The sequence below is a fragment of the Sinorhizobium sp. 8-89 genome (assembly GCF_030124325.1).
Taxonomy (GTDB): Bacteria; Pseudomonadota; Alphaproteobacteria; order Rhizobiales; family Rhizobiaceae; genus Sinorhizobium.
Window position 1 is genome coordinate 628970 of record NZ_JASKLR010000001.1, and the last position, 56022, is coordinate 684991.

At 61.5% G+C, this 56022-nt stretch carries 56 protein-coding genes (1 of these 56 running past the window's edge); 25 read left to right on the forward strand and 31 right to left on the reverse strand.

Annotation, left to right across the window (positions count from 1 at the left end; all coding sequences use genetic code 11):
- Positions 1-91 precede the first annotated feature (91 nt).
- Both radA and alr read right to left on the reverse strand, forming a co-directional pair.
- Positions 92-1498 carry a DNA repair protein RadA gene (gene radA / locus QN219_RS03065; protein ID WP_283997845.1) on the reverse strand — a complete coding sequence of 469 codons (1407 nt, stop codon included), beginning with the start codon at positions 1496-1498 and terminating at the stop codon, positions 92-94.
- 142 nt (positions 1499-1640) lie between these two features.
- Complete coding sequence (gene alr, locus QN219_RS03070; protein WP_283997847.1) at positions 1641-2780, reverse strand: alanine racemase; 1140 nt, start codon at positions 2778-2780, stop codon at positions 1641-1643.
- A 139-nt stretch (positions 2781-2919) separates the two neighbouring features.
- Between alr and QN219_RS03075 the strand changes: the two genes are divergently transcribed.
- The 3 genes from QN219_RS03075 to QN219_RS03085 all read left to right on the forward strand — a co-directional run bounded on the left by QN219_RS03075 (position 2920) and on the right by QN219_RS03085 (position 4854).
- The gene (locus tag QN219_RS03075; RefSeq protein WP_283997848.1) at positions 2920-3777 is read left to right on the forward strand and encodes an AraC family transcriptional regulator; all 858 of its coding nucleotides are present in this window, start codon (positions 2920-2922) and stop codon (positions 3775-3777) included.
- Positions 3778-3898: 121 nt separating this feature from the next.
- Positions 3899-4552, forward strand: a complete 654-nt coding sequence (locus tag QN219_RS03080; protein ID WP_283998263.1) for an AzlC family ABC transporter permease — start codon at positions 3899-3901, stop codon at positions 4550-4552.
- Positions 4549-4854: an AzlD family protein gene (locus QN219_RS03085; protein WP_283997850.1), complete on the forward strand. Its 306-nt coding sequence runs from the start codon at positions 4549-4551 to the stop codon at positions 4852-4854. Before QN219_RS03080 ends, QN219_RS03085 begins: the two co-directional genes overlap by 4 nt.
- Positions 4855-4867: 13 nt before the next feature.
- On the opposite strand, the gene QN219_RS03090 is transcribed toward QN219_RS03085, so the two are convergent.
- From QN219_RS03090 to rpsF, 5 genes are all read right to left on the reverse strand, one after another.
- Positions 4868-6367 carry a replicative DNA helicase gene (locus QN219_RS03090; RefSeq protein ID WP_283997852.1) on the reverse strand — a complete coding sequence of 500 codons (1500 nt, stop codon included), beginning with the start codon at positions 6365-6367 and terminating at the stop codon, positions 4868-4870.
- A 338-nt stretch (positions 6368-6705) separates the two neighbouring features.
- The gene (gene rplI / locus QN219_RS03095) at positions 6706-7281 is read right to left on the reverse strand and encodes a 50S ribosomal protein L9 (RefSeq protein WP_283997853.1); all 576 of its coding nucleotides are present in this window, start codon (positions 7279-7281) and stop codon (positions 6706-6708) included.
- A 36-nt stretch (positions 7282-7317) separates the two neighbouring features.
- On the reverse strand, positions 7318-8271 hold the full coding sequence (locus QN219_RS03100; protein WP_283997855.1) for a DUF2232 domain-containing protein: 954 nt from the start codon (positions 8269-8271) through the stop codon (positions 7318-7320).
- Positions 8272-8466: 195 nt separating this feature from the next.
- Positions 8467-8715: a 30S ribosomal protein S18 gene (rpsR, locus tag QN219_RS03105; RefSeq protein WP_012707461.1), complete on the reverse strand. Its 249-nt coding sequence runs from the start codon at positions 8713-8715 to the stop codon at positions 8467-8469.
- Positions 8716-8739: 24 nt separating this feature from the next.
- Positions 8740-9186, reverse strand: coding sequence for a 30S ribosomal protein S6 (gene rpsF, locus QN219_RS03110; RefSeq protein WP_034854248.1), 447 nt, complete (start codon positions 9184-9186; stop codon positions 8740-8742).
- A gap of 357 nt (positions 9187-9543) precedes the next feature.
- Here rpsF and QN219_RS03115 point away from each other — a divergent pair, with 357 nt between their 5' ends.
- Positions 9544-9876, forward strand: coding sequence for a four-helix bundle copper-binding protein (locus tag QN219_RS03115; protein ID WP_283997857.1), 333 nt, complete (start codon positions 9544-9546; stop codon positions 9874-9876).
- A 67-nt stretch (positions 9877-9943) separates the two neighbouring features.
- Here the strand turns inward: QN219_RS03115 and QN219_RS03120 are convergent, their stop codons facing one another.
- Positions 9944-10987, reverse strand: coding sequence for an aldo/keto reductase (locus QN219_RS03120; RefSeq protein ID WP_283997858.1), 1044 nt, complete (start codon positions 10985-10987; stop codon positions 9944-9946).
- 345 nt (positions 10988-11332) lie between these two features.
- Between QN219_RS03120 and fabD the strand changes: the two genes are divergently transcribed.
- From fabD to gmk, 7 genes are all read left to right on the forward strand, one after another.
- Positions 11333-12277: an ACP S-malonyltransferase gene (gene fabD / locus QN219_RS03125; protein WP_283997859.1), complete on the forward strand. Its 945-nt coding sequence runs from the start codon at positions 11333-11335 to the stop codon at positions 12275-12277.
- Positions 12278-12303: 26 nt separating this feature from the next.
- Positions 12304-13041 (forward strand): 3-oxoacyl-[acyl-carrier-protein] reductase, encoded by a 738-nt coding sequence (fabG, locus tag QN219_RS03130; protein ID WP_283997861.1) that lies wholly within the window; start codon positions 12304-12306, stop codon positions 13039-13041.
- A gap of 339 nt (positions 13042-13380) precedes the next feature.
- A complete protein-coding gene (locus tag QN219_RS03135; RefSeq protein ID WP_003531676.1) occupies positions 13381-13617 on the forward strand; it encodes an acyl carrier protein in 237 nt (78 codons plus the stop codon).
- A gap of 218 nt (positions 13618-13835) precedes the next feature.
- A complete protein-coding gene (fabF, locus tag QN219_RS03140; RefSeq protein ID WP_283997863.1) occupies positions 13836-15101 on the forward strand; it encodes a beta-ketoacyl-ACP synthase II in 1266 nt (421 codons plus the stop codon).
- A gap of 335 nt (positions 15102-15436) precedes the next feature.
- Positions 15437-16642: an endolytic transglycosylase MltG gene (gene mltG, locus QN219_RS03145; protein WP_283997865.1), complete on the forward strand. Its 1206-nt coding sequence runs from the start codon at positions 15437-15439 to the stop codon at positions 16640-16642.
- Between the two features lie 192 nt (positions 16643-16834).
- Complete coding sequence (locus QN219_RS03150; RefSeq protein ID WP_283997867.1) at positions 16835-17722, forward strand: YicC/YloC family endoribonuclease; 888 nt, start codon at positions 16835-16837, stop codon at positions 17720-17722.
- Positions 17723-17725: 3 nt separating this feature from the next.
- On the forward strand, positions 17726-18385 hold the full coding sequence (gmk, locus tag QN219_RS03155; RefSeq protein WP_283997869.1) for a guanylate kinase: 660 nt from the start codon (positions 17726-17728) through the stop codon (positions 18383-18385).
- Between the two features lie 136 nt (positions 18386-18521).
- On the opposite strand, the gene rsmA is transcribed toward gmk, so the two are convergent.
- The 6 genes from rsmA to lptF all read right to left on the reverse strand — a co-directional run bounded on the left by rsmA (position 18522) and on the right by lptF (position 26145).
- Positions 18522-19352: a 16S rRNA (adenine(1518)-N(6)/adenine(1519)-N(6))-dimethyltransferase RsmA gene (gene rsmA, locus QN219_RS03160; RefSeq protein ID WP_283997870.1), complete on the reverse strand. Its 831-nt coding sequence runs from the start codon at positions 19350-19352 to the stop codon at positions 18522-18524.
- A complete protein-coding gene (gene pdxA / locus QN219_RS03165; protein ID WP_283997872.1) occupies positions 19352-20380 on the reverse strand; it encodes a 4-hydroxythreonine-4-phosphate dehydrogenase PdxA in 1029 nt (342 codons plus the stop codon). The genes rsmA and pdxA overlap by 1 nt, the downstream gene beginning before the upstream one ends.
- An 11-nt stretch (positions 20381-20391) precedes the next feature.
- Complete coding sequence (locus QN219_RS03170) at positions 20392-21327, reverse strand: peptidylprolyl isomerase (RefSeq protein ID WP_283997874.1); 936 nt, start codon at positions 21325-21327, stop codon at positions 20392-20394.
- 218 nt (positions 21328-21545) lie between these two features.
- A complete protein-coding gene (locus QN219_RS03175; RefSeq protein WP_283997876.1) occupies positions 21546-23894 on the reverse strand; it encodes an LPS-assembly protein LptD in 2349 nt (782 codons plus the stop codon).
- Positions 23894-24976, reverse strand: coding sequence for an LPS export ABC transporter permease LptG (lptG, locus tag QN219_RS03180; protein ID WP_283997878.1), 1083 nt, complete (start codon positions 24974-24976; stop codon positions 23894-23896). Before lptG ends, QN219_RS03175 begins: the two co-directional genes overlap by 1 nt.
- A complete protein-coding gene (gene lptF / locus QN219_RS03185; protein ID WP_283997881.1) occupies positions 24973-26145 on the reverse strand; it encodes an LPS export ABC transporter permease LptF in 1173 nt (390 codons plus the stop codon). Before lptF ends, lptG begins: the two co-directional genes overlap by 4 nt.
- 320 nt (positions 26146-26465) lie before the next feature.
- On the opposite strand from lptF, the gene QN219_RS03190 reads away from it, so the two are divergent.
- Positions 26466-27959 (forward strand): leucyl aminopeptidase, encoded by a 1494-nt coding sequence (locus tag QN219_RS03190; RefSeq protein WP_283997884.1) that lies wholly within the window; start codon positions 26466-26468, stop codon positions 27957-27959.
- Between the two features lie 34 nt (positions 27960-27993).
- A complete protein-coding gene (locus tag QN219_RS03195; protein WP_283997886.1) occupies positions 27994-28443 on the forward strand; it encodes a DNA polymerase III subunit chi in 450 nt (149 codons plus the stop codon).
- Between the two features lie 169 nt (positions 28444-28612).
- Here QN219_RS03195 and QN219_RS03200 read toward each other — a convergent pair whose 3' ends face one another.
- Positions 28613-29539, reverse strand: coding sequence for a Gfo/Idh/MocA family oxidoreductase (locus QN219_RS03200; protein WP_283997888.1), 927 nt, complete (start codon positions 29537-29539; stop codon positions 28613-28615).
- A gap of 198 nt (positions 29540-29737) precedes the next feature.
- Between QN219_RS03200 and QN219_RS03205 the strand changes: the two genes are divergently transcribed.
- Entirely contained in the window at positions 29738-30580 is an 843-nt protein-coding gene (locus tag QN219_RS03205; protein WP_283997890.1) for a GNAT family N-acetyltransferase, read from the forward strand.
- Here QN219_RS03205 and QN219_RS03210 read toward each other — a convergent pair whose 3' ends face one another.
- The gene (locus QN219_RS03210; RefSeq protein ID WP_283997892.1) at positions 30581-32470 is read right to left on the reverse strand and encodes an ABC-F family ATP-binding cassette domain-containing protein; all 1890 of its coding nucleotides are present in this window, start codon (positions 32468-32470) and stop codon (positions 30581-30583) included. It abuts the gene before it with no gap.
- A 323-nt stretch (positions 32471-32793) separates the two neighbouring features.
- On the opposite strand from QN219_RS03210, the gene QN219_RS03215 reads away from it, so the two are divergent.
- A complete protein-coding gene (locus QN219_RS03215; RefSeq protein ID WP_405052078.1) occupies positions 32794-33078 on the forward strand; it encodes a hypothetical protein in 285 nt (94 codons plus the stop codon).
- 75 nt (positions 33079-33153) lie between these two features.
- Entirely contained in the window at positions 33154-33438 is a 285-nt protein-coding gene (locus QN219_RS03220) for a hypothetical protein (RefSeq protein WP_283997896.1), read from the forward strand.
- 140 nt (positions 33439-33578) lie between these two features.
- Here QN219_RS03220 and QN219_RS03225 read toward each other — a convergent pair whose 3' ends face one another.
- The gene (locus QN219_RS03225) at positions 33579-34658 is read right to left on the reverse strand and encodes a diguanylate cyclase domain-containing protein (RefSeq protein ID WP_283997897.1); all 1080 of its coding nucleotides are present in this window, start codon (positions 34656-34658) and stop codon (positions 33579-33581) included.
- Positions 34659-34907: 249 nt separating this feature from the next.
- Here QN219_RS03225 and QN219_RS03230 point away from each other — a divergent pair, with 249 nt between their 5' ends.
- A complete protein-coding gene (locus tag QN219_RS03230; protein ID WP_283997898.1) occupies positions 34908-37556 on the forward strand; it encodes an AMP-binding protein in 2649 nt (882 codons plus the stop codon).
- Here QN219_RS03230 and QN219_RS03235 read toward each other — a convergent pair.
- On the reverse strand, positions 37497-38009 hold the full coding sequence (locus QN219_RS03235; RefSeq protein ID WP_283997900.1) for a DinB family protein: 513 nt from the start codon (positions 38007-38009) through the stop codon (positions 37497-37499). The two genes, QN219_RS03230 and QN219_RS03235, sit on opposite strands and share 60 nt — an antisense overlap.
- 260 nt (positions 38010-38269) lie before the next feature.
- Here QN219_RS03235 and ndk point away from each other — a divergent pair, with 260 nt between their 5' ends.
- Positions 38270-38692: a nucleoside-diphosphate kinase gene (gene ndk, locus QN219_RS03240; protein ID WP_011974973.1), complete on the forward strand. Its 423-nt coding sequence runs from the start codon at positions 38270-38272 to the stop codon at positions 38690-38692.
- A 234-nt stretch (positions 38693-38926) separates the two neighbouring features.
- Here ndk and QN219_RS03245 read toward each other — a convergent pair whose 3' ends face one another.
- Together QN219_RS03245 and QN219_RS03250 are read right to left on the reverse strand one after the other, a co-directional pair.
- Positions 38927-39430: a hypothetical protein gene (locus QN219_RS03245; protein ID WP_283997915.1), complete on the reverse strand. Its 504-nt coding sequence runs from the start codon at positions 39428-39430 to the stop codon at positions 38927-38929.
- A complete protein-coding gene (locus tag QN219_RS03250; protein ID WP_283997917.1) occupies positions 39427-39987 on the reverse strand; it encodes a CGNR zinc finger domain-containing protein in 561 nt (186 codons plus the stop codon). The genes QN219_RS03245 and QN219_RS03250 overlap by 4 nt, the downstream gene beginning before the upstream one ends.
- A gap of 67 nt (positions 39988-40054) precedes the next feature.
- On the opposite strand from QN219_RS03250, the gene QN219_RS03255 reads away from it, so the two are divergent.
- Complete coding sequence (locus QN219_RS03255; RefSeq protein ID WP_283997919.1) at positions 40055-40951, forward strand: branched-chain amino acid ABC transporter permease; 897 nt, start codon at positions 40055-40057, stop codon at positions 40949-40951.
- Here the strand turns inward: QN219_RS03255 and QN219_RS03260 are convergent, their stop codons facing one another.
- From QN219_RS03260 to QN219_RS03280, 5 genes are all read right to left on the reverse strand, one after another.
- Positions 40952-41422, reverse strand: a complete 471-nt coding sequence (locus tag QN219_RS03260; protein WP_283997921.1) for a molybdenum cofactor biosynthesis protein MoaE — start codon at positions 41420-41422, stop codon at positions 40952-40954.
- Positions 41423-41426: 4 nt separating this feature from the next.
- On the reverse strand, positions 41427-41687 hold the full coding sequence (gene moaD / locus QN219_RS03265) for a molybdopterin converting factor subunit 1 (RefSeq protein WP_283997923.1): 261 nt from the start codon (positions 41685-41687) through the stop codon (positions 41427-41429).
- Positions 41684-42271: a CDP-diacylglycerol--glycerol-3-phosphate 3-phosphatidyltransferase gene (gene pgsA, locus QN219_RS03270; protein WP_283997924.1), complete on the reverse strand. Its 588-nt coding sequence runs from the start codon at positions 42269-42271 to the stop codon at positions 41684-41686. The genes moaD and pgsA overlap by 4 nt, the downstream gene beginning before the upstream one ends.
- Before the next feature lie 273 nt (positions 42272-42544).
- Positions 42545-44569, reverse strand: coding sequence for an excinuclease ABC subunit UvrC (uvrC, locus tag QN219_RS03275; protein ID WP_283997926.1), 2025 nt, complete (start codon positions 44567-44569; stop codon positions 42545-42547).
- Positions 44566-45330, reverse strand: coding sequence for an SDR family oxidoreductase (locus QN219_RS03280; protein ID WP_283997928.1), 765 nt, complete (start codon positions 45328-45330; stop codon positions 44566-44568). Before QN219_RS03280 ends, uvrC begins: the two co-directional genes overlap by 4 nt.
- 360 nt (positions 45331-45690) lie before the next feature.
- Here QN219_RS03280 and QN219_RS03285 point away from each other — a divergent pair, with 360 nt between their 5' ends.
- Positions 45691-46329: a porin family protein gene (locus QN219_RS03285; RefSeq protein ID WP_283997929.1), complete on the forward strand. Its 639-nt coding sequence runs from the start codon at positions 45691-45693 to the stop codon at positions 46327-46329.
- Positions 46330-46377: 48 nt separating this feature from the next.
- On the opposite strand, the gene QN219_RS03290 is transcribed toward QN219_RS03285, so the two are convergent.
- The 4 genes from QN219_RS03290 to QN219_RS03305 are packed head-to-tail and all read right to left on the reverse strand — an operon-like array spanning position 46378 to position 49048.
- On the reverse strand, positions 46378-46968 hold the full coding sequence (locus tag QN219_RS03290) for a glutathione S-transferase (protein ID WP_283997931.1): 591 nt from the start codon (positions 46966-46968) through the stop codon (positions 46378-46380).
- A 17-nt stretch (positions 46969-46985) separates the two neighbouring features.
- Positions 46986-47714 carry a ribonuclease T2 family protein gene (locus QN219_RS03295; RefSeq protein ID WP_405052082.1) on the reverse strand — a complete coding sequence of 243 codons (729 nt, stop codon included), beginning with the start codon at positions 47712-47714 and terminating at the stop codon, positions 46986-46988.
- Entirely contained in the window at positions 47696-48127 is a 432-nt protein-coding gene (locus QN219_RS03300) for a hypothetical protein (RefSeq protein ID WP_225105014.1), read from the reverse strand. Before QN219_RS03300 ends, QN219_RS03295 begins: the two co-directional genes overlap by 19 nt.
- Before the next feature lie 51 nt (positions 48128-48178).
- The gene (locus QN219_RS03305) at positions 48179-49048 is read right to left on the reverse strand and encodes a 23S rRNA (adenine(2030)-N(6))-methyltransferase RlmJ (protein WP_283997934.1); all 870 of its coding nucleotides are present in this window, start codon (positions 49046-49048) and stop codon (positions 48179-48181) included.
- A gap of 68 nt (positions 49049-49116) precedes the next feature.
- Here QN219_RS03305 and QN219_RS03310 point away from each other — a divergent pair, with 68 nt between their 5' ends.
- Positions 49117-51249, forward strand: a complete 2133-nt coding sequence (locus QN219_RS03310) for a molybdopterin oxidoreductase family protein (RefSeq protein ID WP_283997935.1) — start codon at positions 49117-49119, stop codon at positions 51247-51249.
- A 67-nt stretch (positions 51250-51316) separates the two neighbouring features.
- A complete protein-coding gene (locus QN219_RS03315) occupies positions 51317-51913 on the forward strand; it encodes an NUDIX domain-containing protein (RefSeq protein ID WP_283997937.1) in 597 nt (198 codons plus the stop codon).
- A gap of 12 nt (positions 51914-51925) precedes the next feature.
- On the opposite strand, the gene purN is transcribed toward QN219_RS03315, so the two are convergent.
- Entirely contained in the window at positions 51926-52588 is a 663-nt protein-coding gene (gene purN, locus QN219_RS03320) for a phosphoribosylglycinamide formyltransferase (protein ID WP_283997939.1), read from the reverse strand.
- Positions 52585-53655: a phosphoribosylformylglycinamidine cyclo-ligase gene (gene purM / locus QN219_RS03325; RefSeq protein ID WP_283997941.1), complete on the reverse strand. Its 1071-nt coding sequence runs from the start codon at positions 53653-53655 to the stop codon at positions 52585-52587. The genes purN and purM overlap by 4 nt, the downstream gene beginning before the upstream one ends.
- A gap of 253 nt (positions 53656-53908) precedes the next feature.
- On the opposite strand from purM, the gene QN219_RS03330 reads away from it, so the two are divergent.
- The 3 genes from QN219_RS03330 to QN219_RS03340 form a co-directional block, all read left to right on the forward strand.
- Positions 53909-55030 (forward strand): AI-2E family transporter, encoded by a 1122-nt coding sequence (locus QN219_RS03330; protein WP_283997943.1) that lies wholly within the window; start codon positions 53909-53911, stop codon positions 55028-55030.
- 25 nt (positions 55031-55055) lie between these two features.
- Positions 55056-55745 (forward strand): DnaA regulatory inactivator HdaA, encoded by a 690-nt coding sequence (hdaA, locus tag QN219_RS03335; protein ID WP_283997945.1) that lies wholly within the window; start codon positions 55056-55058, stop codon positions 55743-55745.
- A 64-nt stretch (positions 55746-55809) separates the two neighbouring features.
- Positions 55810-56022, forward strand: the 5' end (the start) of a protein-coding gene (locus QN219_RS03340; protein WP_283997946.1) for an RNA degradosome polyphosphate kinase. It continues 1974 nt past the right edge of the window; the window shows 213 of its 2187 coding nt (coding positions 1-213); its start codon is at positions 55810-55812; the stop codon falls past the right edge of the window.

Sequence of the window (56022 nt, forward strand, 5' to 3'; positions counted from 1 at the left end):
CCGTCTTGATCCGGGCCACACCAAGCTTAGCTGCCGTCGGTCCTGTCCGCACGCACTCTGAACATCTTTCCACGGCCAATCGTCGCCGAGGTCATTCGTCTTCGCCTTCCGCCTGCCTTAGGGCGCTCCGCGATCCGGCGATGCGCGCCACGAGATCCGGCAGGCTCTCCATCTCGCTCCACCGGCCGGCGCCGTTCTTCGGCAGTTCGGTCGATGCAGACGGCAATACGGCCTGGGAGAAACCGAGCTTCTCGGCTTCCTTAAGACGTTGGGCGGTATGCGCAACCGGCCGGATGGCGCCCGACAAGCTGACTTCGCCGAAATAGACGCAATCGGCCGGAAGGGCAAGCCCGGCCAGCGACGAAACCAGCGCGGAAGCAACTGCAAGGTCGGCCGCAGGTTCGGAAATACGAAAACCGCCGGCAATATTGAGATAAACGTCATGTTGGCCGAGGCGGACGCCGCAATGGGCTTCAAGCACCGCGAGGATCATTGAGAGACGCGCGGAGTCCCAGCCGACGACCGCACGGCGCGGTGTTCCGAGCGACGTCGGCGCGACGAGCGCCTGCACCTCCACCAGCACCGGCCGAGTTCCTTCCATGCCGGCAAACACGGCTGCTCCCGGCGACTTCTCGTTGCGTTCGCCGAGAAACAGCTCCGACGGATTGGCGACTTCGCGCAAGCCCTTGTCCGACATCTCGAACACGCCAATCTCGTCGGTCGGGCCAAAGCGGTTCTTGACCGTTCTGAGAATGCGGTAGTGATGTCCGCGATCCCCTTCGAAATAGAGCACGGCGTCAACCATGTGTTCGACCACGCGTGGGCCGGCGATCTGGCCTTCCTTCGTCACGTGGCCGACGAGCACGACCGCCGCGCCGGTCTGTTTGGCAAAGCGGATCATCGCCTGCACGCCGGTGCGCACCTGGGTCACTGTTCCGGGTGCCGAATCGACGATGTCGCTCCAGAGCGTCTGGATCGAATCGATGATGACGAGATCGGGGCGCTTGCCGTCGGCAAGCGTCGCCAGAATGTCCTCGACATTGGTTTCTGCGGCAAGAAGCACGTCGCTGTCGGCTGCCCCAAGCCGTTGGGCGCGCAAACGCACCTGGGCGACGGCCTCCTCGCCCGAGACATAAATGACGCGATGCTTGCGGCGGGAAAGGGCCGCGGCCGCCTGCATCAGCACGGTCGACTTGCCGATACCAGGGTCGCCGCCGACGAGCAATGCCGAGCCGCGCACGAAGCCGCCGCCGGTGACGCGGTCGAGTTCGGATATCCCCGTCTGGATACGCGGCGCGTCCTCGATCTCGCCGGAAAGCGTGGTGAGCGCGACCGGTCGTCCCTTCTTCGGCGCGCGCGAAGGGCCGCCGCCGATGCCCGCTGTCGGATCTTCCTCGATGATCGTGTTCCACTCGCCGCAGCCTTCGCACTTGCCCGCCCAGCGGGAGTGAACGGTGCCGCAATTCTGACAGATGAACTGGGTGCGGGCTTTCGCCATCGAGACTAGCTTTCGGATATTCCGGGAGACTGCGAACGACGGTGGTTCCGAGAATCACCACCAGCGATCACATAATGCCGCGAAATTCGGCTTGAAAGTGTGTTTTTCGGCGACTGTCCGTCGACGCAGCGACGCTCCGCGCTCAGGCACCGCCGATATAGGTTCGATGATAGCGATGCCCAAGGCTCGTCAGCAACTCGTAGCCGATCGTTCCGCCGGCGCGCGCGACGTCGTCTATCGCGATGTTGCGGCCGAAGAGCTCGATATAGTCGCCGGCGCGGACGGCCTTTTCCGGCAGGTCGGTAACGTCGAACAGGCTGAGGTCCATGGTTACCCGGCCGACATGCGGCACCCGCCTGCCGTGAAGAAAACCAAAGGCGCCCGACGGCATGGATTGCCTGAGCGTCACACCGCCGCCGGAAACCGAACGATGATATCCGTCGGCGTAGCCGATCGCGACCGTTGCGATGCGGCTGTCACGGGTGAAGCGCGCCGATGCGCCGTAGCTTGCCGTCGCGCCGGAGGGAACCGTGCGCACCTGGATGATGCGTGCTTCGGCCGTCACCACCGCCTTCATCGGGTTCACCGCTCCGTTCACTGCTTCGCCGCCATAGACGGCGATGCCCGGGCGAGTAAGATCGAAGTGGTAGTCCTTGCCGAGAAACACGCCGCCGGAATTGGCCAAGCTCGCGGGGATGCCCTCGAAGGCGGCCGCCGTCTCGCGAAAGCGGTCGAGCTGATAGACGTTCATCGGATGCTTCGGATCGTCGCCGCAGGCAAGATGGCTCATGATCAGCACCGGCGAGAAACTTGCCGGCCGCGCCGGGTCGTTGGCGAGCGCGACGGCTTCCTCGACCGACAGTCCAAGCCGGTTCATGCCGGTGTCGACGTGAAGCACGCACGGATGGTCGCCGCGCTCGGAAAGCGCCGCCATGAAGACGGCGAGTTGCTCCTCCGAGTTGATGATCGGCACGAGGTCATTCTCGAAAAATAGCTTCTCGTTGCCTGGCCACATGCCGGCCAGAATGTAGATGCGCCCGTCAGGGACTAGCGGGCGAAGCTCCACTCCTTCCTCCGCACTGGCAACGAAGAAGTCGCGTGCACCGGCGGCGTAAAGGGCGGGCGCTGCCTGCGCGATGCCGAGTCCGTAGGCGTTCGCCTTTAGCACGGCGGCCGCGCGAGCCTTGCCGGAGCGCTCGTTCATGGCGCGCCAGTTGTCGGCCAGCGCTGCGAAGTCGATGGTGAGCCTGCTGGAGGCGGAGAGGAATTCTGGACTGTGCATACCGGACGCTCTGTGTGGTCGATGTTGCAGCAATACATCCTGGCGCCGAAGGTCGCAAACGGTCCCTCATCCGGCCGGGGACAAGAGCTCGAGCACTTTTGTGCAAGACGCGCAGCTCCGCTGCGGCTAACGTTGCTCGATGCAGACGATCTCGCAGGAACAGGCTATCGAGGCCATGCCGCTCAAGGGTGCCGAGCACACGCGCTTCTGGCGTGACGCGCGGTTCAAAGGCATGGAATGCCTGAGCGCGACCTTCATCACACATGAGTTTGCCCCGCATGCCCATGACACGTTCAGCATCGGCGCAATCGAGGCGGGCTCGCAGATCAGCACGATCAAGGGCGAGCGATCGCAGACAGGCCCCGGCGATCTCTACCTCATCAATCCGGACGAGATCCACGACGGGCATCCGGGCCTCGATGGTTACCGCTATCGAATGATCTATCCGTCCGTCGAACTGCTGGTCGACGTCCTCGAGGATGTCACCGGTCGAGCCTTCAGAGGAACGCCCTGCTTCTCGCGACTGCTGCTTCGTGATCCTGAGCTGGCCGTCGCCTTTCATCGCGCCCATCGGGCGCTCGAGGGAAATGCGGGCGCCTTGGAGGCGGACGAAGGAATGTTCAGCTTCCTGGACAAACTGTTCCGGCGGCACGGAAGCGCGATCATCCTTCCCGTGGAGACGCGCGAACCTTCTGCCGTGCATCGCGCTCGGGATTATCTCATCGCCAATTATTCCCACGACATCGGCCTCGACGAGCTTGCCAAGGTGGCCGGGCTTAGCCGGGCGCACCTGATCCGCGCTTTCCGCAAGGAATTCCACATCACGCCTCACGCCTTCCTGACCGACAAGCGGGTCCGCGAAGCAAAGACACTGCTGCGGCAGGGCTGGTCGGCCGTCGACACCGCCTATCATTGCGGCTTCGCCGATCAGGCGCACTTCAGCCGGCATTTCAAGGCAAGAACCGGCGTCACCCCTGGTGCATTCCGAGCCGGCTGATCACTTTCGTTCAAGACGCGCCGGCTTCCCCGCAGCTATTGCGTTGATGCAATTGAAATGCGGAGTGACGGGCGTGAACACGAAGGATGTTTTTCGAGAGTTTGCTGGCGGGGTCAGGGCCATGGCGCCGCTCATCGTTGCCGTCATGCCGATCGGCCTTGTCTTCGGCGCGGTCGCGGCAAGCAAGGGTCTTTCCAGTCTCGAAGTGACGCTGATGAGTGCCGTGGTCTTCGCCGGCGGTTCGCAGTTCGTCGCCATGGATATCTGGACCCATCCGGCATCCTGGGGTGCGCTCGGTTTTTCGGCGCTGCTCGTCAACATCCGCCACGTGCTGATGAGTGCCTCGATCGGCGCGAAGATGCCGGCCTTCTCGGGTCCCGCGAAATATGCCGCGATGCTGCTGCTGGCCGATGAAATCTGGGCCATGGCCGAGTCTCGGGCGACGTACGCGCGCCTGTCCGCCGCCTGGTATGCCGGCCTCGCGGTGCCTTTTTATTTCGTCTGGGTTTTGACAAGCCTCGCCGGCTCGATTGTCGGCGCCTTCCTGGGAGACCCGAAGGCAATGGGCCTCGATTTTGCCTTTCCCGCCGTCTTTGTGGTTCTGGTGATGGGTTTTTGGAAAGGACGGGAGACCGGTGTCGTGCTTGCGGCAAGTGCAGCCGCAGCGGTGCTGACACACCAATTGCTGCCCGGCGTCTGGTATATCGCGGCAGGTGCCGCAGCCGGCGTCGTTGCGGCGCTCGTCACCGATCAGCGCCAAGAGGCCCGCGCATGACGCTCGATCCGAATGCTGCTCTCGCGATTCTTGCCATGGCCGCAGCGACGGTACTGACACGCATCGGCGGGTTGGTGCTCATTCGTTTCGTGGCGATCGGACCGCAACAGAGACGCGCGCTGGAAGCCATCCCGCCGGCAGTGTTGATGGCCGTCATCGCCCCGACCGCGCTCGTGACCGGGCCGGCGGAAACGCTTGCGGCGCTCGCAACCGCGCTTGCCGCAACGCGGCTGCCGCTGCTCGCGGCCGTAGCCGCCGGGGTTTTCGTTGTGGCCGTTGCGAGAGCGGTGATCGGCGCGTGAATCGTCCCTCGATCTAGTGTTCGTACTGCGTGAAGGACGAATCCGCCAAGTCCGAGAAGCGCGTGAATTCGGACTGGAAGGCGAGCTTCACCGTTCCGGTCGGTCCGTGGCGCTGCTTGGCGATGATGACGTCGGCCGTACCCTTGACCTTTTCCATCTGCATCTTCCACTCTTCGTATTTCGGATCGAATTCGTCGCGTGGTTCCATGTTTTTCACGTAGTATTCCTCGCGGAACACGAAGAGGACCACGTCGGCATCCTGCTCGATCGATCCCGATTCACGCAGGTCCGAGAGCTGCGGGCGCTTGTCCTCGCGGCTTTCCACGGCGCGCGAGAGCTGCGACAAGGCAATGATCGGCACGTTCAGTTCCTTGCCGAGTGCCTTCAGGCCTGTGGTGATTTCCGTGATTTCCTGCACCCGGTTCTCGCCCGATTTCTTGGAACCGGTCATCAGCTGGACGTAGTCGACCACCAGTACGTCAAGGCCGCGTTGGCGCTTGAGACGACGGGCGCGCGCCGCGAGCTGGGCGATCGAGATACCGCCGGTCTGGTCGATATAGAGCGGCACCTTCTGCATCATCATCGAGCAGGCGACGAGCTTCTCGAAATCAGCTTCCGAAATATCGCCGCGGCGGATCTTCGAGGACGAAACCTCGGTCTGTTCGGAGATGATGCGCGTTGCAAGCTGCTCGGACGACATTTCGAGCGAATAGAAGCCGACGACACCGCCGTTCCTCGCCTTGAAGGAGCCGTCCGGTTGCACCTCGGGCTCGTAAGCCGCAGCGATATTGTAGGCGATGTTGGTCGCGAGTGATGTCTTGCCCATGCCGGGGCGACCGGCGAGGATGATCAGGTCCGAACGCTGCAGGCCGCCCATCTTTCCATCGAGCGAATGGATGCCGGTCGAAATGCCGGAGAGGTGGCCGTCCCTATCCTTCGCCGTCGCAGCCATGTCTATCGCGAGTGTTACAGCGTCGCTGAATGACTGGAAGCCGCCGTCATAGCGTCCTGTTTCGGCAAGCTCGAAAAGGCGCCGCTCCGCATCCTCGATCTGGCTCTGCGGCGGCATGTCGAGCGGCGCGTCATAGGCGATGTTGACCATGTCCTCGCCGATCGTGATCAGCGAACGACGCAGCGCCAGATCATAGATGGCGCGGCCGTAGTCCTCGGCATTGATGATCGAAACGGCCTCGGCCGCAAGGCGCGCGAGGTATTGGGCAACGGTCAGGTCGCCGACTTTTTCGTCCGCCTTGAGGAAGGTCTTGATCGTGACCGGGTTGGCGGTCTTGCCCATGCGGATGATATCGCCGGCCACCTCGAAGATGCGGCGGTGCAGTGGCTCGAAAAGATGTACCGGCTTGAGGAAGTCGGATACCCGGTAGAACGCGTCGTTGTTGACCAGGATGGCGCCGAGCAGCGCCTGCTCGGCCTCCAGATTGTTCGGCGCTTCGCGATAGTGCTGATCCGCCTGATCCTTGGCCAAGGGGGCGAGCTTGCGCGCTGCGTCGTTCATCGATCGTTCCATTTCCGCGTGTGGTTCGTGTGAGCTATCCGATTTGCTGCCTGCCGTTCTGTGGGTCAAGTGCTGCTGCGCAACAGTCGTGAACCATACAACCGTGCTCGCGGTCTTTGCCCGTTGTTCGACTGTTCCACAGGCGAGCGTCACAAATGGCGAAAAAATGATGACGGCGATTGACGCCGCGACCCGAGCGAAAGGTACCTGATTCGCGTTCAAACGTCTTTTATGAACCGCCGGTCGAGAGCCTGGTGCGGAACGACGCAGCGCGATGCGCAAATGAAAAGGCCCGGATCGATGGATCCGGGCCCTTCAATTCAGGTATGCCGCGAAGCTTATTCTTCTTCGGTTTCGAACTCAGCTTCCGGGTTGAAGAAGTCTTCCGGCTTCAGGGCGTCTTCGTCGACGCCGTAGATGGCATCAGCGGACGTCAGGCTTTCGCCCTTGGCCTGGCGCTCGGCTTCTTCGGTCGAACGAGCGACATTGATTTCCACGGCGATTTCGACTTCCGCGTGCAGGTGCAGCGTTACCTTGTGCACACCGATCGCCTTGATCGGATGGTTGAGGTCGACCTGGTTGCGGTTGATGTTGAAGCCGTCGGCGGCCAGCGCCTCGACGACGTCACGGGCAGCAACCGAGCCGTAGAGCTGGCCGGTTTCGCCGGCGGAGCGGACGATGATGAAGGACTTGCCGTCCAGCTTGTCCGCAATCTTCTGAGCTTCCGACTTGCGCTCGAGGTTGCGGGCTTCGAGGGTTGCGCGCTCGGATTCGAAGCGGGTCTTGTTGGCGGCGTTGGCGCGCAGCGCCTTGCCGAGCGGCAGCAGGTAGTTGCGGGCAAAGCCGTCGCGAACCTTTACGGTTTCGCCCATCTGGCCGAGCTTGGCGATGCGTTCGAGGAGAATGACTTCCATCTTTTGATTCCTTTCAGTTCAGTGTTGTTTCATTGGTCAGCTTTTTCCGGTCGGCGTAACCGCGATGGTGCGTCGCGTATCGGTCAAGCCAGACAGGAGGAAGAACACGGCCGGGATCGTGAAGACGAAAACCGACAGGTAGGCGATCCACAGCACCGGAAGCCGCCAGGACTTGCCACGCGTGCGGAAATGGAACGAGGCAAAGCCCGAGAGCAGGAAGCCTGCGCCGAACGTGCCGCAAATGAGGGCGCCGATCGCCGCCGGCGCTCCGCCGAGAAAGGCGAGGATCAGGCCGGCGAGAAAGACGAAAATGGCGTTGCGGTGCATCCTCAACGCCGACGGAATGTCTTCGCGCGGACGCAGCGACCCTCCGGACAACTGGACGATCCGTGTTGCGAGATAGTAGGCGGCAAAGAGCATCAGCACCCAGATCGCGCCCTGGACGAGCGGCAGGGCGAGCGTGAACATCGCCTTGATCTGTGCGATTGCCGCGGCGTCCGGATTGTAGAGCGGCTCCTGCGCCTTTACCGCCTCGATCACCATGTCGATCATGCGGTCCGAGACGCCGGAATCGTAACCCACGATGTAGCCGACGATGATCATGCCGACGGTGACGAGCCCGGCGAGATGGCCGAGAATGTCGGACAGCGGATACCAGGCAAGCGCGCCTTCGGGGCCGCCGAGTTCGGAGGCTGGGCGCGCAAGATTTGCGAGGTGACTGAGCCAGCCGGCGGGAACAAGCGTGACGAGCAGGACCAGCAGCGCGAAATAGGAGGAAACGAGCGCGGCGGCAGTCGCGCCGGCAACCACGATCGCGATGATCGCGGCCGCGTTGCCCCATCCGAGGCCGGCAATCAGGATCGGTAGTGCGGAGGCAGCGTAGAGAACGATCGCAAAGGACGACTGCGTGTTCGCGCCCATCGACAGAAGGGCGGCGGTAATGCCGGCGAGAGCGCCGGTGATCAGCGATGTCCTGTTCCAGATATTCACGTTCGCTGTCCTGCTTGAAACGCAGTTAGGGGTCGCCGTCGAGCTTTGGCCCCAACATGGGATTTTGGCGCATGCGCCGGTTCCGACCCGCGCCCACCGCGGGAGGGAGAGAGGCAAGGCATTCACGTTACGGAAATGCCTTGCCTCGGAACGAGTTTCCGTCGAGTCAATTGACTGACGGAGAGTCAGCCCGTCTTACGAAACGACGTAAGGCAGCAGGCCGAGGAAGCGTGCACGCTTGATCGCCTGGGCGAGTTCGCGCTGCTTCTTCTGGGAAACGGCCGTGATGCGGGACGGAACGATCTTGCCGCGCTCGGAAATGTAGCGCTGCAGGAGGCGGACGTCCTTGTAGTCGATCCGCGGAGCATTTGCACCCGAGAAGGGGCAGGTCTTGCGGCGACGGTGGAACGGACGGCGTACCGGAGCGGAAGAAACTTCAGCCATTGTCTTTATCTCCTAAGCTTCGGGTTACGCGCGGTCTTCACGCGGACGGCGTGGACGGTCTTCACGGTCGCCACGGTCCGGACGCGGGCCACGGTCGAAACCGCCTTCACGCGGGCCACGGCCTTCGCCGCGCGGACGATCGTCGCGATCGCGCTTCTGCATCATCGCGGACGGGCCTTCCTCGTGCTTCTCGACAGCGATCGTCATGTAGCGCAGGACGTCTTCGTTGATGCGCATCTGGCGCTCTACCTCGTGGACAGCCGGTGCCGGAGCATCGATGTCCATCAGGACGTAGTGAGCCTTGCGGTTCTTCTTGATGCGGTAGGTGAGGGACTTCAGGCCCCAGTTCTCGACGCGACCGACCTTGCCGCCGTTCGCTTCGATGACGCCCTTGTATTGCTCGACGAGAGCATCGACCTGCTGCGGCGTGATATCCTGCCGGGCAAGGAATACGTGTTCATAAAGAGCCATTGTGGCTTGCCTTTCTTGCGTTAATCAGCCCGGACCTCGGCGGCTAAGCCTCAACGACTGTTCTTATGGCCGCAGTGCAGCCGGCAAGAAAGTGTTGTATCGAGACGGTCGAGAGCGGAGACACGGGAGGCCGGAATGTCTTGCATTCCTGGCGGCTTCCAAAGCGGAAACCGGCCCTCCGTTCAGCCACCAGCCAGAAGACCGGGTGTTTCGAACAGCGCGCTTATACGGATTTTCCGCTGAAATGCAAGCCGTGATCCGAACTTGGGTGTTCGTGGCGGCGCCGAGGTGTTCGCACGGAACAATCGCACGGCATTGCTGTTGGATAGCCGCAACCCAAAGGAGCGGGAAACGACGATGACCCATGTCGATCCAAGAATGCAACCGTGCATCGACAATTGTCTGGACTGTTATTCCGCGTGTCTGTCGACCGCGATGAACCATTGCCTTCAAGTCGGCGGCAAACATACCGAGCCGTCTCATTTCAGGCTGATGATGGCGTGCACCGAGATCTGCCGGACCACGGCGCATTTCATGCTGATCGGAAGCCCTCACCACGTTCATCTGTGCCGCGAATGCGCGGAGATCTGCGACGAATGCGCCGAGGATTGTGAGCGCATCGGCGACATGGACGAATGTGTTGAAGCCTGCAGGCGCTGCGCCGAGAGCTGCCGCCAGATGGCGGCTTGAGGCTCTTGCGTCCGCGACTGTATGTTTTTTCCTTAAATCGGATCCGATTTAAGGAAGCATGAGCCGATCAAATCGGCGCCGGGTAGAGCCGATGGAGGCGCCGGATGCCGTTCATCACGTCGTGCGAGAGCGTTATACCGGCGGCGCCGATATCGGTCTTCAATTGTTCCATCGACGTCGCGCCGATGATAGCCGAAGCCGTGAAGGGACGTCTGAGGCAGAAGGCGAGCGCCATCTGCGCCGGGTCGAGGCCATGCTCCCGAGCGAGCGCCACATAGGCGGCGACGGCTGGCTCCTGGTGCGGCGTGAAGCGGCCGCCGAGGTCGCCGTTGATCGAGAGGCGCGATCCTGCCGGCTTCGCCCCTCCGAGATACTTTCCGCTCAGGAGACCGGCTGCGAGCGGCGAATAGGCGAGCAGACCGATATCCTCGTGATGAGACAGTTCCGCGAGATCGAGATCGTAGGCGCGATAGAGAAGGTTGTATTCGTTCTGGATCGTCGCAACACGCGGCAGGTCGCATCTGTTCGACAAGTCGAGCATCTTCATCGCGCCCCAGGCGGTGTCGTTCGAAAGCCCGATGGCGCGGATCTTGCCGGCCTTTACGAGGTCGCCAAGCTTGTCGAGGATCGCTTTCAGGTCTGCGGCGACATGCTCCCTGTCTTGCCCCGACGGGTCGTAGGACCAGGAATTGCGGAAGTGATAGTGGCCGCGATTCGGCCAATGCAGTTGGTAAAGGTCTACATACTCGGTCCTCAGCCGCTTCAGGCTGGCGTGCAAAGCTTCTTCGATGCCCTCGGGCGTCGTCGGTTCGCCATTGCGGATATAAGGACGGCCGGGGCCGGCCACCTTGGTCGCGATCACCACATCGTCGCGGCGGCCGCGCATCGCCAGCCAGTTCCCGATGATGCGCTCGGTGTTGCCGTAGGTTTCGGCCGAAAGCGGCGTCGTCGGGTAGAGTTCGGCCGTATCGATGAAGTTCACGCCACGGTCGAAGGCGTAGTCGAGTTGTCCATAGGCTTCGGTCTGCGTGTTCTGGGAGCCCCAGGTCATCGTGCCCAGGCAGATTTCCGAAATCTTGATGTCGGTGCGGCCTAGCATGTTGTAGCGCATGAAGTATTGTTCCTCGCGAGGGGCGGTTCCGCGCCGGCGGGAGGGAAAGGCGCGCCGCCAATGATTGGCTTGTGCCGCGGAACATGGCTTATCAGCGGGAGCGGCGGCGATGCGCGGCAAACTTACGCCTTGATTGACGAAGATCAAGGGCAAAAGCCCGCTGGCAAGGGTGAAGCTCGGCCTCTGCGCTTGACTCCCTGTTCAGGAATGTGAATGGAGAGGAAAAACAGGGCGGATGGGGAATGTGAGGCAGCTTTCGCCGGCATCCGCCCTAATCATATGAGAAACGATCGCGAGAAGCTTGGCTCGCTCCGGTCGTTTCGTCATCAAGGGAAGGGCAGCCCCATGAGCATTGCATTCACGTTTCCCGGGCAGGGCAGTCAGGCTGTCGGCATGGGCAAGGATCTGGCGGAGGCCTTTCCGGAGGCCGCCGCCGTCTTCGCCGAGGTCGATGAAGCGTTGGGCGAAAAGCTTTCCGACGTTATGTGGAGCGGGCCGGAGGAAACGCTGACGCTGACGGCAAACGCGCAGCCCGCGCTGATGGCCGTTTCCATGGCCGTGATCCGCGTGCTCGAGGCCAGGGGGCTCGATCTCAAGAACAAGGTCGCCTTCGTTGCCGGCCATTCGCTCGGCGAGTATTCCGCGCTCTGCGCCGCCGGGACGTTTTCGATCGCCGACACGGCTCGCCTCCTGCGCATTCGGGGTAACGCCATGCAGGCGGCTGTCCCCGTCGGCAAAGGCGCGATGGCTGCCATCATCGGCCTGGAACATGCGGACGTTGACATGGTTTGTCGTCAAGCGTCCGCGCTCGGGTCGTGCCAGATCGCCAACGACAATGGCGGCGGACAACTGGTGATCTCGGGAGAGAAGCAGGCGGTAGAGAAGGCTGCCGCGCTCGCCTCCGAAAAAGGTGCCAAGCGCGCGCTGATGCTCCCTGTATCCGCGCCTTTCCACTCATCGCTGATGGCGCCTGCTGCCGATGCCATGCGCGATGCACTCGTCAAGGTGGAGAAGCGCGACCCGTCCGTTCCGCTTGTGGCGAATGTTCTGGCCGCTCCGGTAAGTGACGCCGGCGAGATCGCCCGGTTGCTCGTCGAGCAAGTGACCGGCCAGGTGCGCTGGCGCGAGACGGTAGAATGGTTCGCGGCCAACAATGTCACGACGCTTTATGAAATCGGCTCGGGCAAGGTGCTGACGGGACTTGCTCGACGGATCGACAAGACCGTCAATGGTATTGCCGTCAATACGCCCGCCGACATCGATACGGCGCTCGCCGCACTTCAGTCCTGAGCGCTCCAGTTACAAGGAACATGCCCATGTTTGATCTCTCCGGCCGCAAGGCTCTCGTCACCGGCGCATCCGGTGGCATTGGCGAGGAAATCGCCCGCATCCTGCACGCACAGGGCGCCATTGTCGGCCTGCACGGCACGCGCGTCGAGAAGCTCGAAGCACTTGCCAACACGCTTGGCGAGCGCGTCCAGATCTTTCCCGCCAATCTTTCCGACCGCGCCGAAGTCAAGGCGCTTGGCGAGAAGGCGGAGGCTGAGCTCGGCGGCGTCGACATCCTCGTCAACAATGCCGGCATCACCAAGGATGGGCTCTTCGTCCGCATGAGCGATGAAGATTGGGACAGCGTCATCGAGGTCAATCTCACGGCGGTCTTCCGCCTGACCCGTGAACTGACACACCCGATGATGCGCCGCCGTTTCGGCCGCATCGTCAACATCACCTCCGTTGTCGGCGTTACCGGCAATCCTGGGCAGGCCAACTATTGCGCTTCGAAGGCGGGCATGATCGGGTTCTCCAAGTCGCTCGCGCAGGAAATCGCCACCCGTAACGTTACCGTCAACTGCGTTGCCCCTGGATTCATCGAAAGTGCGATGACCGGCAAGCTCAACGACAAGCAGAAGGAAAGCATCATGGGTGCGATCCCGATGCGGCGGATGGGTACGGGTGCGGAGGTCGCATCCGCCGTTGCGTATCTTGCTTCGAACGAAGCGGGTTACCTCACCGGGCAGACCATTCACGTCAATGGCGGCATGGCGATGATCTGATCCGGCACCGGGTAAGGCGGACGGCGCGTATTTCAACCCGTCGGCGCTACGCGGTTCGGTACCTTCATTGGTCGATGCCAAATGCCTGAAATTCAATGTTGACCAAGCGAATGTCGGGCATTTTCGCACTTTGCGGCAGGCTTAAACCATGTTAATCGGGCCATGACTGTGCGCAGTCGACCGGTCCGGCCAGGTGTCCGGCAGCCCTCGCTGCCTTGGGTTTTCCGCGGGTTCGGTTGGATGGATTGCCCGCTGGACTATCTTGGTCTATCAGGCTTGATTGAAAATGACGGCGCCAAGAATGGCGCCGCAAAGAAACGAAGGTCGAGGAACTCCGACATGAGCGATATCGCAGAACGCGTGAAGAAAATTGTTATTGATCATCTTGGCGTCGACGCCGAAAAGGTCAGCGAAGGCGCAAGCTTCATCGATGACCTCGGCGCGGACTCGCTCGACACCGTCGAACTGGTCATGGCATTCGAAGAAGAATTCGGTGTCGAGATCCCGGACGACGCGGCAGATTCGATCCTGACCGTCGGCGACGCCGTCAAGTTCATCGAGAAGGCTCAGGCCTGATCTTTACGGTTTAGGCGTTGACGGGCCGCCTGTTGCGGCCCGTACCAGCCCAGGGGAAGTGGGCTGGCCTGCGTCGACCGCGGGTTTCGATCAGCAAAGCGTTCCCGCCTTTCCCTCTGATCGTCACGTGAGAAATTTACAATGGATGCACGGATCGGGGTCGTCACGCGTGGTCCGGTCCGGCTCTAGAACTGAACAGTCAGGGTGGGTCACGGGTTATGAGACGTGTCGTTATCACCGGTACCGGCATGGTATCTCCTTTGGGTTGCGGAACCGAGGTCAGCTGGTCGCGTCTTATCGCGGGCCAGAATGCTGCACGCAAGGTCACCGAATTCGAAGTTGAGGATCTTCCTGCCAAGATCGCCTGCCGTATTCCTTTTGGCGACGGCTCGGACGGCACCTTCAATCCCGACGACTGGATGGAACCGAAGGAACAGCGCAAGGTCGATCCCTTCATCGTTTATGCGATGGCTGCCGCCGACATGGCGCTGGCCGACGCCGGCTGGAAGCCGGAAAACGATGAGGACCAGATTGCGACTGGCGTGCTGATCGGCTCCGGCATCGGCGGTCTCGAGGGCATCGTCGATGCAGGCTATACGCTGCGCGACAAGGGCCCGCGTCGTATTTCTCCCTTCTTTATTCCTGGCCGCCTGATCAACCTCGCGTCGGGCCAGGTTTCGATTCGCCACAAGCTTCGTGGCCCGAACCACTCGGTCGTGACGGCTTGCTCTACGGGCGCGCATGCGATCGGCGATGCGAGTCGGTTGATCGCGCTCGGCGATGCCGACGTGATGGTGGCGGGTGGCACGGAATCGCCGATCTGCCGCATTTCGCTCGCAGGCTTCGCCGCCTGCAAGGCGCTCTCGACCCAGCACAACGATAACCCGGAAAAGGCATCGCGCCCCTATGACGCCGATCGCGACGGTTTCGTCATGGGCGAAGGCGCCGGCGTCGTCATTCTCGAAGAACTGGAGCATGCGAAGGCACGCGGCGCCAAGATCTATGCCGAAGTCGTTGGCTACGGCCTCTCCGGTGACGCCTTCCATATCACCGCTCCATCCGAGGACGGCGATGGCGCGTACCGCTGCATGCAAATGGCGTTGAAGCGAGCCGGTCTGATGGCCGCCGACATCGACTACATCAACGCCCACGGAACGTCGACGATGGCCGATACGATCGAGCTCGGCGCGGTCGAGCGGCTGGTCGGCAACAGCGCTTCGAAGATATCCATGTCTTCGACCAAGTCGGCAATCGGACACCTGCTGGGCGCCGCCGGTGCGATCGAGGCAATCTTCTCGGCCCTCGCGATTCGCGACAATATCGCTCCGCCCACCCTCAACCTCGACAATCCCTCCGTCGAGACGAAGATCGACCTGGTGCCGCATGTCGCGCGCAAGCGGGAGATCGACATCGCGCTGTCGAACTCCTTCGGTTTCGGCGGCACGAATGCTTCGCTGGTTCTGCGTCGCTACAACGGCAACTAAGATCGCCGACGCGACAGGATCGACGATGATGATTCTCCACGACGATTCTCGGTTAGGTTGACCGAGGATCGTCGTGATGTCGGAAAACCGCTTCCGGCGTCCCGGTCCCGTTCAAACACCGGTTGGTGATCCTGCTTTTTGCCGCATTGCTCGCTACAAGCTGTAACTGGAGGAGTCGCCGCCGCGCGGCGCCGCCGACTATGTTCGCGCAAGGCACTTCTGACAATTTGTAGAATATCCATTGCTCTGACACATTCAGCTTGCCGCCGGTCTAAGCCGAAATTCGCATCGGTGGCAGCTTGATTGAGATTGCGAATTTCGGATTCGGGATAATCGTGAGCGACTCAAACGATAACGGCGCGGCACAGTTCGGCCGCAATGAAACCGGGAGCAACGGGCCGATCATCCCGAAATCGGCAAACGAGGCCCTGCGCCCGGAAAAGGTTCCGCAACCGCCGAAGCGGTCCCGCAAGGCGCGCAGCCAGGTTGTCATCTTTCTGAATTTTCTGATGACGGTCATCGTCTTCGTTGCGCTCGCAGCCGCCGGCGCGGTCTACTATGCGATGCACGAATACGAAAAGCCCGGCCCGCTGGAGGCGAACAAGAATTTCATCGTTCGCAGTGGCGCGGGCATCAGCGAAATTGCCGGCGGGTTGGAGCGAAACAACATCATCACGGACAGCCGTGTGTTCCGTTTCGTGTCCGAGGCCTATCTCGACAACGAGACCTTGAAGGCAGGTGAATACGAGATCAAGGCCGGATCTTCGATGCAGGAAATCATGCAACTGCTGAAGTCCGGCAAGTCGATCCTATACTCCGTTTCTCTCCCGGAGGGACTGACGGTCAAGCAGATGTTCCGAAAGCTCGCCGATGATCCGGTGCTCGTCGGCGATTTGCCGTCGGATCTGCCGTCGGAGGGTTCGCTGAAGCCGGACACTTACAAATTCACCCGCGGCACCAAGCGTGCCGAGATCGTCCTGCAGATGGTCGCAGCGCAAAAAGCCTTGGTCGATCAGATCTGGGAAAAGCGCGATCCCGATCTTCCGGTCTCGTCTGTCGAGGAGTTCGTGACGCTGGCCTCGATCGTCGAAAAGGAAACGGGCCGCGCGGACGAGCGGCCACGCGTGGCGTCTGTCTTCATCAACCGCCTGGAAAAAGGCATGCGGCTGCAGTCCGACCCGACGATTATCTATGGCATCTTCGGTGGGGAGGGGAAGCCGGCGGACCGGGCGATCCTGAAGTCGGATCTCGATAAGGAAACTCCCTACAACACCTATATCATCAAGGGGCTGCCGCCCACGCCGATCGCCAATCCGGGCCGTGCGGCACTCGAAGCCGTCGCCAATCCTTCCCGCACGCCGGAACTTTATTTCGTGGCGGACGGAACGGGCGGCCATGTCTTTGCGGCGACCTTGGACGAGCACAACGCCAACGTGAGGCGTTGGCGAAAGCTCGAAGCCGAGAAGGCCGCAGAGGCGGCCAAGGCGGCGGAGGCGGCCAAGACCGCCGAGCCGACGGTGACACCGGCCGAGGCGCAGTAACAGGCCTTATTGTGGACGGATGGAGCGCGGCGCGGATATCCCTTGCGGGATCCCGCGCCGCCGACCTATTGCTTCTGCGACTACAGCGCCGCGTTCAGACGCACAAAGGTCGCTGCAGCACTTTGGATCGCTGCATGTTTCCTCAATCAGCTCTGATTTCGAGGAGAGATGCAGCAGCGAACGGAGGTAATGATGCCACTCCAATCGATGACTGGCTTTGCGAGGAGAGAGGGCAGCAGCGGCCGGCATCGCTGGGCCTGGGAATTGCGGTCCGTCAACGGCAAGGGGCTCGACATTCGCCTCCGCCTGCCGCAGGGGCTCGAGCGCTTCGAGCCCGACTGTCGGCGCCTTGCTTCGGAACATTTTGCCCGCGGCAATCTGCAAATCGGCCTCACCGTCAGCGGCGGCGAGGCCGCCGTGGAGGCCGTCGTCAACCAGGGTGCGTTGTCGGCAGTATTGAAGCTTCGCGAGCAGCTCGGTGATCTCGTCGATCCCGCGCCGCTGAAGTTCGACACGCTGCTCTCCATCCGCGGCATCATCGACTTCCGGGAACCGGAAGAAAGCGAGAGCGAGCGCGCTGCGCGCGACGCCGACATCCTTGCCGGCCTGGCGCGTGCCCTCGATGACTTGCGGTCCATGCGTGAAGAGGAGGGAAGCGCGCTTGGCCAGATCCTGCTTGCGCAGGTGGATCGCATCGCGCAACTGACGGCCACGGTGGAGGGCGACCCGTCCCGCAGCCCTTCGGCGATTGCCGAAAGGCTGGCGCAGCAGGTGGCGCTGATGATGGAGGGCGCATCCTCGCTCGACCGCGACAGGCTGTATGCGGAGGTCGCGCTGCTTGCCACGAAGGCGGACCTCAGGGAAGAGATCGACCGTCTCGGTTCGCATGTCGCCGCTGCCCGCGATCTTCTTGCGAAGGGCGGTCCTATTGGCCGCAAGCTCGACTTCCTGGCACAGGAATTTAACCGCGAATCGAATACGATCTGTTCGAAGTCGAACGCCGCTGCCGTCTCGGCCGCCGGAATCGAGTTGAAGGTCGTGATCGATCAGTTTCGCGAACAGGTTCAGAATCTGGAGTAAGACATGAAATCGGCGACCGCTTCGCCCATCAAGATCGCCCGCCGCGGGCTGATGCTCGTGATTTCGTCGCCGTCGGGTGCCGGTAAGTCGACGATCGCCCGCAACCTGCTCGAGGCCGATCCGGAACTCAGCATCTCCGTGAGCGTGACGACGCGCGCGCGGCGACCGAGCGAAATAGAGGGACGGCATTATTTTTTCAAATCGATCCGTGAATTCGAGGCCCTGCGTGCGACGGATTCGTTGCTCGAATGGGCGGAGGTGCACGGCAACTTCTATGGAACCCCGCGCGATCCCGTCGAAGCCGCGATGGCCGAAGGTCGTGATATGCTCTTCGACATCGATTGGCAGGGCGCCCAGCAATTGCAGGAAAAGATGGGAGGCGATGTCGTCTCGATTTTCATCCTGCCGCCGTCGATGGCCGAGTTGCAGTCGCGGCTGCACCGGCGCGCCGAAGACAGCGAAGAGGTCATCGCGACCCGGCTGGCCAATTCGCGCGCCGAGATCGAGCATTGGCGCGAGTACGACTACATCGTCGTCAACGACGATCTCGACCGGGCGTTCTCTGCCGTCCAGGCGATTGTGGAGGCCGAACGCCTGCGCCGCGACCGCCGCCCCGGCCTGTTCGAGTTCGTCAACGGGCTGCTGACGGAAAACCCCTTTTAATCCAAGCGGGGCGGAGGCATCTCTGACTTGGCTGACAAGATCATTTCATTGTTTCATTGAAACAGTGAATGATGATCTCTTTGAACTTGCGCAATTCCGGACGGAAAAACCGCTACACACTCTTCCCGGAATGGCTTTAACCACCGAGACAGTTCGCCAAGCGGCAAAATTCCTCGACCGTTAGCGTTTCGGCGCGCCTTTGGGGATCGATGTCGGCCCTCGCCAGCAGCGCCTCGCCACCCAGGCCTTTGAGGCTCTGACGCAGCATTTTTCGGCGTTGGCCGAAGGCGGCCTGCGTCACTTTTTCGAGGGCGGAGGCAGAGCAGGGGATCGGGTCGGCGATCGGCTCCAGATGGACGACTGACGAAGTGACCTTGGGCGGCGGCGTGAAGGCTTGCGGCGAGACGTCGAAAGCCATGCGCGCCTTTGTTCGCCAGCCACAGAGAACGCCGAGACGGCCGTAGTGGTCGTCGTCGGCACCTGCAACGATCCGCAGACCAACCTCGCGCTGAAACATCAGCGTCATCGACTGCCAGAACGGCGGCCATTGCTCCGGCAGCAGCCAGTTGACGAGAAGCTGCGTGCCGACGTTGTAGGGCAGGTTGGCGATGATGCGCACCGGACCATTGGCGAGCGTTTCGAAAGGGACCTTCAGCGCGTCCGCCTCGATTACGTCCAGCCGGCCCGGGTAATGAGCGGCGATTTCGGCCAAGGCCGGCAGGCATCGGGCGTCGCGCTCGATCGCCACGACCTTCTTGGCACCCAGCGCCAGGATCGCCCGCGTGAGGCCCCCGGGCCCAGGGCCGACTTCGATGACGGTCACATCATCGAGCGGAGCGGCCGTGCGCGCGATCTTTTGGGTGAGGTTGAGGTCGAGCAGAAAATTCTGACCAAGCGCCTTCCTTGCGTCGAGGCCATGACGCTGGATCACGTCTCTGAGTGGCGGCAGGCCGTCGAGCGCCGCCATCAGCGATGCGTCCCATCCGCATTGGCAGCGAGCTCCGCAGCCAGGCGTAGTGCCGCCAGCAGGCTATCCTCGCGCGCAATCCCTTTTCCGGCGATGCCGAATGCAGTGCCGTGGTCCGGCGACGTCCTGATGAAGGGCAGGCCGAGCGTAGCGTTGACACTATCGTCGAAGCCAAGCGCCTTGGCGGGTATCAATGCCTGGTCATGATACATGCATATAGCGACGTCGTAGGTCTCCCTTGCGCGGTCGTGAAACATGGTATCTGCCGGAAGCGGGCCGACGACATCCAGTCCCTCGGCGCGGAGCCGGTCGATGACGGGGCGGATGAGCGCGTCGTCCTCGAGGCCGAGTGCACCGCCTTCGCCCGCATGCGGGTTGAGACCGGCGACGGCAAGGCGTGGTGCCGCCAAACCGAAGCGGCTTTGGAGATCGGCGGCCGTTACCATGCAGGTCCGGTAGATCAGTTCCGACGTCAGTGCGCCGGGAACATCTTTGAGCGGAATATGGATCGTCACGGGAACCGCCCGCAGCTTCGGCCCGGCCAGCATCATGACCGGCAGGACGGGTGCCTCGGTCGCCTTCTCCGCGAGGTGCGCGAGGTATTCGGTGTGGCCGGGAAAGCGGAAGCCGGCTTCGTACAGCACCGCTTTCGCAATGGGGTTGGTGGCCACGGCCGACGCGTCGCCGGCCATGACGAGCCGCACGGCGGCATCGATGGCGCCGGTGACTGCGGAGGCGTTGGCGGCATTGGGTTCGCCGGCGACGACCGGAGCGGTGCAGCGGATCGGCAATACGGGCAGGGCCCCCGCGAAGACGGAGGATGCCTGGAGGCAATCGGTCTCCGTTATCGGCACGATCTGGCCGAGTGCCTTTGCCCGGTCCGAAAGCACCGAAGGATCGCCAATCAAAAGGAAGGGCGGCGTCGCCCGCGTCTCGCGCCTTGCCCACACGGCCAGGCTGATATCCGGGCCAATACCGGCCGGATCGCCCATCGTCAGGGCGATCGGTCTGCCGCTCGTCTTGTTCATGATAGCCCGTGTTACTTGTTGATGATCCGCGCCTTCTCACGCAGTTCTTCGAGGTACTTCGCGCTGTTCGGGTCTTCGCCGCCGGACTTCTTCTTGCCGAGATCCTCGGCACGGAAGACGATTTCGGCGGCAGTGTCGTCGTTGACCTGACGCTTCTTGCAGATGGCAAGATATTCGACACCCTTTTCGGTGACGCGTGTGCCGGTCGTCATGCCGTCGCCAGCTTTTTCGACGAGCGGCTTCCAATCTTCCGGCAATTGCTGGGCAAGCACCCGGCCAAGGCTGCGAATCGAGACGTCGCGATAATTGGCTGCGAAGGCCTTGGACGTTTCGCAACCGGGGAATTGCGAGCGCGAAGCGTTGGCTTCAGCCTGTCGTTTTGCGGTAATCGCGCCGCGCTTCGATTCCGGAATGACGAAGATGACCTGCTGCAGGAAATATTCCGTCGTCACCGGCTTGTTGCCGCCGCCTTCCATCATGCGCTTCACAAGATCGCCTCCGGACAGGCGGTTGGCATTGCCATAGCGGAAGTTAACGACGCGCGGCCAACTCATCTGGACGGCGATATACTGCTTGAAATGATCGACGCCGACACCGGACTGATCGAGGATCTTGCCGAGTTGCTCGGGCGACAGCTTGTTTCCAGATGCAAAACGCGCAAAAGCCGCGTCAACGTCCTGCGTACTAACCGATTGCTGGACGCGCGCGATCTCGGAGCGCTTCAGCACTTCGTCGATAAGTTGCTGCTTCGCTTCCTCTGCGCCGCCACGCTGCCGTTGAAGGCGAATGAAGGCCACGCGTTTCGCGATGTCGCCCGAAGTGATCACGACATTGTTGACGATCACCTTGACCGCGCTCGCGGCCTGTGCCGTCGCGCACACAGCGACGCTCAGCGTGCCGGCAAGCACCAGCGCCGACAGCGCCCTCAGGATAGATTTCCCGCCCATAGTCTTTCCTTGTCCGTCCCGCGCCCCATTTGCCTGCGGCCTTCTTTGGACCGCAAGCCTGCGCCTTCCCTACGTCAGTTGGAGGAAATGCATAATACATGCGGCCAAACGATGACAAGACCACATGGGCAAACCTTGAGCGTTGCACGTCTTCGCGACGTTCAACATCGCTACAGCCGATAGAGCAAAGCAAAGGCTACGGCGCCCAGGCCCAGAACTCAGTAGTAGTCCAGTTCCTCGAATGTCGTATCGCCAACGTCGATGTCGCCGAGCGTGCGGAAGCTGATACGAGCGCCGATCGACCAGTCGTTCGCCACTGAACTGTCGGTATCGCGCTCCTGCTGGTAGACGATCGAGAACAACGTATCCTGATCATCGTAGGTAATGCCGAAGCCGTTGCGTGATATCACATCGTTGTTGATGTCATAGGTCAATGCTCCGAACACCGACCAATAATCGTGGAACCTGAAGGCGGCGGCCGTCTGGATTTCATCCTGGTCGGAGGGCGATCCGTAAATCGGCTGCGCTTCGATGCGCGTGTAGGTCAGAGCCGCCTGCCACGTCAGGCCGAGATAGCCGACCGTCGCATCGGCACGGCGCAGATCGAAGTCGCTTTCGTCCAGTCGCCCGGAGAGACTTGCCATCAGACCGGAAGGCGCGTCGATGCCGAACATCGCGACATAGTCGGAACTCTTGGTCTCCAGTCCCGAATCCGCGCCGACCTTGACGAGATCGTCGGTTGCGAAGGAATTGAGCCCGCCAAGGTGGAACGATTGGCCGGCGATCGCGCGCAAACCGTAACCGTTGTCGAAATTTCCTGTGTAGCGGATGCCGAGATTCGCGCGCGTTCCGCCTTCGATACGATCGAAACCGGAAAATTTGTCACGATCGAAAAGGTTGGTTGCATCGAAGACGAAGCTCTGTGCGTCTTCGTTGGGGAGGCCACCGGCATGCTGTTCGTCCGGGCGGGCATAGATCTGCCCGATTGGCTCCAGCACGTGGCTGCTGTTCTCACCGGCAAAGAGAATCGGATAGCGCGCCTCGAGACCGGCGGTCAGCATGCGCCGCGTTGCCGCGTCGCTGTCGATGTAGTTACCCGTGTAGTCAGGGCCCGGGTCGTCCATGCTGAGGCCCAGGGCATCGCCGCGTGCAGCGAGCAATGGCGTCAGGACGAGACCGCCCGGAGCAATGAATGTCCGTTTCCATTCGAGCTCCGCTGTCAGGCGGTGCGAAGTGCCCTCGAGGCCGCGGAAGCGCTCGACGCCAAGGACGTTGATGTTGTCCAGCCGGTTGCGCTTGATGTTCGTGAGATTGACGTCTGCATTGAGTTCGCCGCCCAAAACCGGTTGCGGCGCGGTGTAGGAATAGTCGAGGACCTGCGCCGCCGGCTGCTGATTCTCCTCGAGGCTGTTCGGGTCGGCGTCCTGGATGTCGAAATAGAAGGCGCGCAAGTCGAAGTAGTTGCGCTTGCCGAGACCGGTCAGATGGGCCTGATTGACATAGGTCGTGCCGTCGAAGCTCTCCAGATCGTAGGTCTTGGCAAAGTTGGCGTCGGACTGGACGAGCACGTTCCAGCCAAAGGTCCAGCGCGGATTGATCTCGAATTCGCCCTTGGAAGCCACCATGCCGCGGTTGGTTTCCTCGGCATCGACCGTTCCGGGCGTGAACTGATCCTTGTCGAGCTGACTGATGCCAGCCACGTTCAGCGTGTGCAAGCCGTTATGGAACGATTGGCGGAACTCGCCCTCGAGCAAAAAGCCTTGCCGGGTCAATCCTGTCGCGGTGAGGGTTGCGTCCATATAGGGCGAGATCGCCCAGTAGTAGGGCACGCCCACACCGGCGCCCAGCTTTTGCGCATACCGGAACTTCGGAAACAGAAAACCGCTCTTGCGCTTGACCGTGTGGTCCGGGATTTCCATCACCGGAATATAGGCGATCGGTTTGCCGAAGAGCTCGAAATGGGCGTTCTCAAGCCGAATCGTGCGCGTCCTGCCGTTGTGGATCACACGCTCCGCCTTGATGTGCCACAGGGAACGGTGTTCCGGCTTGATATTGCAGGGCGTGCAGGCAGTGTAGACGGCCTTGTTGAGAATGAACTCCTCGCCGTTGCGACGTTCACCGCTTTCCGCCGCCAGCCGCGTCAGATCGGTCGTTTCGATCCGCAGGGCCTGGACGAAACCGTTGCCGAAATCGTCGGTGACATCCATCTTGTCGGCGTAGACGATGTTACCATCCGGTTCGATCAACTGGATCTCGCCGCTTGCCATGATACGCCCCGACTTCTGGTCGTAGACGACTTGACGGGCGACCATCTTGTAGCCGCCGTATTCGATCTGAACGTTGCCGCGCACGGTCACGGTTTCCGCGTCGCGATTGTAGACGAGCTCATTCGCGGACAGCAGCAGCTTTTCGTCAGCCGGAATGTTCGGCTGCAGCGAATCGATTCGTGCCGATGTGTCTTGCGCCAGGGCAGGCGCATTGATTCCCATGGCAAGTGTATGCAACGCCACGCCCGCGAGCAGGGTAGCATTGATCAGCTTCATGCGTTTGCGGTTGCCTACCGCCACTAGCCATCCTCCTGATGAAGTAGAATCGTCGAGCCCAGCGCCATCGCTACAACAACTGGCAACCAGGCTGCAACGAACGGAGGCACGATACCGCTGGTCCCGAATGCTTTGACAAGCACGGTGACGACATAAAGCACGAAGCCCGAGAGGATTCCACCGAGAATTACGGAGCGCGATTGGTTGAACCGGCTAAATTTTAAAGAGACGCATGCAGCGATCAAAGTCATCGCCACGAGCAATAGCGGCAGAGACAGCAGGGAGTGGAACTGCGTTTCCATGCCGTTGGTCGAAAAGCCGAAGGATCGGGCCACTTCGATCTTGCGCGGAAGGTCAAAAAACTGAATGGAATCAGCCTTTGCCAGACGCTCCTGCACGAATTCCGCCTTCAGATTTGTGGGCAGCTGTGCCGTTTCCTGACGACGGGGGAGCTTGCCGTTGCCCGTTTCGGTAACCCCGTTAAGAAGCCAGTAACCATCTTCGAGTTTCGCCGACCTCGCATCCTGTCTCAGGACGATCGTTCCCTGTGGATCGAAGTGGATGACGGTGACATTGATCAGCTCCGTTCCGCCCTTCTGAACCGAGCGCGCTCCGATGATCGTATCGGTGCCATTGTAGATCTGGCGCAGCCAGGGAATCGAATTCGTTTCGGCGGAACGGGACGAGCCCCACTCGGCTTCGAGCGCCTCAGCCCTCTTCGTGCCCCAGGCGGCAAGCGGGTTGAGGATGGCGACGGCGAGCAAGCCGAAAAGAAACGCACCGAGGACGAAGGGTCGAAGGAATTGCCAGACGGAAATGCCGGCCGCCCGTGTGACGACCAATTCGTAGCGGCGGTTCAGCGAGATCAATGCGGCCATCGCGGCAAAGAGCGCGATGAAGGGGACCGTCTGCTGCATGATCGTCGGGATGCGAAACGTCGTCATCAGCAGCGCGCCGCTCACCGAATAGTGGGGCAACGCCGACATGCGGCTGGCAAGCTCACTGAAATCGATGATGAAGATCAGCGCGAAGATACCGACGAGAAACCAGAACGTCGTGATCGTGTAGCGCTTGAAGAAATAACGTCCGAGGGTGTCGAGGATCATGATGCCTGCTCCCCGTCAGCACCCGCCGGCCGCATGAAGCGCAGCCGGACGAGGAGTTCGGACAGCTTTTCCCGCCATGTCGTCGGTATGTCGAGGCGGCGATTGCTGACAAGCTGATGAATCGCGAATGCCCCGGTCGCCAGTGGAATGAAATACATGAGCGGAACGAACCAGAAGGAGTCCTCGGCACTGTTTCCCGCATAGAACGTCATCCATCGAATGACAAGCGCTGCTCCGAGTGCACTGATCATCGGATGTACGCGCGCCTCTCGGTGGGAGCGCGCATCACTGCTGACCACCAGCGCGATGAGGCCGAACAGCAACGGGAAAGTCCACTCGGTGAGGCGGCGATTGAGTTCCGCTGTGAACGTCAACGGCGATCTTTTGAAGGCCGGATCGTTCGGATCGGGGTTGAGCAGGTAGAAAAGGTCGCGATCCTTGGCCCGGATATTCGCCTCGCCAGCCATCCTGGTCATATCCGTCAGGTCGAAAGCATAGGAGTCGAACTTGATGACGGAGACGCCGCCATCCGGCAGCTTGCGGTGGACCTCTCCGTCTTTCATCACCAGGGCCGAGCTCTCCTCGTCGACGGCACCCTCACGAGCGTAATAGACGAGCTCGAAATTCGGATTGCGCGAATCGGCAACGAAGATGCCTTGCAGGACGCCGCCGCTGCGGCGGGCGCCGACCTGCACATAAAGCCCGTCGGTGATCTTTCGGAAGGAGTTCTCCTGCACGACGGCGGAGAGCAAGTCGGCATGCGCCGTCGCTATCATCCGGCGCACCGCGACGCGAGAGTACGGCTCGACGAAGTTGTCGATGGCAAAGGACAGCACGCTCAATCCGGCCGCAAGATAGATGACGGGCCGGATAATCGACATGCGGGAACTGCCGGCCGCGTTCAGCACGGTCAGTTCCGAATCGGTGTTCATCGCGCTCAGCGTCTGTGTCACACCGATGATAAGCGCGAACGGGAGAATGATCGGAACGACAGACGGGAGAATCAGTGTCGCGAGTTTCAGGAAAGCGAAGATCGACTGACCGCTGTCGGTGACCAGGTTCACGTTCGTGAGCGCTTGTGTCGTCCACACGATTCCCATCAGCGGCAGAAGCGTTGCGAGGAACATGGTCGCGGCGCGTCGGAAGATGTAGCGTTCGATCAGCTTCATGTCCGTATCCGGTCCAAAATCCTGCTCAAGTTTCCGTGCCCCTCCGCCGTCACGACCCCGTTCAGTGGCTCGCTTTGCGCCCGGACCGGCTCTCCGCCGGCTGCTCCGCTCGAATCCGATTCTCGAACGGCAGGGCTAATATAAGGCGAACAACTGCAGTTAACCGCATGTAAACACGTGTGAGCATCTTGCCAAGCGGTTCAAAAGCGAGAAGGGTGCGCGCCACCACTTTGACGGTGGCCGGCGTTGCGAATGTTTGCCACTGTAACCGTCCGGTAACAGAGCGGGCGGGCCTAAATCAGAACTGCCCGGAGTGTTATATGCCGATGAAATTCGAGTTCGCTTTCAGTAAGTCCCATCGCCCGGCCGGCGGCGTCGCCGTCCTTCTTCAGGTCGCCGGTAGCAAGGAAGCGGCCGGTGCGACAGTCGTCGATCCGGAAGGCGTTTTGCCGAAGGCCGCGAAGATCGGCAAGTTCACCGGCAAGGCGCTTTCGACACTCGATATCGTCGCTCCTCACGGATCGCCGGCCGACCGAATTCTCCTTTTCGGGGTCGGCGACGCGGCGGTACTGACGGATCACGACTGGTTGAAGGCGGGCGGCGCGGTTGCCGCGAAGCTACGTTCCGCTGAAAAGGTCACGGTCTTTCTCGATGCGCCGGGTGTCGACGTCACGGGCAAGGCTGTGGCGGATTTCGCCCTCGGCATGGAGATGAACGCCTATTCCTTCGACAGCTACAAGACCAAGAAATCCGACGACGACTCGAAGCCCCATCAAAAGCCGATCAAAGTCACCATCGTTAGCGGCATGGTGATCGCCGCGAAGAAGGCGTTCGTTACCGCTCAGGCGATCGGCGAAGGCGTGTTCCTGGCGCGCGATCTCGTTAACGAGCCGGCCAACGTGCTTGGGCCAGTCGAGTTCGCGGCCAAGGCGAAGGAACTGGAAAAGCTCGGCGTCGACGTCGAAATCCTGACCGAGCGGGAGATGAAGAAACTCGGAATGGGCGCGTTGCTCGGCGTCGCCCAGGGATCTTCCAGGCCGCCGCGCCTCGTCATCATGCAGTGGAAAGGCGGGAAGGCGAAAGAGAAGCCTATCGCCTTCATCGGCAAGGGCGTCGTTTTCGATACCGGCGGCATTTCGATCAAGCCTGCTTCGGGCATGGAGGAGATGAAGGGCGACATGGGGGGCGCCGCCGCGGTTACCGGCCTCATGCATGTGCTCGCCGCGCGGCAGGCAAACGTTAACGCAGTCGGCATCATCGGGCTCGTCGAGAACATGCCGGACGGCAGTGCCCAGAGGCCGGGCGACATCGTGACGTCGATGTCCGGCCAGACGATCGAGGTGATCAATACGGATGCCGAAGGCAGGCTCGTCCTCTGCGATGCGCTCTGGTATTGCAACGATCGCTTCAAGCCGCAGGCGATGATCGATCTGGCGACGCTCACCGGCGCAATAATGGTGGCGCTCAGCAGCCACTATGCCGGGCTGTTCTCGAATGACGACCGCCTTGCCGAACGGCTGCTTGCAGCCGGCTCCACGACGCAGGAGCGCCTCTGGCGGATGCCGCTCGGCAAAGAATACGACAAGATGATCGACAGCAAGTTCGCCGACATGAAGAATACGGGCGGTCGCCACGGCGGCTCGGTGACGGCGGCGCAATTCCTTAAGCGCTTCGTAAGGGATACGCCGTGGGCGCATCTCGACATCGCCGGAACGGCGATGGGTTCGCCGACCGATGAGATCAACCAGTCCTGGGGCTCCGGTTTCGGCGTGCGCCTCCTCGACGAACTGGTCCGCGCGAGCTACGAGTCCTGATCGTTAGCGCGGCAGGTGTCCGGGAGAGGGCGGTATGACCGAGATTCTTTTCTATCACCTGACGGAATCGAAGCTGGAGGATGCGCTGCCGCCGTTGCTCGACAAGAGCATCGAGCGCGGGTGGCGGGTGGCAGTGCAGACGGTCGATGCCGAGCGGCGCGACGCGCTGGATACGCACCTTTGGGTCTATCGGGACGACAGCTTTCTGCCGCATGGTACGGATGCCGGTGACTTTGCGGCGGACCAACCGATCCTAATCGTCGCCGATCACGGCAATCAGAATGCTGCGACTGTGCGCTTCCTTGTGGATGGCGCGGAGCCGCCGCCGGTGACTGACTACGAGCGCGTGGTCTTCATGTTCGACGGCTACGATCAGAAGCAGCTCGACGCCGCGCGTGCCCAATGGAAGCGGCTCAAAGGGGAGGGGCACAACCTCACCTATTGGCAGCAGAACAGAGACGGGCGCTGGGAAAAGAAGGCCTGAGCGACCCTCTCGTCAAGCGGAAAGGCTGCCCCTCATCCGGCCCACCTTCTCCCCGCAAGCGGGGCGAAGGCGACTCGCCGCAACCTCTCAGTACTCTCTCCCCGCGCGCGGCGAGAGAGTCAGGCTGAGAGGGTCAGTCAGCGATGGCAGCGAGGAATAAACGACATTCTCAGTCGTGGAACGCCTCGACGAACTTTCGCCGGCCGAGCATGAAGGCGTCGGCTACGTGGCGCAAAGGTGCCAAGTCGACATCAGACTTGCCGGTCTTGATGAGCTCGGCAAAGCGCCGATAAAGCATCGGATATTCCTGCTCCGGCTCTTCATGCACCAGCTTGCCATCGACGGCCAGCTTGGCGCCGCCTTCTGACAGAACCATCTCGCCGGCGTCTGTTTCGGCGACGATGTCCCAGCTCTGCTTGCCGGTCTGGCGCCAGTCGAATTCCGCCGAAACGCTGAGTTTGTCGGCATCGCTGAAAGCGATTGTTGCAGCGATCGGCGCATCGCGATTCTCCGGAAACTCGAGCGTCGCCGACGTGATGAAGATCGGGCGGGGCAGGATATGCGTCACGATCGAGAGGGCATTGATGCCCGGGTCGAAGACGCCGAGTCCGCCGGCCGCCCAGATCCACTCCTGATTCGGGTGCCAGTGGCGGACATCCTCCTTCCAGATGATCTTGACGCTGCGGATCGTCGTCGACGCAAGAAACGCCTTGGCGGCTTCGACCGCCGGCGCATAGCGCGAATGCCAGCTGGCAAAGAGCGAAACACCCTTGGCCGCCGCCACTGCTTCAAGGTCGGCAACCTCGCTCAAGGTCGCGCCCGGCGGCTTCTCGAGGAAGACGTGCTTGCCGGCCTCGAGCGCCACATGCGCGGCTTCGTAACGGTATTGCGGCGGCATGCACAGCGAGACGGCGTTAATCGCCGGTACCGTCTCCAGCATCGCCTCGATGGACTTGAAATTGTCGATGCCGTCGACAGTTCCGTGGCGGCTCGCCGCCGCAATCAGCCGGTAGTCTGCATTCTTTGAAATAGCCGGCAGGTGCTGGTCGCGCACGATCTTGCCGACGCCGACAATCGCAATTTGAATGGGGGTCATGGTGTTTCGCTCGGATTAGTATGATTTATTCTCGATCCTTGTAGCAGATTGGAGGCAGCGGGCAAGCGCGGTTCCGGCGCTCCTCACGTCGTCACCCTGGTCACACAAGATGTCGGCGCCCCTTTGCCGTCGGAGCGAAAAAATGGTTTCGCTTGCCGACGATATCAGTACCGTAAAGCGAGTTGTTGAGGATTTGCAATGACACAACCCATTCGTCATGCGACGCGCGCCGAACTCGACACGATCATCGACTGGGCTGCGCAAGAAGGATGGAACCCCGGATTGGAGGACGCCAACGCGTTCTGGGCGGCCGATCCTGAAGGATATTGGGTCTCCACCGAGGACGACACGCTCGCAGCCGCGATCTCGCTCGTACGCTACGGTAGCGATTACGCCTTCCTTGGCTTTTACGTCGCTCGCCCCGCCTACCGCGGCCGGGGCATCGGCCTCGCGCTATGGAAGCGAGCGATCGCCGAGGCAGGTGACCGAACCGTTGGGCTCGATGGCGTCGTGGCGCAACAGGAGAACTATCGAAAGTCGGGCTTCGTCCGGTCGCATGCGAATATTCGCTACGGCGGCGTTGTCGACGTGAAGGAGCCGCCCGGCACAAACCTGATCGACGTAGCGCCCGTCCATGCGCCTGCCTTGATCGCGTACGATCGCGGTTTCAACCCGGCAAGCCGCGATGCTTTTCTGCGCGAGTGGACGAAACAATTGAAGACGCGCCGAAGCGTCGTGCTGCTGCGCGATGGGACGATCACCGGTTACGGAACGCTGCGTGCCTGCCACGAGGGGTACAAGATCGGGCCGCTCTTCGCCGACACGGAGACAGGCGCCGATCTTATCTTCCGGAAGCTCGCGGCCGAGGTGAAAGGTGGTCCGGTCTATCTCGACATTCCCGAACCGAACGTGTCAGCCCGAGCGCTTTGCGAACGCCACAACATGAAGCCGGTCTTCGAAACCGCGCGGATGTATCGGGGTCCGGCACCGGACCTTCCGCTGGGACGGATTTACGGCATCACGACATTCGAGCTTGGATGATCAGCTGATCATCGCCTCTTCGTATTCGGTTGACAGCTCCAACCACTGCTCTTCCGCCTCGGCCAGCTTCGCGGCTGCTTCCGAGCGTTCCTTGGCTTTCTGCGCGGCCTTTGCCGGGGCTTTCTCGTAAAGACCGGGATCTGCAAGCTCGGCATCAAGAGCTTGAATCAGTTTCTCCAATTTTCCGGTCAACGATTCGATCTCGTTGATCTTTTTCCTGAGAGGCGCCAGCGATGCGCGCCTGTCGGCATTGGCCTTGCGCTGATCCGCCTTCGAGAGGGCCTCGTCCGATCCGTTCACCTTCGCCTTGTCGTCCCTGGGCTTAGGGCCGCCAACGATCAGGCTGCGGTAGTCCTCAAGATCGCCGTCGTAGCTGGCAACGGTTCCATCACGCACGAGCCACAACCGGTCGGCGGTAGCCTCGATCAGATGCCGGTCGTGCGAGATGAGAATGACCGCACCGGAATAGTCGTTGAGCGCGGTGATCAACGCGTTGCGGCTGTCGATATCGAGATGGTTGGTCGGCTCGTCGAGGATCAGCAGGTTCGGCGCGTCGAAGGCGGCGAGCCCCATCAGGAGCCGCGCCTTCTCGCCGCCGGAAAGATCCTTCGCGGCCGTATCCATCTTTTCCGTTGCGAGGCCCATTTGCGCCACCCGCGAACGAACCTTTGCTTCCGGAGCATCGGGCATGCGCCGGCGAACGTGCTCCACCGCGCTCTGCGTCGGTACCAGATCGTCGAGCTGATGCTGGGCGAAGAAACCGATCTTCAGTCCCGGTGCGATCCGCACATCTCCGGCTTCCGCCTGAAGGCGACCGGAGATGAATTTCGCGAAGGTCGATTTGCCGTTACCGTTGGAACCGAGCAAGGCGATGCGATCGTCTGCATCGATGCGGAGATTGAGGCGCTTGAGAATGGGCTTGTTCGGTTCGTAACCAACCGCGCCGCCCTGAATAGCGACGATTGGCGACGCCACCTGCTTTTCCGGATCGGGAAAGGAAAAACCCTGGACGTGATTCTCGATCACGGCCGCTACGGTGCCCATGCGCTCCAGCGCCTTGACGCGGCTTTGCGCCTGGCGGGCCTTCGAGGCCTTGGCCTTGAAGCGGTCAATGAAACTCTGCAGATGCTTGCGTGCCGCTTCGTTCTTGGCTTTCGCCTTCATCTGCAATTCGTCGGCTTCCGCCTTCTGCCGCTCGAACTGGTCGTAGGAACCGCGATAGAAAGTGAGTTTCTTCTGGTCGAGGTGAACGATCGCGTTGACGGCCGTGTTCAGGAGGTCGCGATCGTGGCTGATGATGATGACCGTGTGCGGATAGCGGCGGATATAGTCCTCAAGCCACAGCGTACCTTCGAGGTCGAGGTAGTTGGTGGGCTCGTCGAGAAGAAGCAGGTCGGGCTCGGAAAAGAGCACGGCTGCCAGCGCCACGCGCATGCGCCAGCCGCCGGAGAAGGAGGAAGCCGGGCGCTGTTGCGCGTCGTGGTCGAAACCTAGGCCGGCAAGAATACTCGCCGCGCGCGCTTCCGCCGAGTGGGCGCCGATGTCGGCAAGTCGCGTCTGGATCTCGGCGATCCGGTGCGGATCGATCGCGGTCTCGGCTTCGGCGATGAGCGCGGTGCGCTCCTTGTCCGCCTTGAGCACGATCTCGATCAGCGGCTCCTCGGTGCCGGGTGCTTCCTGGGCAACCTGGCCAATGCGCGCATTTTTCGGCAACGAGACGCTGCCGGCTTCTGCCGAAAGCTCGCCGGTAATGACGCGGAAGAGCGTCGATTTGCCTGCCCCATTACGTCCGACGAGACCTGCCTTCGTGCCCGCCGGAAGCGTCACGGAAGCATTTTCGATGAGAAGGCGGCCCGCGATGCGGGCGGAGAGACCGGCGACCTGGATCATGCGGGCCTTTTGCCCGGACTTTTCCTCGAAGGCAAGGGGTGCTGCGGAGGCGAGAGCCGGGCTGTTCCCTGTGCGTCCCGGTTGCTGTTTTCAAGAGGGGATTGTTATCGAATCGTGGACAAGGTGTTCCGATAATCAATACTTCCCATCATCATCATGAGGGACCACATCTATCCGCGAAGAGCACTCCCATGCTCTTCCGATTACCCGGACCGGGTCGAACGCCATCGGCGAGGCCACCGCGTTCGAAGGAACACCGGTCCGGCCAGAGGTAGTCTTTACGAAATCGTCGTTCAAGCAACGACCGCTCAGGAGTGATGATCATGAGAAATGCAATTCATACTGCGCTTGCTGCAGCCCTGGTTGCCACTGCCGTTCTCGGCGGCGCATCCGCCGCCTTCGCCGGTGGCAGCTACTATGAAGGTGTCAGCGACAAGCCGCTTTTTACCGACCGCGCACCCAAGGCGCGCAGTGAAGCCTCGGCCGTCCGTGGCGGCTACAACGGCTCACTCGACCGCACCTCCACTGGCGCTGTGTCGAACTACGGTTCGAGGCCGGCCGTCATTCCGGGCGGTGAAGGTGAATATTACCAGGGCATCAGCCGCTAAGGCGGGCCGCCTCCCAAGAGCGGGCACGGTGTGAGAGCGCCGCGCCCGCATTTTTTTTCAGCAAGGAACAATACTATGAACAAATCCATCGCAGCCCTTCTCGTTGCCGCCGCCGTGGCTGGCGGCGCCTCCACTGCGAGCGCCGGCGGCAGCTATTACGAGGGCGTCAGCTCGACGCCGCTTTTCACGGGGCGCGCGGCCGCCTCCGCCGGCACCGGCGTTTCGGCGAGCACTGCCGACAACGGTGATTTTTATGCCGGTGTGGATAACAAGTCCGTCGATGCAGCGTCGACCGGCGCTATTGCCAATGGCCGCGCGGTTGTGAACGTCTCCGGTGAAACCGACCAGGACAACCGCTAATCCACGCCAAGAGGCGAGCCGAGCGACCCGGTCCCGCTGCGCGCGGAGCCGGGTCGTTTCATGTTTTGGCAAGGCCTGTGAGATGAGTCCATGACAAGGAAAATCGAGGTAGTGGTTGCTGCATGATTGAAGCGGCCCCGTCAGGCCGCATCCGCCACACAGGCCTTGCCGTGGGTTCTGTTGATGTCTGCCGAGAAGACCTGAATGCCTCTCTGCGTCCGCGCCGCGGCCAAAGCAAGTTCAGCCTGGCCCAGCAACTCGGCAGCACTTGCTGCGGCCGAGGTGAGTGCAATGCCGGCGGAAAGGGAGAGTGTTTCGCTCGTGAAAGCCCGGCCCGGCGGCGTGATCGCCATATCGGTGACACTTTGATGGATGCGCCGGGCGATCGTCTCTGCATGTTCGGCCGTGACGTCATTGCAGACGAACGCGAATTCCTGTGGGCCAACGCGCGCGACGAAATCGTTTTTCTTGATCGTCTTGCGGAAGGAGGTGGCGAGCTTGCTCAATACCTTTTGAGCGAGCGCGCTGCCATGCTGCTCGCCAAGATCTCGCAATCCTTCAACAGTTACCAGAACAAGTGCGGCGGACTGACCCGACGGCAGAACGTCAAACAGGGCTGCAAGTTTTTTTGAAAGGGCCGCCTGGTTCGGCAGGCCGGTCAGTCGATCCCGGTTAAGACCCATGCGGCTTTCTTCCAGATCGCCTTCCAGCTCGGCCAAGCGTTGCCTATGCGTCTCCAGCGCCGTGCGAAGCGCGTTTTCCTCATTCATCAGCAGCCCCGCGGCATCACGCAGCAGTGCCGCTTCGTCGGCGAACTCCGACATGGTTGCGACCGGATCGGAGGCAAGCCGGGAGACGAATCGCTTCATCTGATCGCTGAAGGCGTACTTTCGTGCCGATGCATCGCGGAACATCGCCGTCAACTCACCGAGCACAGCCTGCGCCTCCGCACGCGCGCGGTCTGCCGCAAGCGCGCTGTGGCCGGTCAATTTGTGCTTGATGCCAAGGTAATCCAGAGCTTCTTGCGTCGGCTCCGGACCAAGCGTTGCGAGATCGTGCGACAGTTGCGGCATGTGGCCGGACAGAGCTTCATAAATCAGCTCGTAGTTGCGGGGGAGGGCAGCCACGCCGAGCCGCATCATCGAATGCGCCAGTTTTTGGATGATCGCCGCGTTTCGTGCCTGCGATCGGCCGTGCGCTGGTGGAGAATGCTGGGTCATTGCGGTACCTACCGATGTCGAACTCGCCTCGCACTATGCCGGCGCGAATTTAAGAGATCCTGAATACTCCCGAGCAGCGGAGCGGAAATGCACGATATGGTTGCTGAAACATGATCTCTGCAGAGAGGCGGTCTTGTGCTGCTGTTTGTCGCACCGATTGTCACGGGAGTAGCCGCTTTCGGTTGCGCTCTTATACTTGACTGCTTAAGTCAGCAATTATATGCCGCCTTGCTGAAATAGGAGGCGGTCTTGAGCGCAGGCGATTTGTCGAAATTCCCATTGTTCGCTGCGAACCTGGCTGCCTGGGAAGAGCGGCCGGCGCTGTTGTTTCCCGGAGAGCGGAGAATAACCTATCGCGAACTGGCCGCGCGCGTCGATCGCCAGGCATCGTCCTGGCGCGGCGAGCGAGGACTGGTCATGCTGGAGGCCGACCTTTCGGAGCACGCAATCATCGCTTATCTCGCGGCGCTCAGCGCCGGACACGCGATTGCCATCCAGAGCCCCGGAACCCCCGACGGAGAAATTCTCGAGCCTGAATACTGCTATCGGCGTTGTGATGGCCGATGGCGGACAGAACGTCTGCCGGGGAGCAATTTGCAGCTCCATCCGGATCTCGCGGTCCTGCTCTCGACATCCGGCAGCACCGGCCACGGAAAATGCGTGAGACTGTCCGCCGCGAACATTCAGTCGAACGCCCGTTCGATCGCCGATTATCTCGGCCTCACCGCCTTGGATCGAGCCTGCCTCATTCTGCCGTTCCACTATTCCTATGGCCTCTCCGTGCTGAATGCCCACCTATCGGTCGGTGCAAGCCTCTATGTCCCGGGTGGCTCCATTCTGGATGACGGCTTTCTCGATGGACTTGCGGAAAGCGGCAGTACCAATCTTTCAGGCGTTCCCTATTCCTATGAACTTCTGGAAAAGGTGGGATTCCGCGAGCGGAAATTCCCCGACCTGCGCTTCATGACCGTCGCTGGAGGGAGATTGGCGCCCGAGAAGGTCCGCCTTTACAACGAGCACCTCACGGCACGCGGCGCTTCCTTTTTCGTCATGTACGGCCAGACGGAGGCGACCGCCCGGATGGCCTACGTTCCTCCTGATCGCCTCAGGGGCAGGGAAGATCGGATCGGCATCGCCATCCCGGGCGGTAGCCTGACGATCGAGGGTGACGAGGGGCAATTGATCGCGGGCACCGATACGCCCGGTGAACTCGTTTATCGCGGGCCGAACGTGATGATGGGCTATGCCTCGTCGCGCGCCGATCTCGCACGCGGCTGCGACCTTTCAGAATTGCGCACCGGCGATCTGGCGACGAGGGACGTCGACGGATATTTCCGGATTGTTGGGCGGACGAAGCGCATATCGAAGATCGCCGGCCTGCGCATCGGGCACGACGGTCTGGAGGCCGCCCTCGAACGACACGGCATCGCAGCCGCTGTCGTCGGCGACGATACGAGCGTTCATGCCTTCTATGTGGGAGAGCGCGATCGCGACGACATCCGCCGCATCCTGGCCACCGCGAGTGGTTTGACCGTCTTGCAAGTGAAGGCTTCGCACGTCAACGCGCTGCCGAGGCTTGCCTCCGGCAAGATCGATTATCAGGCTCTCCGCAATGCGACGAAGAGGGACACCGGTTCCGTCGCGAACGAAGACGGAATCGCGGCGCTCTTCAATCAAATCTTCTGCCCGAAAAAGGTTCGGTCCGACGACAGCTTCCTTTCGCTTGGCGGCGACTCGCTCCGTTTCGTCCAGCTTTCGATCGGCCTGGAAAAGCTTCTCGGCGAAATACCAGAGGCTTGGGAAAAGATGTCGGTCGCTGAACTCGCGGCATTGGGAAAGCGCGAAACCAAAGGCAGACGGATCGGCACAGACCTCCTCATTCGGGCACTGGCGATCCTGCTCGTCGTCCTGCACCACGAGATCTTGTGGCCCATCCCCGGCGGATCGGCGGCGATGGTCATCCTTGCCGGTTTCGGCCTTGCGCGCTTCCAACGCGGCGCCTTGCTATCGGGCGTGGTGCTGCGCCTGCTGCGGCCCCTCACGCAGATCCTGATGCCTTATTATCTGATCGTGGTGGGCTACACCCTTGCCTGGGGGGAGATACCTTGGGCGTCGGTTTTCCTCCTTGGCAATCTAGGTCTTGCCGATCCCGAACGCCACAGCATGGTGCCTTACCTCTACTGGTTCATCGAGGCCTATTGCCAGATGCTTGTCGCCTTTGCGGCATTGTTCGCTGTGCCATCGGTCCGACGTGCGGCTGCCTCGAAGCCCTTCATGCTCGGAATGGCGTTGCTCGCGGCAGCTCTCGTCGCCCGGCTGGCATTGCCGTTGGTGGTCGATATGGGCAACCGCCAGATTTTCACGCTCCCGTGGATATTCCACCTGGCGGTCATCGGTTGGTGCGCTGCTGTTGCCGAGACGAGACTTGAGCGCGGCGTGCTGATGCTGGTCGGAACGGCCATCTTCCTGTTCTTCGGGCTTTACGAGGGCGTGTGGATCGGGACGAAGATCAAATATCTGCTGCAGATTCCGGTTCTGGCCGCCTTGCTTTTCCTGCCGCAGATCAGGATGCCGCAATGGATTGCGAGGTTGATCCTGCCGATCTCGGCCGCCGGTTTTCACATCTATATTCTGCACCGTTTCGTGCCGGAGCTCCTGCTGCCTCCGCTGCAGTCATTGATGTCGCCGGCTGCCTATTCGCTGTGCGCGATCGTCGGCGGGACAGCGCTCGGCATGGCGGCATGGCTGGCCCAGCGCTATCTCATGAAACTCTGGGCGCAGACCAGGCACGGCGGCGGTCTCATAGATTGGCAGAACCGGATCGTCGGGCGGGTTCCGTCAATCCGCCCACTTCTCGCCATCGGACCGCAGGAAGAAAACCAGATCCAGCGTCAATGACGGGCGCCCGAGCGCGGTTAGCGTTGCATGCGCCTGGCCGCGGTGATGGGTCTGGTGGTTGAAGAAATGGGCGAGCGTCGGCCCGAGTTTCTGGATGATTTCGCCCGGCGCACTAAGTGGCGTATAGGTGATCTTCGTTGCCAGGCGAGCTTCGTCGAGGCTGTCGATCCAGGCGATGATGCGTTCGTCTTCCGCCACGCGCGCTGGCGTCAGCGCCGCGAGATCATCGTGCAGGATCGCGTCGAGGGCGGAGGGGGCTTCGCCCTCCTTGGTGAAGCGTCTCATCCAGATGCGATCGGCTGCCAGGAGGTGATTGAGCGTCCCATGGAGCGAGCCGAAGAACGCGCCTTTGTGCTGGCGGTACTCCGTGTCCGAGAGCTCAGCCGCCGTGGCGTAAAGCCGCCGGTTGGCCCAACGGTTGTAATCGGCAAACATACGGTAATGGTCGAGCATCGGCGATCTCCCCTATAGCCGCCCGAGCCTAGCGCAAATCGCCATCCGGGTGTCGAATGTCACCAATGAAATTTGTTGATTGATCTGCGGCTGCCCTGCCGATGAGACCCTGGCTTGAGCCTCATGACTGTTTGGAACGCTCCGTGACAGCGGTATGAAACTCTCGCCGGCCGGGTCGAAACATCGCCGCGCCCCCTTGTTTTGCACGGAATTGGCGGCTAATGAACCGCCACTTTCCAAGAAACAAGGGAATTGAGCCAATGGCGATTGAACGTACTTTTTCGATGATCAAGCCGGACGCGACGAAGCGCAACCTGACCGGTGCCATCACCAAGATGCTCGAAGACGCCGGCCTGCGCGTCGTCGCTTCGAAGCGCGTCTGGATGAGCCGCCGCGAAGCCGAAGGCTTCTACGCTGTCCACAAGGACCGCCCGTTCTTCGGCGAACTGGTTGAATTCATGTCCTCTGGCCCGACCGTTGTTCAGGTTCTCGAAGGCGAGAACGCTATCGCCAAGAACCGCGAAGTCATGGGCGCCACCAATCCGGCAAACGCCGCTGAAGGTACGATCCGCAAGGTCCATGCGCTGTCGATCGGCGAAAACTCGGTTCACGGTTCGGACGCTCCGGAAACGGCCGCTGAGGAAATCGCCTACTGGTTCTCCGGCACCGAGATCGTCGGCTGATTCACGTTCTTCGTTTCCGCCCGCAAGGGCTTGTAACGACTCTTCGAAACCGGGGCGGCAACGCCCTGGTTTTTTACTGCATAATTCCTAAATCGGAATCGATTTAGGGACAAATCATGCAGAAATTCAAGGTCTACAGCGACTTATGCGCGTGTAACTGGACGCGCGGCCCTGCAATGCATGTCGTCCGAAAGTGTGAAGCGGTTTTGGGTAACGACATTTATGACGCGCCCCTTACGTCGGGCAGGCCGCCGTTTCGAAGCGCTCCGGCGCCCTGCCGCCCACGAAGACCTCCGGGTTCTTGTCGTAGGCCGGCCCTTCGACGAGGGGCTTTGCCGGCAGGACATCCTGATCGACGTCGGACGTCACCGTGGTTTCCAATTTCTGCAGCGTAGCACCGTCCGGTCCCTTGACCTCGATCGTCACCGCGTAGGGCCTCTCCTTCTTGACGCAGCTTATCTCCGGGCTTTCCAGCGTCACTTTATCAAGTTTCGGAAAGAGCTTGCGCGTCAGCGTCAGCGGTTCGCCGCCGGCCGGGTTCTCGAAGCTGGCGACGACGACGCTGCCGTCCGGCACCGGCTCGGTCTTATTGAGCGTGATCATGTAGGCGGCATAGGCGAGCCGGTAGTTGAAGACGAACATCTTGCCGGTCAGCTTCAGCGGGTCCGGCCCGGTTTCGCGCTGGCAGCCGACAAGTACCGCCGCGGCAAAGAGAGCGGATATGATGACTCGTTTCATTGCTGAACTCCCTGCCTGTTGCGGCGATAATGCCGTCTCGCTTTCGTGCGGTTGCCGCAAACCGCCATGTCGCACCAGGTGCGGCTTCTGTTGCGGCTGCGGTCGAGAAACAGCCAGCAGCAATTGGGACATATTTTCAGGCGATCCGGTTCGGGGTTGGCAATGAGACTGAGTGCCGAGTGTGCGGTCGCCACATCGAGTGATGTGCCTTGGCTGTTGCCCGCCGGCTGACGCAAGACGGCGGCAATCGCCTCCAGCAGGTCTGCCAGCAGATCGGGCCGGTTTTCGGCCTCGACTTGCGCCCGAAAATGGCGGTCCGTCGCCTCGCGCAATCCGATGAGGGATTTCCGGTTCTCGGGCGGCGCCGGAACAAGCGTGCCGAAACGCTCTCTTTCGGCGCTGTAGAGACTAGCGGCCCCGGCAAAGGAGTCCATCGCGGCGGCATCGGCGAAGCGATCGACCCGGCGTTCCGGATCGAAGCGCAGGACCACCGAGTTCGCGACATCCAAGGCCAGTACGCCGCCGGAAAATCTATGTTCGGTCCAGGTGAAGGTCATGCCAAATTCCTAACTGGTAAAACTGATTTTACCAGTTATATTGCTTCTGTCACCTCATGGATGTGCAATGGCCTATTTTCTTCAGCAGATTGCCAATGCCGTGCCCGTCGCGGCGCTCTACGCGGCGCTTGCTTTCGGCTATGCCCTCGCCTTTGCCGTGACGCGGAGGGCGGACCTCACCTACGGCGCGCTCTTCGCTTTCGCCGGTCAGACGTTCGTGCTTTTCGCGGATGTCGGCTGGAACCGGCTCTGGCTGGTCCTGCCGGCTGCGCTTGGCCTCGGGGCCGCGGCGGCGCTGACATTTGGACTTGGCGCCGGGCTCGTCGCAGGGCGCTACGTGATGCGACCGCTGGCGTTTTCCTCGGCCAATGCCGTTGTCGTCGCCTCGCTTGGTACTCTTCTGGTGCTGATGGAAACGGCGCGTCTTGCCTCGGACACCCGAAGTCTGTGGATGCCGCCGTTCCTCAACAGTGTCATCGTGTTCTGGCCCGATCCGCAGTTCCCGGTGACGCTGACGACCATCCAACTGCTGAACACAGCGCTGATGGCGGCACTGGTCGCGGGCGGACATTTGCTGTTGACCCACTCCTTTATCGGGCGCTACTGGCGCGCCGTGTCCGAAGACCGCGAGGCCGCGGCGCTATGCGGCGTCGATCCCGCAACCGTCTACATCGTTGCCTATGGCACTGCGTCGCTGATCGCAGCGTTCTGCGGAATCCTTGCAGCTTCCTATTATGGCAACATGGATTTCGGCACGGGCCTGACCTTCGGCGTCAAGGTTCTGTTCATCGCCGCAATCGGTGGGCAAACGGCGCCGCTGCTTGCCGCTCTGGGTGCCGCCGGCGTCGGTCTCCTTGAAACGCTTTGGTCCGCTTACGGCCCGATTCTCTGGCGGGATTTCGCGATCTTCGGCTTTCTCGTCATCGTGCTGGTCGTGACACGCCGGGAAAAGGTCATTCCCTGATCAGCCCTTTGGAGACCAGCGGTCCCGCGCCGTGTCGTCGGCATCCTTGGCGCTGACCCAGCCGCCGGTGCTGCCATCGGCACGATGTTCCTTCTTCCAGAAGGGAGCCGAGGTCTTCAGGAAATCCATGATGAAATTGGCGCCGTCGAAGGCCGCTTGCCGGTGCGGCGAGGCCGTCACCACAAGCACGATGTTTTCGCCCGGCATGATCTTGCCGTAGCGATGAATGGCAGTTGTCGCCTGCAATCCGAAACGCTTCACGGCCTCGTGGCAGATGCGTTCGATTTCGGCTTCCGCCATGCCGGGATAATGTTCCAGTTCAAGCGCGCCAAGCACACCCGCCTCGTCGCGGCAAAGCCCCGAAAACGTCACGACCGCGCCAATGTCCCCGCGGCCTCGGGAGAGCGAGGCGACTTCGGCGGCGAGGTCGAAGTCTTCGCGCTGGACGCGCACAGTGACGGGGGCATTCATGTCTTCAGCCGCCCGTCATCGGCGGAAAGAGGGCGATCTCGCGGGCCCCGGCGATCGGTTCGCCGTGATCGACATGTTCCTGGTTGATCGCCGCACGAATGACGTTCTGGTGTTCGAGCGCCGCCTCGTATTGCTCGCCGAGCGTTTTCAGATGCGCAAGCAGATCGGCAACCGTGACGACATTCGCCGGAAGCTCCAGCGTTTCCTCACCCCTGCCGATGCGCTCCCGCACCCAGGAAAAATAGACGAGACTGACCGTGCTCATTCATTGACCACATGTTTCAAACCGGCGCGGAAATAATCATAGCCCGTATAGAGCGTGATTGCAGCCGCGATCCACAGAAGCACGATGCCGGCTTCGGTGATATAGGGAACGATCTTGTCGCCGGCCGGACCCGCCAGCAGAAAGGCGATCGCCACCATCTGGATGGTCGTTTTCCATTTCGCGATGCGCGTCACCGGCACGCTGACCTTGAGCGCGGCAAGATATTCGCGCAGGCCGGACACGAGGATCTCTCGGCAGAGAATGATGATCGCAGCCCAGATCGACCAGCCCGCGATCGTGCCGTCGGCGGCAACGAGGAGCAGGATCGAAGCGACGAGCAGCTTGTCGGCAATCGGATCCAGCATCCGGCCGATGTTCGACGTCTGCTTCCAGATGCGGGCGAGATAGCCGTCGAAGAAATCCGTGATCGACGCCGTGACGAACAGGACAAGCGCGGTCCACCGCGCGAAGTCCGAGCTGTACAGCCGGCCCTCGATGAAGAAGCAAAGCACGATCAGCGGCACGATCAGGATGCGGAAATAGGTGAGCAGGTTCGGGACACTATAGGCAATGGGCGTTGACATGAACTCGGTTTCTCTGGACGACTGCAGAGCAGCACGCGAAAGGAGCGGCGGCCACCTTTCCCATCCCCTCTGGGTTTCATGTGTACAGAATGACTTTGCGACCATAAGGTCAACAGGGCATTGCACAACGGTTGTCATATTTGGCGGATTTCATCTGAACGCAGCCTGAATTTGCGCCGCCACTGGATCGGTTTGAGGACAAAATCCCGCAGCAGTTCAAAGCGGTACAGCGGCCTTTGCGTGTCTGATCAGGCGCGCGGCTCCTGTGGGCAGTTATTTCACGCTGTCCTCGTGAAAATGCTCGTAGACGAGTCGGGCGACGGCCTCCGAGATGCCATTGACGGCCATCAGGTCGTTAATGCCGGCCCGGGAGACCGCCTTGGCCGTACCGAAATGGGTAAGCAGAGCGCGCTTGCGCGTCGGCCCGATACCCGCGATTTCGTCGAGCGGGTTCTTGACCATCTCCTTTTTCCGCCGGGCGCGGTGCGAGCCGATGGCGAAACGGTGTGCTTCGTCGCGCAGTCTCTGAATGAAATAGAGAACCGGATCGCGCGGCGGCAGCGCAAAGCTTTCGCGCCCCTCGGCGAAAAAGCGCTCGCGGCCGGCGTCGCGATCGACACCCTTGGCGACGCCGATCGCGGTCACGCAATCCTCAACGTCCAGTTCCTTGAGAATTGCGCGGACCGCGGTCATCTGGCCCTGGCCGCCGTCGATCAGGATGACGTCCGGCCAGGCCGGGAATGCGCCGTCATCGCCTGGTTCGGCGTTGCGGTCGGGCTTGCCTTCCTCTTTCAGCAGGCGCGAGAAGCGCCGCGTCATGACCTCGCGCATCATGCCGAAGTCATCGCCCGGCGTGATGTCGGTCGATCTGATGTTGAACTTGCGATACTGGCCTTTGACGAAACCTTCGGGACCGGCGACGACCATGCCGCCGACGGCGTTTGTCCCCATGATGTGCGAATTGTCGTAGATCTCGATGCGGCGTGGCACCTGTTCCAGCTGGAAAGTCTTGGCAAAACCTTCGAGCAGCCGCGATTGCGACGCGGTCTCGGCAAGCTTGCGGCCATGGGCCTCGCGCGCATTTGCGAGCGCGTGATCGACGAGATCCTTCTTCTCGCCGCGCTGCGGAACCAGGATCGATACCTTGTAGCCGGATTTCTCGCTAAGCGCCTGGCCGAGCAGTTCCTGCTCCTCGACGGCCTCGCAGAGCAGGATCTGCCGGGGGCAGGGCTTGTCGTCGTAGAACTGGGCGAGAAAGGCGCTGAGCACCTCCGACGAAGGAAGCGACGGGTCGGCTTTCGGGAAATAGGCGCGGTTGCCCCAGTTCTGTCCAGTGCGGAAGAAGAAAACCTGGATGCAGGAAATCCCCCCTTCGTGATGGATCGCGAAGACGTCCGCCTCCTCAACGCCCGCCGGATTGATGCCCTGGTGGCTCTGCACATGGCTGAGCGCCGCCAAGCGGTCGCGGTAGAGTGCGGCACGCTCGAAATCGAGGTTCTCCGAGGCTTCGCTCATGGCGGCAGCGATTGTTGCCTTCACGGCCTGGCTTTTGCCGGAGAGAAAGTCCTTTGCCTCACGAACGAGCTCGGCATAGTCGGCATCGCTGATTTCGCCGGTGCAAGGCGCCGAACAGCGCTTGATCTGGTAGAGCAGGCAAGGGCGTGTGCGCGTCTCGAAGACGCTGTCCGTGCAGGTCCTCAGAAGAAAGGCGCGCTGCAGCGAGTTGATCGTTCGTCCGACGGCGCCGGCCGATGCGAAGGGGCCGAAGTAATCTCCCTTGCGGCTGCGTGCCCCGCGATGCTTGAAGAGCGCCGGCGCCCTGCTGTCGCCGGTGACGACGATATAGGGAAACGACTTGTCGTCGCGCAACAGCACGTTGAAGCGCGGACGCAGCCGCTTGATGAGGTTGGCTTCGAGCAGCAGCGCCTCGATCTCGGTCCGTGTCGTCACGAACTCCATGTTCGCAGTCTCGCGAACCATCCGCGCGATGCGGTTGGAGTGGCCGCGGCCCTGGGCGTAGTTGCTCACCCGTTTCTTGAGACTGCGGGCCTTGCCGACGTAGAGCACGTCGCCGGCGTCGTTGAACATGCGGTAGACGCCCGGGCCGTTCGGCAAAAGCTTGACGAAGGCCTGAATGAGGTCCGCGCCCTTGAGGCCCTGCGTCTCGGCGCGGTTCTCCGCCCAGTCGATCGCTGGCGCCGGCCGCTCACCTTCCGTCACCTCGAGCAGATCGTCGTCTTCATCGGTCTCGCTGCCGTCGTAAAGGATGCCGCCATTGGTGGGCGTCTGCCCGTTCATTCCACTATCTCCCGAATATCCGGCGTCTCCCAGGCAAGATGCTGGCCGCCGTCAAGCGCGATCATCTGTCCGGTAACCGACGGCGTGTCGAAAAGGAAGCGGATCGCGCGTCCAAACTCGTCGAGCGCCGGACCGCGCTTGAGGATCAGTGCGTCGACCTGCGCCTGAAAGTCGCTCTGTTTCTGCCGTTCGTTCGGCAGTGTCGGCCCCGGTCCGATGCCGTTGACGCGAATGTGCGGGGCAAGCGCCTGTGCCATAGTCTGGGTCGCCGTCCACAGCGCCGACTTGGAAAGCATATAGGAATAAAAGCGCGGATTTGGAGACCAGACGCGCTGGTCTATGACATTGATGATAAGGCCGGAAACATCGTCCGGACGCTGCCGGGCAAAGTCGCGCGCAAGCAGAGAAGGAGCCTTGACGTGCAGCGCGAAGTGGCGCTCCCAGACCTCTTCGTCGAACGCATCCAGACTGTCCTTCTTGAAGACCGAGGCGTTGTTGACGAGCAGGTCGAGCGGACCAAGCAAGGCAGTCGCCTCAGCGATGACCCGGGACGCGGCGGCGGAATCGGTGAGTTCCGCCTTCAGAGCGACAGCTTTGACCGCATTCGCGGCGAGACTCTTCGCCAGCGCTTCTGCTTCGGCGAATGAGCCGTTCGCATGGATGGCGACTGCGAAGCCGTGCGCGGCCAGATCCTCGACTATTGCCTTGCCTATGCGTCGGGCGCCGCCGGTTACGAGCGCCGCCTTGAGTGTTCTCGTCAACTTTTTCCCGTCCCTCGAATCCTGTTCTGGCTGGACGAAGATATAGGCAAGAATGGCCGGCCTGAAACTCTCCCCGTGGAATCATTTCAGAAAAATTAATTCAAAGCGGATAAATTGTATTATTTCGAAGTGTCATAGTATAGATTTCGTTAATCTAAAACTATGGTTAACAAATACCCTGTGTCGTGAAGGCAACATCCAATTTCGGCCGTGTTCGTGCCGCTAAAATTTCACAATTTAGCTCTTGAGATTCCGCATTTTCTGGCCAATTTCCGGTCAACCGGGCGGGTTAATCACAGAATGTCTGGTGTTCCGCAGAGATACAATTGCGTCGGAGCATCGGTTGAAAAGGAGAATAGTATGCGTACGCTGACCACCACCCTCATGGCTTCGGCCATGGCTTTCGTTGCCTTGCAGGCCGCCCACGCCGCAGACGTCGTCGACGAAGTACCGGCTGCTCCGGCCGCCGAATACACCGAACCGGCGACCAAGGACTGGTCGGGCGCCTATGTCGGCGGCACGGCCGACTGGCACCATGGCGAGGCTGACGCCACGGGCAGCAACACCTCCGCTGGTTTCGGCGGCGGTCTTTACGGCGGTTACAACGTGCAGAGCGGCCAGATCGTATACGGCGGTGAAGCCGATATCGGCTATGCCGGCAACGATTCTCACTCCAGCGGCCGTCGCGTCGAGCAGGGTGTCAACGGCTCGATCCGTGGCCGTGTGGGCGTCGATGTGAACCCGGTTCTCCTCTATGGTACGGCCGGTCTCGCCGTCGGCAAGGCCAAGCTTTCGACCCCGGACGGTTCCGACAAGAATACGATGGTTGGCTGGACGGCCGGTGCCGGCGCGGAAACCTTTGTCACTGACAACATCACCGCGCGCGTTGAATATCGTTACACCGACTTTGCCTCCAAGGACTTTAATGTTGGCGGCAGCACCGTTACGTCTGGTTATGACGAGCACAGCGTCCGCGTTGGTATGGGCGTCAAGTTCTGATCGGCTGACATAGCATCAGCGAAAAGGCCGGGGTGACCCGGCCTTTTTTTATGCCTTGAAATTGGAATAATCCGGAAAGTGCTTCTCGAACTTCGCCGGCCAATTCTTGAGCTTCGGCCGCCCTCGCTGCCACTCGCCGGCGAAACGCAATTCGATGTAGCGCAACAGGGCTGCCAGCGCGAAATGTCCCGCATTGAGCTTGCCGCCGGTCTTGGGCAGGTTGGCGTTCAAGTAATCCAGCCCACGCTCGACCTTTTCCCATTGCCGATCGATCCAGGGTTGATGCACCTTCTCCGGCGGGTGAAAGCGCTTCTCGTAGACGATCGCCAGCAGGCTGTCGCAAACACCGTCGCAAAGCGCCTCGAAGATTTCCACTTCGGTACGTTTGCCCGCGTTTTTCGGATAGAGCTTGCCCTTGGTTTCGCGGTCGAGGAAATGCATGATTGCCCGGCTGTCGTAGATCGCCTTGCCGTCCGCAGTAATCAGGGTCGGAATCTTGCCGAGCGGATTGTTGCCGATCAATTCCGGTGGGTTGGCGTTCGTGTCCGTCAACACGCTTTCTGCGTCGAGGCCGAGATGATGCGCGGCCATGCGGACCTTGTTCGAGTAGGGGGAGGCAGGCGAATAGAGTATCTTCATTCGACATCTTTCCGTTGTCATGGGGCAGGGGGAAGGGAAACCGCGCCCCTTCTGCAGGCTTGGCGATCCACTTCGGGGCACGCCATGAAATTCAGCGTCTTGTCGAAGCAGATTCGGATTTCTTCGAGAAGCCTGGCTTCGCAGGTAACAGCGATCATCTCTGGCGTCATGCCGGGATTTTTCCCGATCAGCGCCGCTTCGATCGTTGATACCGGGAGATCTCGCGATCCTTCCGTCGATGCAAGTTCCGGCGGGATCGTGAGCCGTTCGCGCGCGGCGCGCGCCACAGCGAAATAGTCTGCCTGGCTGAGGCCCGAGCAGGTGCCGTGCTTGCGCCACTGATGGCCAATCAGTCCCATTGAGGGAATGAGGTCTAGATATTGCCGGCCGAGCGATTCCGGTACGCGGTCCGATTGCCGGGTCGGGCAATATTCCGGATAGCCCTTCTCATTCTGTGGCCAGAGCCCGTGCACGATGAGGCCGCGACGACTGCCGGCCTCGCATTGATCAGATTTTCCGGACGGATCGTTGCTGCCGCACCAGGTGGGCGACCAGGACAGGGAAAGGACGTAAAAGTCGAAGCCTCTGCCGACGGGAACCGGAGCTGCCGCAACAGTCTTCGTCCCGCCGGTTCCGGAGTTCGGGGCGGCTTTCTCTGCACCTTCATCGCTGCAGGCGGCGATCGTCAGAACGCCGACGAGCGCCGACAGCAGCCTTTTCACCGCTCTCAACGAAGCGAAGCGCAGTGGGCGCCGTAGACATACCAGGGATCGAGGCCGCCGACGCAGAACTCGATACTCCTGCCGACACCGGCAAAGCCCCACGGCCGCTCGATCAGATACCAGAGGGGACGCCGTACGCCATCGGTCATCACGGCAGTCGCATAGCAATATTCACGCTCGACGAGGTGCGTGTAGTCACGCGGCTCGAAGCGATTTTGGCCCATGTCGCGAATCTCGGCGATGGCGAGATTGGCATGAAGGTAGTTCGCGGCCTTGTAGTCGAAGCGTCGGGTAATGAAACCCAAAACTGAGGCGTTGCTGCAGGCGCCGGTAGCATAGGCTGCATGGGGTGCAGGCTCCCCGATATAGTCGGCGGCGGCAGCAGCGGTGGTGAGGGAAAGCGAGAGCAGAAGCGATGCGGCAAGCGTACGAGTCATGGCCATCTCCCTGAATCCTTTCAGGAGATTGACGCCTTCGCCATGGATCCGTCAAGGCCCCGGGTTGAGAGACGCTTCGCCGCGCAGCCAGAAGCAGCGGGCCGACGCGAAGCGATCCTGAGCCAGATGTGTTTTCAGAAAGGGCAGCAGGACATCGAGTTCACTCTTCAACGTGAAGGGCGGGTTGACGATGACCAGACCCGACCCCGTAAGCCCCGTGGTGTCGCGATCGCTGCGTACCGCGAGCTCCACGCAGAGCATTTTCGGAATCTCCAGCGCTTTCAACGCCGCGTGGAAATCCTTTATCGGTGCGCCTTTCTTCAGAGGATACCAGAGGCAGAAGATGCCGCTGGCGAAGCGGCGGTAGCCTTTCGCGAGTCCCTCGGCAAGCCGCTCGTATTCGGCCTCCATCTCGAACGGAGGATCGACGAGAATGAGGCCGCGCTTTTCCTTCGGTGGCAGGTGAGCGCCAAGCGCCAGCCAGCCGTCGAGCTTCGTGATGCGGCTCTGGAAGTCGCCATCGAACAGGCGGTGCAGCGTCTCGTAGTCGTCCGGATGCAGTTCCATCGCCGAAAGCCGGTCCTGAGGGCGGAACAGCATGCGGACGAGCTTCGGTGACCCGGGATAGTAAGTGAGGCCGCCGCCGGGATTGAGATCGCGAACGGCCGCGAGATAGGGTTCAAGGATTGCGGCGATCGGAGCAGGGAGTTCCGCGTCGAGCAATCGGCCGATGCCGTCCCGCCATTCTCCAGTCTTCTGCGCCTCTTCGCTCGAAAGGTCATAGAGCCCAATGCCCGCATGCGTGTCGAGCACCCGGAAGGCCTTGTCCTTTTGCTTGAGATACGTGACGAGCCGCGCCAGCACCGCATGTTTCAGGACGTCGGCGAAATTGCCTGCGTGATAGATGTGCCGGTAGTTCATGAGCGCCGCCGATGGCTATGATCAATTGTTTCGATGGATGGCGAATGGGGCTTTTTGCCCTCTAGCGGATGCCATATAGAAAAGCCATGAACGTTGCGACCCCCATCAAAGCAGAAAAATCGATCGGCTATTCGGTCTGTCCGCACGATTGTCCATCAGCCTGTGCGCTTGAAATCGACCTGACGGCCGAAGGCCAGATCGGCCGCCTTCGCGGCGCGGCTGGAAACAGCTACACCGCCGGCGTCATCTGCGCGAAGGTCGCGCGCTACGCCGAGCGCATCTACCACCCCGGCCGGCTGATGGTGCCGCAGCGCCGCACCGGCGCCAAGGGCGACGGGAGCTGGCAGGAGATTTCCTGGGAAGCGGCGCTCGATGAGATCGCCGATCAGTTCGTCAAGGCCGAGCAGAAGCACGGTCCCGAGGCGATCTGGCCCTATTTCTACGCAGGCACGATGGGACAGGTCCAGCGCGACTCCATCGAGCGGCTGCGCCATGCTAAGCGCTATTCCGGCTTCTTCGGCTCGATCTGTACGAACATGGCCTGGACCGGCTTCACGATGGCGACCGGAGTCTTGCGCGGCCCCGACCCGCGCGAGATGGCAAAGGCCGACTGCGTCGTGATCTGGGGCACCAATGCGGTCGCGACGCAGGTCAACGTCATGACCCATGCGGTCAAGGCGCGCAAGGACCGCGGCGCCAAGATCGTCGTCATCGACGTCTACGAGAACCCGACCGTCAAGCAAGCCGATATGGGGCTCGTGCTGAAACCGGGCACGGATGCCGCGCTCGCCTGCGCGGTTATGCACATCGCCTTCCGTGACGGCTATGCCGATCGCGCCTACATGGCGAAGTTCGCTGACGATCCCGCGGGCCTCGAAGCGCATCTCAAGACACGTGGCCCGGACTGGGCTTCGGCCATCACCGGCCTGCCGGTGGAGGAAATCGAAGCCTTCGCCAAGCTCGTGGGGACGACGCCCAAGACCTATTTCCGTCTGGGCTACGGCTTCACCCGCCAGCGCAACGGCTCCGTCGCCATCCATGCGGCGGCTTCGGTCGCCACCGTGCTCGGGTCCTGGAAGCATGAAGGCGGCGGCGCGTTCCATTCGAACAACGACATCTTCAAGCTGGACAAGCGCGAACTCCTCGGTTCCGCGTTCCACGATCCCGACGTGCGGATGCTCGACCAGTCGCAGATCGGCCGTGTGCTGATCGGCGATGCCGAGGCGCTGCGTCGTCGCGGGCCCGTGACCGCGCTTCTCATCCAGAACACCAACCCCGTCAACGTCGCGCCCGAGCAGCGGCTGGTGAAGCAGGGCTTCCTGCGCAATGACCTCTTCGTTGCCGTGCATGAGCAGTTCATGACCGACACCGCGCGGCTCGCGGACATCGTGCTGCCCGCCACCATGTTCCTGGAGCACGACGATCTTTATCGCGGTGGGGGTCACCAGCATATTCTGATCGGACCGAAGGTCGTCGAACCGCCGCCGACAGTGCGCACCAATCTCTTCGTCATCGAGGAGCTGGCAAAGCGCCTCGGCGTTTCCGACCGCCCAGGCTTTGGGCTCACCGAACGGCAGCATATCGATCAACTGCTGTCCAATTACGGCATCGGTTACGAGCGGATGAAAGAGGAGAGGTGGCTGGATTGCCAGCCGGCTTTCGAGGAGGCGCATTTTCTCAACGGCTTCAGCCATCCGGACGGCAAGTTCCGTTTCAAGGCCGATTGGACCGGCACGCCGGCGCCCAACCGGCCACCGAAATCGATGGGGCCGCAAGGCCCGCACGGCAGGCTGCCGGAATTTCCTGATCATGTCGATGTGATCGAAGTGGCCGACGAACGCCATCCATACAGACTGGCGACGTCGCCGGCGCGGTCGTTCCTGAACTCGACGTTCGCCGAAACGTCGTCGTCCATTCAGAAGGAGGGGCGGCCGGAAGTCATGATCCACGCGGAAGACGCAGCCGCGCTCGGCATTGCCGACGGCGACGTCGTCAGGCTCGGCAATGATCGCGGCGAGATCCGGTTGCACGCCAGGATCGGCGGCGGGGCACGCCGTGGTGTCGTCATCGCCGAAGGGCTTTGGCCGAACGGAGCCCATCTGGACGGCGAGGGGATCAATGTCCTGACCGGCGCCGATGCAGTCGCGCCCTACGGCGGCGCAGCCTTCCACGACAATCGGGTCTGGGTGCGTCGGGCCTGAAGATTGGTCGAGCGGCTACGGCTCGTCAGATTCTGCAACCGAATTCCTCGTCCAACAAGGATCTCTCATGGCGAAGCATGCCGACCCGCGCGTCCGGATCATCGATCGCAAGGCCCTCTGGAAAGGCTTCATCAGCCTCGAAGAAGTCACGCTTGAACAGGAAATGTCCAACGGTCAAACAGCCCGGCTGGTCCGCGAGATCCATGATCATGGTCGCGCCGCAACGATCCTGCTCTTCGATCCGGAACGGCAGCTGGTCGTCCTTGTCCGTCAGCTTCGCATTCCGGTATTCCTGCAGGGCGAGCCGGGATATTTGATCGAAGCGCCGGCCGGCCTCCTCGACGGCGAGCAGCCGGTAGTGGCGATCTGCCGCGAAGCGATGGAAGAGACCGGCTACCGCATCGAAAGCGCCACCCATCTCTTCGACGCCTATATGAGCCCCGGCTCACTGACGGAACGAACGAGCTTTTTCGTCGGACTTATCGACGCGTCGAAGAAAGTGGCCGCAGGCGGCGGGCTGGTCCACGAGGGCGAAGACATCGAAGTTCTCGAAATTGCCTTCGAGGACGCGGTGGCAATGATCGGCACAGGCGAGATCTGCGACGCGAAAACCATCATGCTGCTGCAATGGGCGATGCTCAACCGAGCTTCTATTTCACGATAGATTATCGTTTTCTCAGATTGCGGGGGAAATGAGCATTCCCGATGCCTCGCCGACCGCGTGGCTCGCGGCGCGCCCGCCTTTCATCTCGACCTTGCCCTCGGCGACGAGCCTCAGCGCCATCGGATAGGTCTTGTGCTCGACGGTCAGGACCCGTGCGGCAAGCGTTTCAGCCGTGTCGCCGGCGAGGATCGGGACCGCGGCCTGCGCGATGATTGGGCCGTCGTCCATGCCTTCGGTCACGAAATGAACAGTGCAGCCGGCAAGCCTCATGCCGGCGTCGATCGCCCGCTGATGCGTGTGGAGCCCGGGAAACAGCGGCAGAAGCGATGGATGAATATTGAGGATGCGGCCTTCGTGACGCTGTATGAACGTTGCCGAAAGCAGCCGCATGTAACCGGCGAGGCAGATGATGTCCGGGTGAAGCCGATCAAGCTCGTTGAGGATCGCGGCTTCGTGCGCTTCCTTGCTGACGAAGTCTTTTCGGGCGAATGAAAATGTCGGGATGCTGAGGGCCTCCGCCTTGGCCAGGCCGCCAGCTTCGGCCTTGTCGGCGATCACCGCAATGATTTCGGCCGGAAAGTCCGGCTCCGCCGCTGCCTTTGCCAGCGAAAGCATGTTCGAGCCGCCGCCGGAAATGAAGACGACGACCCGTTTCTTAGCCGTCGTCGTGCTCATAGAGAGAGGCTGCCCTTGTAGATGGTGCCCGCGGTGCCCTCGGCACGCGCGACCATGCGGCCGAGCGTGAAGACCGTCTCGCCTTCACCGGTAAGTACCGCCGCGACCTTTTTTGCTTCCGCCGCCGGAACGACGGCAATCATGCCGACGCCGCAGTTGAAGGTCCGCAACATCTCGTTGGCGGCAACGCCGCCGGTCGTGGCAAGCCAGGAGAAGACGGCCGGCGATCTGATCGCGTCAAGGTCGATCTCTGCGGCGAGGTGCTTCGGCAGAACGCGCGGAATGTTTTCGGGGAACCCGCCGCCGGTGATGTGCGCGAGTGCCTTGATGGCGCCGGTCTCGCGGATCGCCTTCAGGAGCGGCTTCACGTAGATGCGGGTCGGCGTCAGCAGGAGATCGGCAAGCGTGCCTTCTCCGAAGGGGGCGGGCGCGTCCCAGGCCAGACCCGAAAGCGCAACGATCTTGCGCACCAGCGAATAGCCGTTCGAGTGCACGCCGGAGGAGGCGAGGCCGAGGATGACATCCCCTTCGGCAATGTCGCCCGCCGGCAGCAGCTGACCGCGTTCCGCCGCGCCGACGGCGAAGCCGGCGAGGTCGTAGTCACCGCCGGAATACATGCCCGGCATCTCGGCCGTCTCGCCGCCGATCAGCGCGCAGCCCGCATCGCGGCAGCCAGCGGCAATGCCGGCGACGATCGCGGCGCCCTGGTCAGGATCGAGCCTGCCGGTCGCGAAATAGTCGAGGAAGAACAGTGGCTCCGCGCCCTGTACGACAAGATCGTTGACGCACATGGCGACGAGATCGATGCCGACGGTGTCGTGCTTGTTGGCATCGATCGCGATCTTGAGCTTGGTGCCGACGCCGTCGTTCGCGGCCACCAGAACCGGATCGGTGAAGCCCGCAGCCTTGAGATCGAAGAGACCGCCGAAACCGCCGATCTCGCCATCGGCGCCCGGGCGCCGCGTGGAGCGCACATGGGGTTTGATCTTCTCCACCATCAGGTTGCCGGCATCGATATCGACGCCTGCGTCGCTATAGGTGAGGCCGTTCTTGCCCGACTGGCTCATGCTCATTCTCCAAGGCTCGTCGCATATTGCGGATGCGATTGGCACGGCGGGACAAGGAGTGCAAGCCAACAGCCGGTGCTTGCCGCCTTTTTTTGCCGTTTTGCCCCGCATCCCCACCGCGTTTCGACCGGCGAGGGGCGATTTCCCCTGTTTGCATGGCGCCGGGGTTGACCTGCGCGCGCGCCGCGCCCTATCTCGTCCACATGGATGGAACGCGAGGCGCACTTGCGCCCGACGCGGTACGGGGAGCGCCATGGGCAGTCAGGTCAGCAGTGTGAGTCTCAAGCGCCAGGTCGTCTTCTGGCTGCTGGTGCTCGCCGGCTTCATCGCCTTCCTGACGCTCTTCAGCTCGATCCTGCTGCCGTTCCTCGCCGGCATGGCGCTCGCCTATTTCCTCGATCCGGTCGCCGACCGGCTGCAGCGTCTTGGCCTCAGCCGGTTGATGGCGACGATCGTCATTCTTGTCGCTTTTGTTGTCGTCCTGGCGCTGTCGCTGATGATCGTCATCCCGTTGATCTTCACGCAAGCGGCCGACTTCATTCAGAAGATGCCCGACTACATCGCCAGGCTTCAGGCCTTCATCACGGATAGCCAATCGACTCTGCTTCCGGACTGGCTTGCGGGTCAGATGACGGAGATCAAGCAGAATTCGGCCAAGCTGCTTGAACAGGGTGCAAGCTTCCTCGGCACGCTGTTCCAGCAATTGTGGAACTCCGGCATGGCGCTGCTGGACATCCTTTCGCTCTTCGTGATCACTCCGGTGGTGGCGTTCTATCTGCTGCTCGACTGGGATCGCATGGTCGACAAGGTCGACAGCTGGGTGCCGCGCGACTATGTCGACGTCGTCCGCCAGATCGCCCGCGACATGAACACGACCATTGCCGGCTTCGTCCGCGGCCAAGGTTCGCTGTGCATCATCCTCGGTCTCTACTATGCCATCGGCCTTTCGCTCGTCGGCCTCAATTTCGGGCTGTTGATCGGCTTTTTCGCCGGCATGATAAGCTTCATCCCCTATGTCGGTTCGATGGTGGGGCTCGTGCTGGCTGTCGGCGTAGCGCTCGTCCAGTTCTGGCCGGACTATATTATGATCCTGCTGGTCCTGGTTATCTTCTTCAGCGGACAGTTCCTCGAAGGCAACATCCTGCAGCCGAAACTGGTCGGCAAGAGTGTCGGTCTTCACCCTGTCTGGCTGATGTTCGCTCTGCTTGCCTTCGGCGCCCTGTTCGGCTTCGTCGGCCTTCTCGTCGCCGTGCCGGCCGCCGCCGCTATCGGGGTCCTTGTTCGCTTCGGCATACAGCGGTACCTTGATAGTGATCTCTATCACGGGCATAGGACAGCCGCGAAGAAGCAGCCGGAAGGCCATGAACCCGGCTGAGTCACGCCATTGTCCAGAGTACAGCATGACAAGACGTCCGTTCGAACAATTGCCGCTCACCTTCGGCCATGATCCGGCAACCGGCCGCGAGGATCTGCTCGTTTCCGACCGGCTGAGTGCGGCCATCGCCATCGTCGACCATTGGCCCGATTGGCCGTCGCCGGTGGTCATCATCGCCGGGCCGGTCGGCTCCGGAAAGTCGCACCTCGCGAGCATCTGGCGGGAAAAGGCGGGAGCCGAGGCGATTCATCCTGTCGCCGGCTCTGATGCGGCCGATATCGCGGCCAGCAAGGCGGTTCTCTTCGAGGATGCCGATCGCCAGGGATTTGACGATACAGCACTCTTCCATGTCATCAACAGCGTGCGCGAGCACGGCACCGCGTTGCTGATGACATCACGCCTGTGGCCCATGTCGTGGCCGGTGACGCTTCCTGATCTCCGCTCGCGCCTGAAGGCTGCGACGGTCGTCGAAATCGGCGAGCCGGACGACGAGCTGTTGACGCAGGTGCTCGTCAAGCTTTTCGCCGACCGTCAGCTTTTCGTCGATGAGCGCCTCGTCGGTTATATCGTGGCGCGCATGGAGCGCTCGCTGGAATCCGCCCAGACGATCGTCGAGCGACTGGATCACCTGGCGCTGGCCCGTGGCACACGGCTGACACGCAGCCTGGCGGCGGAAGTGCTGGCGGAGCTTGGAAATCCCCGCCTGTCCGATTGACTGTCACAGTTCCGTCGTCAAAGTGGGGTAGCTCGTGCGGTTTGAGTAATGGGGTCTGATGGGCATGGATAACGCGACGTCTGCAATCACCGAACTCGAGGCGCCTGCGGAGCAGATAGACCTCCTGACGAGCCCCGAGCGGTTCATCAATCGCGAATTCTCCTGGCTTCAATTCAACCGTCGTGTCCTCGAGGAAACGCTGAACACGGCGCACCCCTTGTTGGAGCGTGTGCGCTTCCTGTCGATTTCGGCCGCCAACCTCGACGAGTTCTTCATG

What these genes read in the sequence shown, in the direction of transcription:
- QN219_RS03120 (WP_283997858.1), bottom strand. Translation starts at nt 10,987, where the DNA reads ATGCGCTACAACATGCTAGGCCGCACCGACATCAAGATTTCGGAAATC.
- QN219_RS03170 (WP_283997874.1), bottom strand. Translation starts at nt 21,327, where the DNA reads ATGGGCGGGAAATCTATCCTGAGGGCGCTGTCGGCGCTGGTGCTTGCC.
- rpsR (WP_012707461.1), bottom strand. Translation starts at nt 8,715, where the DNA reads ATGGCTGAAGTTTCTTCCGCTCCGGTACGCCGTCCGTTCCACCGTCGC.
- QN219_RS03260 (WP_283997921.1), bottom strand. Translation starts at nt 41,422, where the DNA reads ATGAATGCCCCCGTCACTGTGCGCGTCCAGCGCGAAGACTTCGACCTC.
- ndk (WP_011974973.1), top strand. Translation starts at nt 38,270, where the DNA reads ATGGCGATTGAACGTACTTTTTCGATGATCAAGCCGGACGCGACGAAG.
- QN219_RS03215 (WP_405052078.1), top strand. Translation starts at nt 32,794, where the DNA reads ATGAGAAATGCAATTCATACTGCGCTTGCTGCAGCCCTGGTTGCCACT.
- radA (WP_283997845.1), bottom strand. Translation starts at nt 1,498, where the DNA reads ATGGCGAAAGCCCGCACCCAGTTCATCTGTCAGAATTGCGGCACCGTT.
- gmk (WP_283997869.1), top strand. Translation starts at nt 17,726, where the DNA reads ATGAAATCGGCGACCGCTTCGCCCATCAAGATCGCCCGCCGCGGGCTG.
- QN219_RS03285 (WP_283997929.1), top strand. Translation starts at nt 45,691, where the DNA reads ATGCGTACGCTGACCACCACCCTCATGGCTTCGGCCATGGCTTTCGTT.
- fabG (WP_283997861.1), top strand. Translation starts at nt 12,304, where the DNA reads ATGTTTGATCTCTCCGGCCGCAAGGCTCTCGTCACCGGCGCATCCGGT.
- QN219_RS03080 (WP_283998263.1), top strand. Translation starts at nt 3,899, where the DNA reads ATGGCGCCGCTCATCGTTGCCGTCATGCCGATCGGCCTTGTCTTCGGC.
- QN219_RS03135 (WP_003531676.1), top strand. Translation starts at nt 13,381, where the DNA reads ATGAGCGATATCGCAGAACGCGTGAAGAAAATTGTTATTGATCATCTT.
- QN219_RS03245 (WP_283997915.1), bottom strand. Translation starts at nt 39,430, where the DNA reads ATGAAACGAGTCATCATATCCGCTCTCTTTGCCGCGGCGGTACTTGTC.
- alr (WP_283997847.1), bottom strand. Translation starts at nt 2,780, where the DNA reads ATGCACAGTCCAGAATTCCTCTCCGCCTCCAGCAGGCTCACCATCGAC.
- QN219_RS03210 (WP_283997892.1), bottom strand. Translation starts at nt 32,470, where the DNA reads ATGATCCAGGTCGCCGGTCTCTCCGCCCGCATCGCGGGCCGCCTTCTC.
- QN219_RS03205 (WP_283997890.1), top strand. Translation starts at nt 29,738, where the DNA reads ATGACACAACCCATTCGTCATGCGACGCGCGCCGAACTCGACACGATC.
- QN219_RS03310 (WP_283997935.1), top strand. Translation starts at nt 49,117, where the DNA reads ATGCCATATAGAAAAGCCATGAACGTTGCGACCCCCATCAAAGCAGAA.
- pgsA (WP_283997924.1), bottom strand. Translation starts at nt 42,271, where the DNA reads ATGTCAACGCCCATTGCCTATAGTGTCCCGAACCTGCTCACCTATTTC.
- QN219_RS03090 (WP_283997852.1), bottom strand. Translation starts at nt 6,367, where the DNA reads ATGAACGACGCAGCGCGCAAGCTCGCCCCCTTGGCCAAGGATCAGGCG.
- QN219_RS03220 (WP_283997896.1), top strand. Translation starts at nt 33,154, where the DNA reads ATGAACAAATCCATCGCAGCCCTTCTCGTTGCCGCCGCCGTGGCTGGC.
- QN219_RS03290 (WP_283997931.1), bottom strand. Translation starts at nt 46,968, where the DNA reads ATGAAGATACTCTATTCGCCTGCCTCCCCCTACTCGAACAAGGTCCGC.
- purN (WP_283997939.1), bottom strand. Translation starts at nt 52,588, where the DNA reads ATGAGCACGACGACGGCTAAGAAACGGGTCGTCGTCTTCATTTCCGGC.
- rpsF (WP_034854248.1), bottom strand. Translation starts at nt 9,186, where the DNA reads ATGGCTCTTTATGAACACGTATTCCTTGCCCGGCAGGATATCACGCCG.
- fabD (WP_283997859.1), top strand. Translation starts at nt 11,333, where the DNA reads ATGAGCATTGCATTCACGTTTCCCGGGCAGGGCAGTCAGGCTGTCGGC.
- QN219_RS03235 (WP_283997900.1), bottom strand. Translation starts at nt 38,009, where the DNA reads ATGCTCGACCATTACCGTATGTTTGCCGATTACAACCGTTGGGCCAAC.
- rplI (WP_283997853.1), bottom strand. Translation starts at nt 7,281, where the DNA reads ATGGAAGTCATTCTCCTCGAACGCATCGCCAAGCTCGGCCAGATGGGC.
- QN219_RS03225 (WP_283997897.1), bottom strand. Translation starts at nt 34,658, where the DNA reads ATGACCCAGCATTCTCCACCAGCGCACGGCCGATCGCAGGCACGAAAC.
- QN219_RS03115 (WP_283997857.1), top strand. Translation starts at nt 9,544, where the DNA reads ATGACCCATGTCGATCCAAGAATGCAACCGTGCATCGACAATTGTCTG.
- QN219_RS03085 (WP_283997850.1), top strand. Translation starts at nt 4,549, where the DNA reads ATGACGCTCGATCCGAATGCTGCTCTCGCGATTCTTGCCATGGCCGCA.
- hdaA (WP_283997945.1), top strand. Translation starts at nt 55,056, where the DNA reads ATGACAAGACGTCCGTTCGAACAATTGCCGCTCACCTTCGGCCATGAT.
- QN219_RS03330 (WP_283997943.1), top strand. Translation starts at nt 53,909, where the DNA reads ATGGGCAGTCAGGTCAGCAGTGTGAGTCTCAAGCGCCAGGTCGTCTTC.
- pdxA (WP_283997872.1), bottom strand. Translation starts at nt 20,380, where the DNA reads ATGAACAAGACGAGCGGCAGACCGATCGCCCTGACGATGGGCGATCCG.
- uvrC (WP_283997926.1), bottom strand. Translation starts at nt 44,569, where the DNA reads ATGAACGGGCAGACGCCCACCAATGGCGGCATCCTTTACGACGGCAGC.
- moaD (WP_283997923.1), bottom strand. Translation starts at nt 41,687, where the DNA reads ATGAGCACGGTCAGTCTCGTCTATTTTTCCTGGGTGCGGGAGCGCATC.
- QN219_RS03190 (WP_283997884.1), top strand. Translation starts at nt 26,466, where the DNA reads ATGCCGATGAAATTCGAGTTCGCTTTCAGTAAGTCCCATCGCCCGGCC.
- QN219_RS03305 (WP_283997934.1), bottom strand. Translation starts at nt 49,048, where the DNA reads ATGAACTACCGGCACATCTATCACGCAGGCAATTTCGCCGACGTCCTG.
- rsmA (WP_283997870.1), bottom strand. Translation starts at nt 19,352, where the DNA reads ATGGCGGCGCTCGACGGCCTGCCGCCACTCAGAGACGTGATCCAGCGT.
- QN219_RS03200 (WP_283997888.1), bottom strand. Translation starts at nt 29,539, where the DNA reads ATGACCCCCATTCAAATTGCGATTGTCGGCGTCGGCAAGATCGTGCGC.
- lptG (WP_283997878.1), bottom strand. Translation starts at nt 24,976, where the DNA reads ATGATCCTCGACACCCTCGGACGTTATTTCTTCAAGCGCTACACGATC.
- QN219_RS03250 (WP_283997917.1), bottom strand. Translation starts at nt 39,987, where the DNA reads ATGACCTTCACCTGGACCGAACATAGATTTTCCGGCGGCGTACTGGCC.
- purM (WP_283997941.1), bottom strand. Translation starts at nt 53,655, where the DNA reads ATGAGCCAGTCGGGCAAGAACGGCCTCACCTATAGCGACGCAGGCGTC.
- QN219_RS03315 (WP_283997937.1), top strand. Translation starts at nt 51,317, where the DNA reads ATGGCGAAGCATGCCGACCCGCGCGTCCGGATCATCGATCGCAAGGCC.
- lptF (WP_283997881.1), bottom strand. Translation starts at nt 26,145, where the DNA reads ATGAAGCTGATCGAACGCTACATCTTCCGACGCGCCGCGACCATGTTC.
- QN219_RS03195 (WP_283997886.1), top strand. Translation starts at nt 27,994, where the DNA reads ATGACCGAGATTCTTTTCTATCACCTGACGGAATCGAAGCTGGAGGAT.
- QN219_RS03300 (WP_225105014.1), bottom strand. Translation starts at nt 48,127, where the DNA reads ATGACTCGTACGCTTGCCGCATCGCTTCTGCTCTCGCTTTCCCTCACC.
- fabF (WP_283997863.1), top strand. Translation starts at nt 13,836, where the DNA reads ATGAGACGTGTCGTTATCACCGGTACCGGCATGGTATCTCCTTTGGGT.
- QN219_RS03075 (WP_283997848.1), top strand. Translation starts at nt 2,920, where the DNA reads ATGCAGACGATCTCGCAGGAACAGGCTATCGAGGCCATGCCGCTCAAG.
- QN219_RS03150 (WP_283997867.1), top strand. Translation starts at nt 16,835, where the DNA reads ATGCCACTCCAATCGATGACTGGCTTTGCGAGGAGAGAGGGCAGCAGC.
- QN219_RS03255 (WP_283997919.1), top strand. Translation starts at nt 40,055, where the DNA reads ATGGCCTATTTTCTTCAGCAGATTGCCAATGCCGTGCCCGTCGCGGCG.